Here is a 57671-nt window from a genome sequence, read left to right on the forward strand (position 1 = left end):
TCGCAGATTTTCCGGTAATTCAGAATACACAGGAAGACAATACAGACAGCCACCACCGCCAGCGCGGCCGGATCAAGGCTCTCGGTATAAAACACTGCAATAATCAGAATCGCCCCGATATCATCAATAATCGCCAGGGTAACCAGAAACAGCTTAATAGACGTCGGCACCGACTTGCCCAGCAGTGCCAGTATCCCCAGCGCAAACGCAATATCCGTTGCCGCCGGTATCGCCCAGCCTACGATAAACTCCGGCTGGGAAGAGGTAAATCCAAGATAAATCAGTGCCGGTACAAGCATGCCGCCAACGGCACCGGTAGCCGGCAAGGCAACCAGCGAGGGTTTCGCCAGCTCCCCTTCCATTATTTCCCGTTTCAGTTCCAGACCGACCAGGAAGAAAAATATGGCCATCAGGCCGTCATTAATCCACAGCAACAGTGGCTTTTCGATGGAGAAATCCCCCAGCGAAACACTGGCGATCAGATTAATCAGTAAGCCGTAATATTCCGCCAGTGGGCTGTTTGCAATCAGCAAAGCCAGTACAGTCGCCAGCATCAGTAAGACACCGCCCGCCGCTTCACGCTTCAGGAAACTACGTAATGTTGTCATTCACTCTCTCCATAGATACACGACTGTGCGACCCCGAAATTATCCATCAAAATCAACAACCATCTATCTAACATAGCCCAACTGGCTAAGTTGAGGATAATTTAATAGGCTATCAACTAAGATAAAAACTGATTATTTCTTCACTGCTATTCGAAAATACCGAATGATTACGAATATAAACTACAATCACTTTTATTATTTCTGGGTTGTCAGTAATGCTGGCAGCATTGCCAAAGCCAGTAAAACACTGCACCTGACCCCACAGACAATCAGCGCTCAGATCTCGATGCTGGAACAGCGCCTGGGTAAAGCACTCTTTATCCGCAAAGGCCGGCAACTGGTACTCAGCGACTACGGCCGTATCAGTAAGCAGTATGCCGACGACATGTTCGCCATTGCCGAAGAGTGGCTGGAAACCACTCAGGGAAACGACACCTACCTGAAAACCCTCAAGGTTGGTATCTCTGATGCCCTGCCCAAATCACTGGTTACCCGGTGGCTTGCTCCGATCATAAACTCAGACAGCAATATCAAACTCACCTGTATTGACGGTAAACAGGAAGAGTTGCTCAGCCAGCTAGCCATCCACAAACTGGATCTGCTTCTGTCTGACACACCGGCGGATAACAACTACAACCTGAAAGTTTTTTGCCACGAAATCGGCAAAAGTAATATTGGGCTTTATGCGCCTCACGCCCTCGCCCGGGAATTACAGCCAGACTTTCCCCGCAGCCTGAGCCAGCAGCGAATGGTACTGCCGGGCAAAGACAGCCCCACCAGCCGGGCAATTGAATACTGGCTCAATACACAACACCTGAATGTCAGCATTGTCAGCCACGTGGATGACAGCGCCCTGATGAAAGCCTTTGGCAAGCAGGGGCTGGGCATTTTTCCCGCCCCGATACTGATCCGGGACGACGTCAAAATCAGCCATGGGGTAAGCCTCATCGGACAAGTCAGTAACGTCTACCAGAGCTATTACCTGATCACACCGGAACGTATGATCAGCGACACCTTTGCGACCCGTTTACTGGAGCAGGCCCGTATGAGCGACTCTTCGAACAGCGAACAGTCCGACTCTGAACCTGAGCAGTAACCTGCCACCAGCCAGCCCCGGAGCGATCACCATTACAGGTTACGTCAGCGGCTGAATTGAAAAACAGCTGATACCGGCCGGTAACCGGGCCCGCCGATTCGGTTCTGCTGGCAGTAATCATCTTCTTCAAACAGCACGCTCACATCCGAAACCGTCAACCCGCCCTTCAGAAAGAAATGATCGGTCATTGAATCATAGTGGGGATCGCACAGCGTCTTTACAGGATTCGCTGGCTTCAGCCACTTCAGGGTTCTGGTCAGCCGGTTAAATGCTGTTGAAGTAATATTCGTCAGATATTCAGGATCCAGCACAATACTGAAGTTGCCGGTCAGAATGACCGGCACATTGGTGCGGGAAATCCATTCAACCAGCAACCGGGCCTGATGTGCCCGTATGGCTTCACCACTGCTGCAGCACTTCAGATCCACATTGCCGACATAAAACTCCTGCTTACTGATCTTGTGCTGAAAACGGGCGAATAAAACCGGCATTATACGGGTGTCCGGCACCCCAAAACTTGATGTATCCGGCCTTGAACGGACCGTCTCCAGTTCAATCGTCTCCAGCAGACGTAACACCGTATCGTTATACACAATGGCCAGATGATCATTCAGCCGGTCAGGCTCACTTTTCCTGCCGGCCCGGCTCATTACATAGCGGTATCTGTAACTGCTGCCCAGCGAAGCTGAAGCGGTATACCAGGCCAGATCTTTTTCGTTATCCACTTCCTGCAACGCCAGTATTTCAGGCCGCTGCAATTGCTGAATAATCTCACCAACCCGGTGCGGGTACGTATTGGCAGATGAATCAACATTAAAGGTTACAACATTCAGATTACTGCCTGCTGCAGTCACACTCACCAGTAACAACAGGATCAGGGCATTTAAGAATTTCATATCAGCCTCCGGACAAATGAACCGAAGACTGGCGTTGAGCAGCTGCCGGTTCTGTCAGAAAATCTGAGCAGAAAAACAGCACAAAAGGATTGCTGATGCCGCCTGACAAATACATCACGCGCTACAGCACACATTAAGGTATGCAACATGTTAACAGTCCGTCCCTGGAATGTATGATTAAGTGGCGCGAGTATATCACGGGAAAAACAGAATATAGCCTTAAGCAGGAGTCTCACCGGGCAATCATCAGCACCTTTGCCTGCCGGAAGAAAGCCCCAAAACCCGCGGTAAACCTGATAAAAAAAGCAGCCTGGCAAATCATCCTGTTAAAAATTTGCCCCCCTTCGGAGCCCGGCTATACTTACCTCTAGCGAAAAGTTACCCGTCCCGGCCTCCGTGCACACTCATCTTGGACGGGTAGCTTTTCGCTATTTACAGCCCATCTGAATTCTTCAGTCGGAGAACTCCGGAAACGTCAGTCACGCAGATCACTGTTGAGGAAAGCCCTCAGTCTGTCAGCCAGACACGGTACAAACCAGTCCGGAAAATCATGGCCCAGCCCTTCCACCAGCCAGAATTCAGAACCCTCAATCAGCTCATGGGCACGCTGCCCCTGGGACCAGTGAATACAGGGATCTTCATGCCCGTGAACAATGAGTGAAGGCACCTGAACAGATGTCAGTAAATGCTGCCGTGACCCCGTAGCCCGTATTGCAAGCCCCTGACGGTAAATCCCCTCCGGACAGTAACTGCGGTTAACCGATGCCTCTGCCCACCGGCGGGCAGCTTCCTGGCTGATGATTGCCTGACGACCGGCATACACTTCACAACCGGATACCGCCAGATCAACAGCTTTCTCCGGCGCAAAGCGCCTGGCTGACTGATTCATCTTGTCAGTAGCGTCTGGCGTTGAAAGAATCTCTGCCTCTCCGCCGGAAGACATCAGTGACACCAGACTTAAAACCCGGCTGGGATGTTCGCCAGCAAGAATCTGAGCAATCATGCCTCCCATGGAAAAGCCCAGCACATGGAACTGCTCTGCCCCGAGAAAATCCATCAGCGACAAAGCATCCGCCGCCATGTCATACAGGGTATAAACTCTGTATTCAGGGGGGATCTCAAACATCTCCTGAACAGCATAAAACGGCTCAAGATCTGCCGGCACCTCCACTTTGGAAGACAGCCCCGCATCGCGGTTATCAAAAACCACCACCCGGTATTTAGCGGCCAACTCACTGACCAGCCGATCCGGCCAGTCAGTCAGTTGCATACCCAGCCCCTGAATCAGCAACAGTGTCTGGCTATTCTCTGCACCATGAATTTCATACGCCAGATGAATACTGTTTTCACCTGACGCGATCAAAGCCGTACCTGCTATCGTCATTATTTCTGAGCGCTCCGGTTCAAGAATCCAGATAACCGGAAACGGCTGCAGCCCCGTCACCGCCCTGCAGGGTTTTCACGCCTTTCAGCCAGTCATTCAGCACCTCCGGATTCGCCCTGATCACAGTGCGGGCGGCCTCTTCAGGTGTCATACCGTCATCGAGAATATAGCCCATGCCCACATTCTCCATATCCAGTGTAAATGTCATATTCTGCAGCAGGCGTCCGACATTGGGGCAAGCCTGCAGATAGCCTTTACGGGCCGTCGTGTGAACCGTCGCCCCACCGAAATCAGGGCCATAGGTATCATCGGTACCGGTCAGGTAGGCGATATCAAACTTCACATTCATCGGATGAGGTTCCCAGGCCTGAAATGCAATCCATTCAGAACGGCGCTCGGCCCTTTTCAGCTGCGCCAGCATCCCCTGCTCGCTGGACTCAACCACCTTCCAGCCCTCCAGGTTGTACTTCCCGGCAGCGATGGCATCCAGGATGATGTTATTACTGCCCGGCTCAAGGCCATACAGCTTCTTCTTAAACTTGCCGGCATGCTTATGCAGATCATTGATATCCGTTACCCCGGCATCATAGACATACTGAGGCACAGCATAGGTGTACTTAGCCCCCTCAAGATTCACTGCAACCTTCTCAATGCTGCCCTCATCAATGTATGACTTGATATAGGTATCCATCGCCGGATCCCAGTAGCCCATCATCACATCAATATCTTTGTTCTTCATGGCTTCAAGCATCACCGACATACCCAGAATATCCACCGAAGCCTCATAACCCAGACCTTTAAGCAACACTTGCGCCACGCCACTGGTGAAGGCCAGATCTGTCCAGCCGGGTTCTGCCAGCTGAACGGTCTGACACTCATTGGCAACAGATATCGTTGCAGTTGTGAGGCTGGCCACCAGCACAGTCTGTCTGAGCAGTGTTTGTTTTATTTTTTTCATGATGAGCGCTCCTGGGTATCTATTTTTATTTAACATACAACCAAAAAATTGAACACTCAACCAATTTTTTAACTAAGCAACCCAAACAACTCTTTTATCCACGATAAAACAAAGCCTTGAACTCAACTCAGAGAGGCTTTTCAGTTATAGTGAAATCATAATGAGCACCGGCACACGATAAGCCGTTGCAGAGGGTTAGGTATGCGAAAGAAAATTAAAGATATCCGCCGGGAAGAGTTACTGCAGGCAACACTGGATACCATTCATACTGAAGGCTTGCACAACATTACCGTTGCAAAACTGAGTAAGACCGCGGGTATGTCACAGGGAATGGTGCATCACTATTTCAAAAACAAGGCGGAAATTATTGAAGCGGCAATCCGCCATGTTAACGCAGAATTACGCACGGAAATCGTTCAGGAAATGTCCCGGGCGAACACTCCCGCAGAAAAGCTTTTCAAAATTCTGGATATAAACTTTGCGCCCCACTGGTTTAATCAGAAGACAACCCGTCTATGGGTGTCTTTTTGCAGTGAAGTGCCCTTCAATAACACCTTTGCCCGCATTCAGACGGTCATTCACCGACGCATGCACAGTAACCTTAAACACGTATTACAACCATTACTGACATCCCATGACCCCGACCAGGTCAGCCATGAAATCAGTAACTTAATTGACGGCTTCTGGATACGGGCCTCCGTCAGCAATGACGAAACAGACTCGGCAGAAGCAATGACATATATGGAAAACTACCTGCAACGCCTGGGTATTGAGCGGCCTTAACCCTGTCGCAGCCCCTCGCTTAAAGACATAAAAAAACGCCCAACAGGGCGTTTTTTTATTAGCTTAACAGGCTACGGATTTACAGCATTTCCACGGCAACCGCCGTTGCCTCACCGCCACCGATACACAGCGAAGCCACACCCCGCTGTAAGCCTTTCTGCTGCAGTGCATACAGCAGGGTGACCAGAATCCGGGAACCGGACGAACCGATCGGATGACCCAGGGCACAGGCCCCGCCGTGAATGTTCACTTTATCAGCGTCCAGCCCCAGCTCCTGGCAGGCCAGCATGGTGACCACCGCAAAAGCTTCATTGATCTCATACAGATCCACTTCATCCTTACTCCAGCCACTGCGGTCCAGCACCTTCTGAATCGCACCAATCGGCGCGATCGTAAACTCTTCCGGCAACTGAGCATGAGTTGAATGGGCAACAATTTTCGCCAGCGGCTTCAGCCCCTGCGCTTTAGCAGTGCTTTCACGCATCAGCACCAGCGCTGAGCCACCATCGGAAATAGAACTGGCATTGGCTGCGGTGACCGTACCGTCTTTTGCAAACGCCGGTCGCAGGGTGCGGATTTTATCCACCCGGGCATTACCCGGCTGCTCATCAACATCCACCACGGTATCGCCCTTACGGCTGCTGACGGTCACCGGTGAAATTTCAGCTTTAAAGCTGCCATCCGTAATGGCCCGGTTCGCCTTTTCCAGTGAGGCAATGGCAAAGTCATCCATGGCTTCACGGGTCAGGCCATATTTATCGGCGGTTTGCTGGGCAAAGTTACCCATCAGCCCGCCTTCGTATGCATCCTGCAGACCGTCATAGAACATATGATCCAGCGCCTGCTGATGACCCATACGCATCCCGGCACGGGCTTTAGGCAACAGGTAAGGCGACAGACTCATGTTCTCCATGCCGCCGGCAACCATCACATCCACCTGGCCGGCTTTAAGCTGGTCATGGGCCAGCATCACGGCCTTCATACCGGAGCCGCACATCTTGTTGATGGTGGTTGCCCCGGCGGCATCGACGATACCCGACGCTCTGGCTGCCTGCCGCGCCGGTGCCTGACCTAACCCAGCCGGTAACACACAACCCATGATCACTTCATCAACCTGATCACCGGCCACGCCGGCCCGCGCCATTGCTGCAGCAATGGCGGTTGCGCACAGTTGCGGAGCCGGTACTTCACTGAGTGAGCCCATCATGCCGCCCATCGGTGTACGGGCTGCCCCAACAATTACAATTGCGTCGTTTTCAACTGTCATACCTGATCCTTTTGTCACCCGGTGACTAGAAATTCTTCTTCACCATCTTCTGGAACTCCCCGACGATACCGCTACGGAATGCCAGTACACATACAATAAAGATAGCGCCCATAATAATACTGATGTAATTACCCAACTCCCCGCCGGACAGATAATTCTGAATAGTCACTACCACACCGGCACCGACCACCGGACCAAAAATTGTGCCCATGCCACCCAGTAAGGTCATCAGTACCACCTCACCGGACATGTGCCAGTGCACGTCGGTCAGAGATGCCAGCTGGAACACCAGCGTCTTGGTCGATCCCGCCAGCCCGGCCAGCGCCGAGGAAATGATAAACGCCACCCATTTATAGTCATTCACGTTATAGCCCAGTGAAACAGCCCTTGGCTCATTTTCACGGATGGCCTTTAATATCTGACCAAAAGGCGAATGAATGGTGCGGTGAATCAGCCAGAAACCGAACAGGAAGATCGCCAGCACAAAGTAATACATCACCATGTTGTCTGACAGATCAATCAGGCCAAACAGCTTGCCACGGGGTACCCCCTGTAAGCCATCCTCGCCACCGGTAAACGGCGCCTGCAAATAGAAAAAGAAGGCCAGCTGCGCCAGCGCCAGGGTGACCATCGCAAAGTAAATGCCCTCACGTTTCACCGCCAGCTTTCCATAAACCGCGCCGAGTAAACCCGCTGCAAGGGTGCCCGCCAGAATACCCAGCTCAGGGGTAATGCCGGTATTCAGCATCAGGCTGCCGGTGATATAGCCACCGGTGCCCAGAAAGATCGCATGACCGAACGACAGCAGACCCACAAAGCCCAGCAACAGGTTAAATGCACAGGCAAACAGCGCAAAGCACAGCACCTTCATCAGGAACACCGGATACAGTATCAGCGGTGCCACCAGCGACAGGCCAAACAGACTCAGATATAACTTATTCACTTTCATCGTTTCGCCCCTCATGCTTCTTTGCCGAACAGACCGGCGGGCTTTAACAGCAGCACGATCACCATCACCAGAAAGATCACCGTACTGGAGGCTTCCGGATAAAAGAACTTGGTCAGACCTTCAACAATGCCCATCAGCAGACCGGTCAGAATCGCGCCGCCAATGGAACCCATACCGCCAATCACCACGATGGCAAAGACCACGATCAGAATGTTGGAGCCCATTTCCGGACTCACTGAATACACCGGAGCCGCCAGTACACCGGCAAAGCCTGCCAGTGCCACACCAAAGCCGAACGTCAGGGTAGTAATCAGCGGTACGTTAATGCCGAAGCCCTGCATCAGTTGCGGGTTTTCGGTGCCCGCCCGCAGGTAGGCCCCCAGCTTGGTTTTCTCGATTACCCACCAGGTCGTGGCACACACCACCAGCGAGGCGATAATGATCCAGGCACGGTAGTTAGGCAGGTACATAAACGGTAATTTAGTCCCGCCTTTGAGCTCCGCCGGAATCTGATACGCCAGCCCGGACGAACCGTATAACTGAGTAAACAGGCCCTGCAGAATCAGCGCCAGACCAAAGGTCAGCAGCAGGCTGTACAGGTGATCTTCATTGGCGATTCGCCGTACCAGAAAGCGTTCGATCAGAATCGCAAAACCGCCTACCGCCAGCGGTACTATCACCAGGGCAACCCAGTAGTTGATACCGAAATACTGCAGTGCCATCCATGCCAGAAATGCCCCCAGCATGTACATCGCACCCTGAGCGAAGTTAATAATTTTTAACAGACCAAAAATAATTGCCAGCCCCAGACTCAGCAGGGCGTAAAAAGAGCCGTTGATCAAACCGACCAGCAGCTGCCCGGAAAGGGCAAAAAGATTAATTCCGAATAATGTCGCCATGGCTTCGCTCCGAACGGCAGAATCTCTTGTGACACTGAGAACAACAGCCAACCGGGTTACGGTTGCTGTGTATTTTTATTGTTATAAAAGCCAGAAATCAGGAAGGCCTGCCGTCCGGCAGCCCTTCCTTAAACAGCCGTAATCAGGACTTCGCTGCGAAATTGCAGGACTCCATCATCGGGTTGAACGCCACATCACCGGGGATAACCGCCTCAATGTTGTAGATATCGTCATCCGATTTACGGCTTGCTGCATCCTTGATGCTCACCAGCAACATGTCATGAACCATACGGCCATCGTTACGCAGGTAAGCGTTACGGGCGAAGAAATCATCCGGCTTGGTCGCCTTCATCATGGCCATCACGGCATCCGCATCATCGGTACCCGCCGCTTTAATGGCATTCAGATAATGCATGGTCATGGAGTACGCACCGGCCTGTCCCATGGCAGGAATTGAACCGTGACGCTGCTTAAAGCGTGCCGACCATTCCCGGGTCTTATCATCCATATCCCAGTAGAAACCAGTGGTGGCCTTCATACCGGCAGCAATCGCCGGATCCAGCGCCTTGGCGTTATGGGTGAACACCAGCAGACCGGCCACATCAGAAGTTTCGGTCAGACCAAACTCTGCAGAAGTTTTCAGCGCGTTAACGAAGTCAGTACCGGCATTTGCCAGGCCGATAACGTCCGCACCGGAAGCCTGCGCCTGCAGAACATACGAAGAGAAGTCAGTGGTACCCAGCGGTGCCCGAACGGCCCCGACCACTTCACCGCCCTGCTCATTAATCACCTTGCTGGCAATGCCTTCCAGGGCATGCCCGAAGGCGTAATCAGCGGTGATGAAGAACCATTTCTTCTTGCCGGATTCCACCATTGGCTTCACTGTACCGTTAGCCAGCGCCGCAACGTTATAAGTCCAGTGCACGTTGTAAGGGGAGCAAGCCTTAGTGGTAAATGCATGGCTGGCAGAGGTGGAAATCAGAGCAACTTTTTTGGCATCGGTCAGCACCTTGGTGACCGCACCGGTCACAGAAGATGCCACCAGACCGTTCACCGCATCCACCTGCTCGCTTTCAATCCACTGGCGGACTTTAGCCGAGCCCACATCCGGCTTGTTCTGATCATCCGCGCTGATCACTTCAATCGGCTTACCCAGCACTTCACCGCCAAAATCCTCGACGGCCATCTCAACCGCAGTCACGCAGCCTTTACCGCAGATATCGGCATAAACACCGCCCATATCCGCCAGTACGCCGATTTTAACCACATCGTCCGAGACACCTTCTGCCTGGGCCGTTACGGCAACAGCTGCACTCATCGCCACAGCCATCAGGGTTTTCTTCATCGCTTGCATAACGTCACTCCTTTAAAGCTCTTATTTTTATTCACGCTTTCAGTTAATCCGGTTACACACCCAGGTAGGTGTTCAGCAAATCAGTCTTAGCAGCCAGTTCATGCTGCTTTACTTCCTCGACAATATGGCCGTGTTCCATCACGTAGTGACGGTCGGCAATAGGCGCAGCAAAACGGAAATTCTGCTCCACCAGTAAAATCGTCAGCCCTCTTTCCTTCAGCATCTGCAGTACCTGCGCCAGTTTCTGCACAATCACCGGGGCCAGACCTTCGGTAATCTCATCCAGCAGGAGAATGTTGGCACCGGTACGCAGAATCCGCGCCATGGCCAGCATCTGCTGTTCACCGCCAGACAGCCGGGTACCCTGGCTGTAACGGCGTTCAGCCAGATTGGGAAAGAGTTCATAAATTTCTTCCAGACACATGCCGTCAGAACGGACATCCGGCGGCAGCATAAGGTTTTCTTCCACGTTAAGGCTGGAGAAAATACCCCGCTCTTCCGGGCAGTACCCCACACCCAAATGAGCAATTTTATGGGCCGGTAACGGAATGGTATCGGTACCGTTAATATTGATCTTGCCGGTACGCCGGCCAACCATATTCATAATGGCTTTCAGGGTGGTGGAACGGCCGGCACCATTACGGCCCAGCAAGGTCACCAGCTCGCCCTGCATCACCGTCATATCAATGCCATGCAAAATATGTGACTCGCCGTAATAGGCATGTAAGTCATGAATACGGATTTTTTCGCCGGTGCTGCTTTTTTTAGCCTGCTGTGAAGGCGCATCCCCCGGAGGATTCATTACACTGCTGTTCATTACACCGCCTCCTTTTCAGATTCCGCTTCAGCCTGGTGGTCGTCCGCCTCAACCCCCATATAGGCTTCACGGACCTGAGGATTCTGGGAAACTTCGGCGTAATCACCTTCCGTCAGAATGGCACCGCGCTGCAGCACCGTAATGGTATCCGCCAGTTTGGCCACCACATGAAGATTGTGTTCAACCATCAGAATGGTGCGGTCTTTGGAAACCTTCTTGATCAGATCCGCCACCACACTGACATCTTCATGACCCATGCCCTGGGTCGGCTCATCCAGCAACAGCATCTCAGGCTCAAGTGCCAGGGTTGTGGCAATCTCAAGCGCCCGTTTGCGGCCATAGGAAAGATCCACGGTGACAGTGTTGGCAAAGCTCTTCAGCCCGACCTGATCCAGTAATTCCAGCGCCCGGTCATCGAGCCGGTTAAGCACTCTGTCGGAGGTCCAGAAATGGAAGCTGTTGCCCTCTTTACGCTGTAAGGCAATGCGTACGTTCTCCAGCACACTCAGATGCGGGAACACCGCAGAGATCTGAAATGAACGGACAATCCCCTTACGGGCAATGGCGGCTGACTTCAGTGACGTAATATCTTCACCGTTATAAAGAATCTGGCCATGGGTCGGCGTCAGAAACTTGGTCAGCAAGTTGAATACGGTGGTTTTACCTGCGCCGTTCGGCCCAATCAGGGCATGAATCGTGCCCCGCTTCACCCGGAGATTGACATCATCAACGGCGGTAAACCCTTTGAATTCTTTGACCAGATTTCTGGTCTCGAGAACATAGTCAGCAGTCATGCGTAACCGGCCTCTTGTTATTTTTGTTGTTTTCAGAGCCGTTCAAAATGTCTTGCACGTCCCTGAGTGGCAAGATGAAGTTAGCAATTACCCCTAAGGGTTAACAAGTACTACTTTAGTTCAATGCGCATTTTTTAATCGACTAAAAAGAAACAAATAACCAATAAATTCAACATCTTAATTGAAAACACCCATTCCCTGCTTATACCTTAGTCACACCGACAGCATCTTTACGTTTACGTAAACTTACACTATATTCGAATCATCATGGGTTTTCAGACAGATAAGAGCAGTTATGAGTAAAACCACATTTTCGATCCGCGATCTGGCCAGCGAGTTTGACGTTACCACCCGCAGCATCCGCTTCTATGAAGATCAGGGCCTGCTGTTTCCGACCCGCAAAGGCCAGACCCGTATATACAGCAGCCAGGACAGAGTACGGCTGAAACTGATCCTGCGTGGCAAGCGGTTAGGCTTCTCGCTGGCAGAAAGCAAAGAATTATTTGAACTCTGGGATCAGACCCCCGGCGGCAGCATGAAACAGCTGGAGCGCCTGCAGGCAAAGATCACCGAAAAGAAACAGGCGCTGGAACAGCAACTGAATGATATTGCCATGTTGCAAATCGAACTGGACAGCGCCGAAGCCCGCTGCCAGTCAGCGATGCAAGAGCTGCTTTTACAGGAGCAAAAGGCTTTACAGGAACAGAACGCCAAATAAGTCAGCACCGGCTGAAACAACCACAACTATAAGTAACAGGTACCAACGCGATGATCTCACAATACAACACCCTGAATTTTGGCCTCGGTGAAACCCTCGACATGCTGCGTGATCAGATCAACAGCTTTGCCGCAGAAGAGATTGCCCCGCGGGCGGAAGAAATCGACCGAGAAAATGCCTTCCCGATGGACCTGTGGCGTAAGTTCGGAGACATGGGCTTATTAGGCATCACCGTTAAAGAAGAATATGGCGGTGTGGACATGGGCTACCTCGCCCACGTAATCGCTATGGAAGAAATCAGCCGGGCCTCGGCATCCGTCGGCCTGTCCTATGGCGCACACTCCAACCTGTGCGTTAACCAGATCCACCGCAACGGTAACGAAGAACAGAAGCAGAAGTATCTGCCAAAACTGATCAGTGGCGAACATATCGGTGCACTGGCCATGTCTGAACCCAATGCAGGATCAGACGTGGTTTCAATGAAGCTCCATGCCACCGACAACGGCGACCATTACCTGCTGAACGGTAACAAGATGTGGATCACCAACGGTCCGGACGCCAACACCTACGTTATTTATGCCAAAACCGACATCAGCGCCGGCCCTAAAGGCATTACCGCTTTTATTGTCGAGCGTGATTTCCCAGGCTTCTCCCGTCACCAGAAACTGGACAAGCTGGGTATGCGCGGCTCAAACACCTGTGAACTGGTATTCGAAAACTGCCCGGTGCCCAAAGAAAACATTCTCGGCGAACTGAACGGCGGTGTCCGGGTACTGATGAGTGGTCTGGACTATGAACGGCTGGTGCTGTCCGGCGGTCCGCTGGGCATTATGCAGGCAGCCATGGATATCGTTGTGCCTTATATCCGTGACCGCCAGCAGTTCGGCCAGTCCATCGGAGAATTCCAGCTGGTGCAGGGCAAAGTGGCTGACATGTATACCCTGATGAATGCCTGCAAGTCTTACACCTACACCGTGGCCCGTTCGGCAGAACGGGGCGAAACTACCCGTAAAGACTGTGCCGGCGTCATTCTCTATACCGCTGAAACCGCCACCAAACTGGCACTGGATGCCATTCAGCTGTTAGGGGGCAATGGCTACATCAATGAATTCCCGACAGGCCGCCTGCTGCGGGATGCCAAGCTATACGAAATCGGCGCAGGCACTTCAGAAATCCGCCGGATGCTGATTGGCCGTGAACTGTTTCAGAACAAATAAACCGCACCGCGGAAAACCGGGCATTTTTTGCTGATATCAAACGAACCGCACAGAAAAAACTGACAGTTCAGACGAGAGCCTTGCGTGGGGAGACACTCCCCACGCCTTTTTCAGCAAAAACAACAGGAGATGGCTAAAAAATGGCTTTACTCAACAGCAAGATCAACCCGCGCAGCGAAGAATATCTCGCCAATTACGATGCCATGGCAACGGCAGTTGCCGACCTGCGTGAAAAAGTCGCCCAGACGGAACTTGGCGGTGGCAGCCAGTATCAGCAACGTCACCTGTCACGGGGCAAACTGTTACCCCGTGACCGTATCAATACCCTGCTGGATGAAGGCTCTGCCTTTCTGGAACTGTCGCAGCTGGCCGCTTATAAGGTCTATGACGACGATGTACCGGCTGCGGGCATTATCACCGGTATCGGCCGGGTCAGTGGCCAGGAATGTATGATCATCGCCAACGATGCAACCGTGAAAGGCGGCACCTATTTTCCCCTGACCGTCAAAAAACATCTGCGGGCGCAGGAAATTGCTGAACAGAACCACCTGCCCTGTATCTATCTGGTGGACTCCGGCGGCGCTAACCTGCCACAGCAGGACGAAGTCTTCCCGGACCGGGATCACTTCGGCCGGATCTTCTATAACCAGGCACGCATGTCTTCGCTGGGCATTCCGCAAATCGCGGTGGTCATGGGCCTGTGTACCGCCGGCGGTGCCTATGTGCCGGCCATGGCAGATGAATCTATTATTGTGCGCCAGCAAGGCAGCATCTTTCTGGCCGGCCCGCCACTGGTAAAAGCCGCCACCGGCGAAGTGGTCAGCGCGGAAGATCTGGGCGGTGCTGATGTCCACTGCCGCACCTCAGGGGTGGCCGATCACTATGCAGAGAATGATGAGCACGCCCTGCAGATCGCCCGCAACTGCATTGCCAACCTGAACCGCCGTAAAGACATTCAACTTAACACCCGCCCGGCACAAGCACCCCGGTTTGATGCCGACGAACTCTACGGCATTGTTGGCACCGACCTGAAAAAACCTTTTGACGTCCGGGAAGTCATTGCCCGTATCGTCGACAACTCTGAATTTGATGAGTTTAAACAGCTATACGGCACCACACTGGTGACCGGATTTGCGCATATCTTCGGCTATCCGGTGGGTATCGTTGCCAATAACGGTATTCTGTTTGGCGAGTCCGCCCAGAAAGGCGCGCACTTCATTGAACTGTGCTGTCAGCGAAAAATCCCCCTGCTGTTCCTGCAGAACATCACCGGCTTCATGGTGGGTCAGAAGTATGAATCGGAAGGCATTGCCAAGCACGGTGCGAAAATGGTGACCGCCGTGGCCTGTGCCAATGTGCCGAAATTTACCGTACTGATCGGTGGCAGCTTCGGTGCCGGTAACTACGGCATGTGCGGCCGGGCTTACAGCCCCAATATGCTGTGGATGTGGCCCAACGCGCGGATTTCTGTCATGGGTGGCGAACAGGCCGCCGGTGTACTGGCCACCGTGAAACGGGACAACATCGAACGCAAGGGCGACAGCTGGTCTGCCGAAGAAGAAGCCACATTCAAGCAACCGGTTATCGATACTTACGACGCCCAGGGCCACCCTTATTATGCCAGCGCCCGCCTCTGGGACGACGGCGTCATCGATCCCCGTCAGACCCGTGAAGTGGTTGGCATGGGGCTGTCTGCGGCCCTTAACAAACCGATAGACGAGACCCGCTTCGGCGTGTTCCGCATGTAACCAGGAGCGATCAGATATGACCAACAGTCAGGTACTTTTCAGCTTCAGTGACGGTGTCGCGGAACTCACCCTCAACCGTCCGGAAGTCCATAACGCCTTTGATGACAACATAATTGAAGCGCTGATCAGCCATCTGGAAATCGCCGCGGACCTGCCGGACCTGCGGGTGCTGATCCTCCGCTCTGCCGGCAAAAACTTCTCCGCCGGGGCCGATCTGGCGTGGATGCGCCGCATGGCGGAAAACAGCCACAGCGATAACCTGCAGGATGCCCACCGGCTGGCCCGGCTGATGCAGCTGCTGAATGATTTTAACCGCCCCACCATCGCCCTGATTCAGGGGGTTGCCTACGGCGGTGCGGTGGGCCTTGCAGCCTGCTGTGACATTGTGATTGCCAGTGACGCCAGCAAGTTCTGCCTCAGTGAAGTCCGCATCGGCCTGATCCCGGCGGTCATCAGTCCCTATGTTATCCGTGCCATCGGCGAACGGCAGGCACGCCGTTACTTCATCTCCGCAGAACCGTTCACTGCACAGCAGGCACAGAACTTCGGGCTGGTACATGAAGTGGTTGGAGAAGATCAGCTTCAGGCCAGCGCCGACGCCATGATCAGCAAACTGCTGCAAAACAGCCCCCAGGGCATGCACGCCGCCAAACAACTGATACAGGCGGTTAGCCAGCAGTCCATTGACGATAATCTGATTGCCGACACCGCTAACCGTATCGCCGATATCCGGGTCAGCCCTGAAGGGCAGGAAGGCTTAAGCGCCTTTCTGGAAAAACGCACCCCGGCCTGGATTAAGGAATAAGGAGCTACCATGTTCAGTAAGATTCTCATTGCCAACCGTGGCGAAATTGCCTGCCGGGTCATCCAGACAGCCCGCGCACTGGGCATCAGAACCGTGGCGGTCTATTCCGAAGCGGATGCCGCTGCCCGCCATGTCAGCATGGCCGATGAAGCCTTTCTGCTCGGTCCGGCCCCCAGCACTGAAAGCTACCTGCGGGGCGATAAAATCCTCGACATTGCCCTCAGCAGCGGTGCCCAGGCGGTTCATCCCGGCTACGGTTTCCTTTCAGAAAACGCCGAATTCGCAGCCGCCTGTGCTAAAGCCGGCGTAGTCTTCATTGGCCCTCCCACCGGGGCAATCAAGGCCATGGGCTCAAAATCCGCCGCCAAACAGATCATGTCTGACGCCGCCGTCCCGCTAGTGCCGGGTTATCACGAAGCGGACCAGAGTGACGCAACCTTGCTGGCGGAGTCCGAAAAGTGTGGCTATCCACAACTGCTGAAAGCGGTCGCCGGTGGCGGTGGTAAAGGCATGCGGGTGGTCAGTAACCGCCAGGAATTTCCCGAAGCACTGGAATCCGCCCGCCGTGAAGCCAGTAACGCCTTCGGTAACCCGGACATGCTCATTGAGCGCTATCTGACAGAACCGCGCCACGTGGAGATTCAGGTATTCTGTGATACCCATGGTGCCGGCGTGTATCTGGCTGAACGGGACTGTTCTGTACAGCGCCGCCACCAGAAAGTCATTGAAGAAGCGCCGGCCCCCGGGCTCAGCGATGCCACCCGCAAGGCCATGGGCGAAGCCGCCGTGCGTGCTGCCCAGGCAATTGATTATGTGGGCGCAGGTACGGTGGAATTTCTCTACGACACCGACGGCTCCTTCTACTTCATGGAAATGAATACCCGCCTGCAGGTAGAACACCCGGTCACAGAAATGATCACCGGGCTGGACCTGGTGGAATGGCAGCTGCGCATTGCTTCCGGTGAACACCTGCCCCTGACACAGGATCAGGTAAAAATCACCGGTCATGCATTGGAAGCCCGGGTCTATGCGGAAGATCCGGACAACGATTTCCTGCCTGCCACCGGTGTACTGAACTATCTGAAGACACCGGTTGAAAACACCCATGTACGGGTAGATACCGGCGTACTTCAGGGCGATGAAGTCAGTGTTTATTACGACCCGATGATTGCCAAACTGATCGTATGGGACGCCGACCGGGACCGGGCCATCAACCGCATGGTCAGCGCCCTGGAAGACTATAAAATTGCCGGGCTGACCACTAACCTGAGCTTTCTGCACCGTCTGGCGGACAGCCAGCCATTCCGCGACTGCCAGCTGGATACCGGCTTTATAGAAAGCCATCAGGCCCTGCTTTTCCCTGAAACGGAAACCGATACCGCCCGCTGGCTGGCCATTGCAGCGACCTGTTTTGCGGCCAGCCAGAAGCCCAAAAATATCAGCCAGACTGATCCTGGGTCACCCTTTAACAACCCGGACAGCTGGCGTCTGAACAGCCAGTATGCCCGCCCGCTGACTCTGAACTACGGCAACAGCAACAGCAGTCAGCTAACCCTGAGCAGTCATGGGGACTGCTACACCGTCAGCGTTGAAGACCGGCAATTCGAACTGCAAGCCAGCCTGGCACACGGGCAACTGACCATCAGCCTTAATGGCCACCGGCAAACGCTGGATGTCAGCCTGAACGGAGATGAATTAACCCTGTTCGCCGGCGCAGAACAGTTTAGTTGCCAGCGCCACCGGGAAGATTTCAGCAGCAATGCACAGGACGCCGGTAACAGCCTGAATGCACCGATGAACGGTGCCGTGGTGGCCGTACTTGTAGAAGCCGGAATGAAAGTCGCCGCCGGGGATACGCTGGTGATTATGGAAGCCATGAAAATGGAACATAGCCTCAAAGCACCCCATGACGGTACCGTCGCCGAAGTCTTCTATCAGGAAGGCGAACTGGTGGATGACGGCGCTGAACTGATCGCACTGGAAGCGGAGGACTGAGCATGGCACTGCCCAAAACAGTCCGGCTGTTCGAAATGGGTGCCCGGGACGGCCTGCAAAACGAGCCCGGCGACCCGATTTCGACTGCTATCAAAATTGAACTGATCGACCGGCTCAGCAGCACGGGGCTCACAAATATCGAAGCCACCAGCTTTGTATCCCCCCGCTGGGTACCACAAATGGCCGATGCCAGCGCGGTGATGGCAGGCATCAGCCGACAGTCAGGTGTTACTTACAGCGCCCTGACCCCAAACCTGAAAGGATTGGAAGCAGCCATTGAAGCAGGCGTTGATGAAGTGGCGGTCTTCGGCGCAGCCTCTGAAAGCTTCAGCCAGAAAAACATTAATTGCTCGGTTGCCGAAAGCATCGAACGCTTTACCCCGGTAATCGAACGGGCCCGGGAACAGAACATCCGAGTACGGGGCTATGTATCCACCGTACTCGGCTGCCCTTACGAAGGCGAGATTCAGCCTGACAGAGTCGCCCACGTCTGCGATCTGCTTTACCAGCTGGGCTGTTATGAAATCTCACTGGGAGACACCATCGGCACCGGCACACCTCTGAAGGCCAAACAGATGCTTGAGGCAGTCAGTAAAGTGGTGCCCGTGAGTCACCTGGCAGCGCATTTCCACGACACCTACGGGCAGGCACTGGCCAACCTGTACGCAGTACTGGAAGAAGGTATTGCAGTCATCGACAGCTCCGTTGCCGGACTCGGGGGCTGCCCCTATGCCAAAGGCGCTTCCGGCAATGTCGCCAGTGAAGATGTGCTCTATATGCTGAACGGGCTGGGCATTGAAACCGGCATTGACCTGCAGCAAATGATCGCCACCGGTCACTGGATCAGCGCCCAGCTGGGCCGCCGTTCCGGGTCTAAAGTCGCATTGGCAAGCCCTTGTCAGGCAGTTAAATAATAACAATAACCCGCGTAAAGGACTCAATCATGCAGGACTCTGAACCACAGGTACGCTACCAAACCGCTGATCTGACCGCACTGGATCTGCCGGTGCCGGCTACAGAGCAGTGCCCGGCAGACGTACAGAAATACTTTGCTAAATGTGAAGAGAAACTCGGCCTGCTGCCGAATGTGCTGAAGGCTTACAGCCAGAACCTTGCGCAGCTGGAGGTATTCAGCAAGTTCTATAACGAACTGATGTTTGGTGACAGCAACCTCACGCCTCTTGAGCGGGAAATGATTGCCGTTGCTGTTTCATCCCGTAATCACTGCTTCTACTGCATCGTTGCCCACGGCGCGGCCATCCGGGAATACTCCGGTGACCCGGCACTGGGTGAACTGATTGCCATTAACTACCGGGCTGCACAGCTATCGGAACGGCACACCGCCATGCTGGATTTTGCCGTCAAAATGACCGACACACCGGACGGCATTCAGGAAGCGGACCGTCAGCAACTGCGCAACGCCGGTTTCAGCGACCCGGATATATGGGACATCGCTAACCTGGCCGGTTTTTATAACATGACCAACCGCATTGCCAGCGCCGTGGATATGCAGCCTAACCCGGAATACCACCGTCACTGCCGCTGAAGGTAGTACAACGCTGCCGGACATCAACAACAATAACAATGACAGGGAAATAACACCGTGAGCAACCAGACAACACTCAACACGCCCAGCTATACCAACGGCGCCAGCGCGCAGCCTCTGTTAGGCATGACCATTGGCGATAAATTCGACGCCACCTGCGCCCAATATCCGGATAACGACGCCCTGATCGTTCACTTTCAGAATATCCGCTGGGACTACCGCACCCTGAAGCAACAGGTGGACAACTGCGCCCGTGCCCTGCTGAGCCTTGGCGTTAAAACCGGCGACAGAGTGGGCATGTGGTCACCGAACAATGCCCAGTGGCTGGTCACTCAGTTTGCCACCGCCAAGCTCGGTGCCATTCTGGTGAACATCAACCCGGCCTACCGGTTGCACGAACTGGAATACGCCCTGAATCAGTCCGGCACCCGCTTTCTGGTCACCGCCGACAGCTTCAAGGCCTCCAACTACACCGCGATGCTGCTGGAACTGGCACCGGAACTGCACCACTGCGAGCCGGGTAAGCTAACCTCTGTCAAACTGCCGGAACTGCAATGCATCATTAATCTGGCGGATGAACAGCACCCGGGCATGTGGCGCTGGGCGGACTTCCTCGAACAGGCAAGCCACCGCAGTGAAGCCGATGTAGCTGAGATTCAGGCCACCCTGCAGTTTGATGACCCGATCAACATTCAGTACACCTCCGGCACCACCGGCTTTCCGAAAGGCGCCACGCTGAGCCACCACAACATCCTCAACAATGGCTTCTTTGTGGCGGAAAGTATGCGCTTTACCGATCAGGACCGTCTGATCGTGCCGGTGCCCCTGTACCACTGCTTCGGCATGGTGATGGGCAATCTGGGCTGCATCACCCACGGTGCAACCCTGATCTATCCCACCGAAGGATTTGAGCCACGGGCGGTACTGGAAGCGGTGGAAAAAGAAAAGGCCACCGCCCTGTTCGGCGTGCCCACCATGTTCATTGCCGAACTGGGGGATGAGCAGTTTGAACAGTACGACCTTTCCAGCCTGCGCACCGGCATTATGGCCGGTTCCATCTGCCCGGCGGAAGTCATGAAAGCGGTGAACTCAAAAATGCATATGCAGGAAGTGCAGATCGCCTACGGCATGACCGAAACCAGCCCGGTTTCCACCCAGACCGCCGCCGATGATCCGTTCGATAAACGGGTATCCACCGTTGGTCGCAGCCAGCCTCACATTGAAACCAAGATCATCGACCCGGCCAGCGGTCAGGTTCTGCCCCGCGGCGAAATCGGCGAACTCTGTACCCGGGGTTACAGCGTAATGATCGGCTACTGGAACAACCCGGACGCCACCGCCGAAGCCATCGATGACCGCGGCTGGATGCACAGCGGCGATCTGGCCACCATGGATGAAGAAGGCTATGTACAGATCGTTGGCCGGATCAAAGACATGGTGATCCGGGGCGGTGAAAACGTCTATCCGAAGGAAGTGGAAGAATTCCTCTACACCCACCCGGACATCATTGATGTGCAGGTTACCGGCGTACCGGATAAAAAGTACGGTGAAGAACTGATTGCCTGGGTAAAACTCTCTGCCGATGCCGGCGAGATTTCAGCGGAAAACCTGCAGGCCTTCTGCAAGGGTAAAATCACCCACTTTAAGATTCCCCGCTATTTCAAATTCGTCGACGAATTCCCGATGACCGTTACCGGCAAAATCCAGAAATTTAAAATGCGGGAAATCTCCATCGCTGAACTGGGGCTGGATACCTGATCCATGGTTGCCAGCCACTACAGTGAACAGCTTAACCCGGCAGAACTGTTGTGCCGGGTAAAAGCTGCTTTTCCCGAGGGTGCACTGCCCCACCAGTTAGCAGGCATCGACCAGCTTCACATTGGTGGCATTCGGGCCAGTAAAAAACTGCTGGGCAATCTGGAAACTGATCCCGGCATTCCCTGTGAAATTCTGGAAATCGGTGCCGGGCTGGGCGGCTTACAACGCCTGTGTATCAGCCTGCTACCAAAACACTCTGCGCTGCACTACACCACACTGGATATCACTCCCGGTTTCAGCCAGCTGAACCGGGAGCTGAACAGCCTGTGCCTCAATTCATGCCATGCCGGCCGGGCCAGCGTTCTGACCGGCGATGGCCAGCAACTGGCCATGGCTGACAATCAGTTTGATGCGGTGATCCTGCAACACAGCCTGCTCAATATGCCAGCTCCGCAACGCTGCCTCGCGGAGTGTTACCGGGTACTTAAACCCGATGGCAAACTGATTCTGCATGAAGTGTTTCGGGGTAATCCGGACCAGGCAATCATATTCCCGGTGCCCTGGGCCAGTGATGAAGACGACAGCCATCTGATCCGGGCAGAGGCATTACTCAGCCAGTCAGAAGCCGCCGGCTTTACCGTCATATCTCAAAAGAACTGGTCCGCCGAAGCCCTCGAATGGCGACAACAGCAAAGCCGGAAAGAAGCAGATACAACAGCAACATCTGCTGCACTGTCACCGCAGATGATATTCGGTACGCGCTTCCCTCAGATGGCAACCAACCTGCTGAGCAACCTTAAAAACGGTGCCATTCAGGTGCATGAAATCATCGCAGAGAAAAAGCCTTAACAGCCAAACCTGCCAACAACAGCAAGCCCTACAGTTCCTTACCGGTTCTGTACAAAGCCTTACAATGTTCCTTTCCGCCTGTCGTTACACTGTGCCCGTTACTGAAACGCTAATCCGGGAACGGGACAAAACATGAATAAAATCTTACTGGCGCTAACCGCCGCTGCTTTCATCAGCGGCTGCTCAACTCAGACATTTAACATTAACGGTACAACTCAAGCCCCGCCTCAGACTGAAGACTCACAGGTATTCTTCATTAACGGTATCGGCCAGGAGAAATCCACCAATGCCGCTGAAATCTGCGGCGGTGCAGACAAGGTCATCAAAGTTGAAACACAGGAAACATTCGTCAATGGCTTCCTGGGCTTTATCACACTGGGGATTTATACCCCGCGGGATGCCCGGGTATATTGTCGGTAGGCAGGCAGAAAAAAGACGCACAGCGCCCCCGGTTCAACTCACCGGAGTAGGTCCGCACTGTGCGCTAAGGTGTTTGGAATCTATCGGAGATCAGGCTTCTGCACACGAAGGTACAGAAGCCTTAAGTGTGTCAGCCAGCCTGTTCGGCACGCTGAGCACGGGCATGGAATACGTAACCCAGCAGGTTCAGCAGAACCTGCGCCGCCAGGATACTGGTAGTACCGGTCTGGTCGTAGTCCGGTGCTACTTCACACAGGTCGATGCCCACAACTTCACCTTGCTGGGCAACCTGCTGCAGTACTTCCATCACTTCGTAATACTGGAAACCGCCGTGGCTTGGCGTACCGGTACCCGGTGCGATTGACGGGTCAAAACCGTCGATATCGATGGTGATGTAGTAGTTCACGTCTTTAGGAATCAGCTTCATTACGCCTTCCAGACCCAGACGGCGCACGTCACGTACAGACAAAATAGTGGAACCGGCTTCTTCCGCCAGTTTGTGGTCAGTACGGTTGGAAGAAGATACGTTACGGATACCCAGCTGAGTCATACCGCTGATGTAGCTCTGTTCAGACGCACGGCGCATCGGGTTACCGTGGCCATAACGTACACCGTGACGCTCGTCTACAAAGTCCAGGTGAGCATCGATCTGAATAATGTGGATCGGGCCTTTATTGGCATATTCTTCAAACGCCTTGATACATGGCGCGTTGACCGAGTGATCGCCGCCGACAGTCACCGGCAACACACCCGCTTCCAGCATCTTACGCACACCGTATTCGATGTTAGCGTGGCTCTTTACCGTATCGGTATGCACGATATCCGCGTCACCGATATCAACAATTTTTACGCCTTCCAGATACATGGTGTCTTCCTCATAGGAATACGCACCACCGTGACCAAAAGAAAACAGCGTAGACGCCTCACGGACCGAACGGGGTCCCATACGGGCTCCGGAACGCCACTGGGTACCGCAGTCAAACGGTGCCCCCATAAATGCAACATCACCCTGAATGTTGTCCCAGTCTTCACAGGTAGGACTTTTGGCAAAGGTACAGAATCCGACAAACGGCAGGTTCAGCCGGCCTTTCTCGTAAGCATTATCGCTCATCTTTATTTACTCCTGTTCAGCAACCACTGCGGCTCAATACAACAGGAGATAGGTACTCCCGCTGCTAACATTGCCCCCTTTATGTTGTTTTAACCGGGGGATTCAGAGGAGTATTACAAAGAACCTAGCATCAAAAAATATGAAAGTTATGATGCTTATATTTGTATTTATTATGTATCTATTCTTCTTCCAGACCCAGAACGTCCTCAATATCTTTCACAAAAACCTTCACAATGTTACGCACCGCAGGGGAAGCACGCATCGCCAGATAGAACGAAGAATGGTGTTCAAGATTGAGATGATCAATGGCCCGCATCTCACCGCTGTCGACCCAGGCCTGGGCATAATGCTCCGGCAGGTAGCCCATAAAATGCCCACTGGTAATCAGCATTGCCTGGGCCTCCATGTTGGTGACAAAAGCAGTGTTCTGGATACCCGGAAGGTCTGTCTGCTGCAAATACGCCCGGGTGGATACCGGATACTGCTGCAAGGTTTCCCAACTGATATCTGCCGCCGGCAGCTCAAACAGCGGATGATGCTGGCCACAGTAAAACCCGTGAGCTTCTTTATGTAACAGACGATACGTCAGGGTAGTGTCCCGGCGCTGAAACGGGCCGATGCCTACATGGATATGGCCATTGAGCAGGTCACGTTCAAGATCCTCCGGGGGCAGAACCTCCAGCTTAATAGATACATCGTTATCCCGGCTGAAGAAACGTTGCAACGCCGCGTTGATCGGAAAGTCCTGATTACTGATGGTGGTATCGATCAGACCGATCCGCAGGGTTCCGGTCAGCTTATTACGCAGTTCGCCGAGATCCGCTTCAAAATCTGACACGTTATTCAGCATGCTGCGGCACTTGGCGTATACCAGCTCGCCCTTCTCCGTCAGGTTAAAACCGCTACGCCCCCGCTGGCATAACTGGAAGCCCAGACGGATCTCAAAATCCCGGATATGGGTGCTGATTGCCGGCTGGCTCATCCCCAGAGCGGCCTGTGCACTGACAAAACCGCCACATTCCACCACGGTGCAGAAAGTCTGCATGTGTTTCATTGAATACTGCGCCATAATCCGCTCCTTATCAGTCTGAAGAACACAATTTACATCAATTTTTGTGATGTATACATAGTCAATATTGTATTTTTCAATGCATATACTTTTGCAATACTGATTGTGAATCACATGATTTATGACCGATTTCGCAAACAATAATAAATGCTACGAAGCGAGGCCTGTAAGATGTTCAAGCTAAAGAAAGGGTTAAAAAATCTGGCGGTTACTGCCACTGTTGCCATGCTGCCGGTACTGTCCCAGGCAGAAGAGTGGAAGTTCGCCATTGAAGAGATTCCGGGTTCCATCATGGATGCCTACGCCCAGGAGTTTAAGCGTAAAATTGAAACCAAAACCAACGGCGACATTACTGTAAATGTTTACCCGCTGGGTTCTCTGGGTACGCCAACCGAAATGGTTGAGCAGACCGCCGACAGCGTGGTGCACTTCGCCAACGTATCCGTCGGTAACCTGGGTACCATCGTGCCTGAATCTCAGGTATTCCTGCTGCCTTATACCCTGCCTTCTGAGCCGGCAGCCATTTCCGAAATGTTGACCACCAGCAAGGTTATCTACAACGACCTGGGCGAAGACTTCGCCAGCAAAGGTCTGAAACTTCACACCATGTACTCTGAAGGCCCACAGGTCTGGACGACCAATAAAGAAGTCCGTAAGCCTGCTGATCTGGACAACTTCAAAATGCGGGTAATGGTATCCCCTATCCTGCTGAAGGCCTATGAAGATCTGGGTGCCAACCCGACGCCTCTGCCATTCGGTGAAGTATACGGTGCACTGCAGTTGAAGATCGTTGACGGCCAGATTAACCCGGTTCCAACCATCGAAGAGATGAAGTTCTACGAAGTAACCGACTACATGATCTGGGCGGGTGAACAGGAACTGGTAACAACCATCGTTTCCGGTACTGACTGGTACGAAACCCTGACGCCTGAGAAGCAGCAGCTGATCACCGAAACCATGACTGAAATGCGTGGCTTCATTGATGATGTTGTGACCCGCTTCAACCAGGAAAAACTGGAAAAAATCAAAGCAGCCAAGCCTGGTATCCAGTTTGTTAAGCTGAGTCCGGAAGAACAGGCAGTATTCCGTGAGCGCAGCAGCAATACTCACGCGGCCTTCACTGACATTGCCGGTGAACGTGGCCAGAAGCTGCTTCAGGACCTGCTTGCCGAAGTTAACGCACAATAAGCGTCCCACCCTTACCGGCCGGCTATAACACCGGTCGGTAGCACTCTCCGGGTAACAGCAGTGCCCGCTGTTATCCGGTCTCACTCTAGCTGTTCCCGGGAGCGTCTTATGTCCCAAGTTCTTGCCAGCATGCTGACACGGCTTGATATCTGGATTGGCCGTATTGAAGCCTGCATCCTCAGCATCGCCATCATCGCCATGGCAACCAACTCTATCGCTAACGTCTTCGGCCGTTACGTGTTTAACCAGAGCTTATACTTCTCCGATGAGCTGAATCAGTTCCTCATCGTGATCATCACCTTCATGGGTCTGGGCTACATTACCCGTAAAGGCAAACACATCCGGATGTCTGCCTTCTATGACATGCTCGCCCCCCGCTGGCAGAAAATATTCATGGTAGTCATTGCCCTGCTGACAGCCATTATGATGTTCGTACTGGCCTGGTATGCCTTTGAATATGTCCAGAAAATTGCCCGCCGCGGCCGGGTGACTCCGGCACTGCAGTTCCCGCTGTATCTGACCTACGTATGGGTCGCACTGGGCCTGCTGATCGGCGCCATTCAGTACCTGCTGACAGCCATTAAGAACCTCGATTTGCAGGATGAAACCGTCTACATCTCGTACACCACGGTTGATACCTACGACGATCCGGAAATTACCGATGCAATCCAGCGCTGCCAGACCAGCGGTGGTAATGATCCCCAGCCAGACACACAGGAGGCTAAATCATGACGTTAATGATGCTCGGCGTAATGCTGGTCCTGTTACTGGCAGGATTCCCAATGATGATGCCCCTGCTGTGTGCGGCAGTACTGGCATTTGCAATCTACTATCCGGACCTGAGTCTGCAACTGGTCATCCAGCAGATGATCGGTGGTGTTAAACCTTCGGCTCTGATTGCCGTCCCAATGTTTATTCTGGCGGCGGATATCATCACCCGAGGCCATTCCGCAGACCGTTTGGTGGATGTTGTGATGCGCTTTATGGGTCACATCCGGGGTGGTCTGGCGGTATCCGTCACCACCGCCTGCGCCATGTTCGGTGCGGTCTGTGGCTCCACCCAGGCAACCGTGGTTGCGATTGGTGGCGCGATGCGCCCGCGGATGCTCAAAGCCGGCTACAACGACTCGTTTTCAATCGGCCTGATCATCAACGCAGCGGACCTTGCCTACCTGATCCCGCCGTCCATCGGCATGATCATTTACGGAGTAATCTCCGGCACCTCAATCTCTGAACTGTTCATTGCCGGTCTTGGCCCGGGACTGCTGATCATCGTGCTGTTCTCCATGTACTGCATCTGGTACGCCAGACGCCACAATATTCCGGTAGAACCGAAAGCCAACTGGTCTCAGCGTTTAACTGCACTGCGCCGGGCAATGTGGCCGGCAGGTTTCCCGCTGATCGTGGTAGGTGGTATCTATGGCGGCATCTTCAGCCCGACAGAAGCAGCAGCTATCTGTGTGCTATACGCCCTGATACTGGAACTGTGCATATTCCGCTCGATCAACCTGAAGGATGTCGCCGACATCGCCCTGTCGACCGGTGCGGTGACCTCGGTGGTGTTCATTCTGATTGCTGCCGGTGCAGCCTTCTCCTGGGTGCTGTCTTATGCGCAGATTCCCCAGCAAATCATTGCCTCACTGGGCCTTGAAGGTGCCGGCGTTATCACCACCCTGATCGCCATCAACATCGCCTTCTTTGTGGGCTGTATGTTTGTGGACTCCATCGTGGTGATCCTGATTCTGGTACCGATCTTTGCACCGCTGGTAAAAGCCACCGGACTGGACCCGGTATTGGTGGGTGTCATGATCACCCTGCAGGTAGCCATCGGCGCGGCAACCCCACCGTTCGGCTGTAACATCTTTACCGCCGTTGCGGTATTCCGCCGGCCGTTTGTTGAGGTTATCCGCGGCATCCACCCGTTCCTGATCATCCTATTTGTGGTCACGGTGCTGATGATGGCCTTCCCGGAAATTGCCCTGTGGCCACGGGATCTGGCCTTCCGCTGATCTGTTGTAAATCCTTACATCCGGCAGGGCTTTTCAGGCCCCGCCGGACCTCTTCCCCTTTGGTCTTAATAAACTGAAAAATCTACAGTTTTACGCTTCTAAGCCGACAGAGTTAACCGTACAATCAGGACAAACTTTGCATAGGAGCACCCCATGGATCTGAACACCTTCATCCAGAATCTCAACAACGCAGTACAGATGGATTTTGAAGACACCATGGCTGTTATTGAACAGCACTATAACTACACCCCAACCCGTTTCATGAACGGCCTGGGCGACAATCCGGTTGTCAATGAAGCCGGTACCAATGAAGGCTCCTGTAAGATCTTTGCATTCGCCGGCCTGAACAAACTCAGCGAACAGCAAACCCTGAACTGCTTCGGCCGTTTCTACCGTGAAGATGTACTGAAAAACCCGGAAGGCACCGATCACGGCAACATCCGTAACTTCATGGAATACGGCTGGGCAGGTATTCAGTTTGAAGGTGAAGCACTGGCGGCCAAGTAAGCCCCTGTTATTCAGACACAAAAAAACCGGCTCATTGGCCGGTTTTTTATTGTCTGCACGTTAAGCCCTCAGGTAACTGACAGCAACATCCGTGCGGCCAGCACCAGCAACAGTATCGCAAAGCCTTTTTTCAGTACCGGTACCGGCAGGCTGTGAGCCAGTTTGGCACCTAACGGCGCCGTGGTGAAGCTCAGTGCGGAAATCAGCACCACCGCCGGCAGGTTCACAAAACCGAAGATCAGCCAGCCATTAATATCCACCGACCAACCGTTAATCAGATAGCCGACAGTGCCCGCCAGTGAGATGGGTAAACCGATGGCTGCCGAGGTGCCGATCGCCTGTTTTACATCGACGTTATGCCAGGTCAGATACGGCACTGTCAGGGTACCGCCGCCAATGGATACCAGCGCAGAAAACCCGCCAATGCCGGTACCGGCAGAGAACAGCCCCGCGAATCCGGGAATTGAGCGGCTTGGTTTGGGCTTCTTGTTGAGGAACATCTGGATGGAGACAAACACCAGGAAGCAGGCGAAAAATACCGCCAGAAATACACCGCTTAATGAGGCCGCCAGGAAGGTCGCCAGAAACGCCCCCAACACAATCCCCGGGGAGATATTCTTCACCACCGGCCAGATCACCCCGCCCCGGCGGTTATGGGCCCGCATACTGGAAACCGAGGTCAAAACGATAGACGCCATTGAAGTACCCAGTGCCAGATGGACCACCTGCTCCAGTGGGTAGCCCTGCCAGATAAACAGACTGGTCAGCGCCGGCACCATCAGCAGACCACCACCGATACCGAGCAGCCCCGCCAGCACACCGACCACTGAACCCAGGGCGATATAGGCAAATATAAATTCCAGTTCCAGCATCGCTATGCTCACCTCTTATCTGACAATAACCAGTTAAAACCCGGCCACTATTTCAAAACCCGGCGCTGATTGCAAAGCCAGATTAACGGGATATATCACGCCAGCACACCTTTTTCCGGATGGCGGCAACGAAGACAAAAACGCCGGCTAAAAAGCCGGCGTTTATATTTGTCAGTCGCAGAATCAGGCTAACTTGTCGTCCGCCACTTTGTACTGAGGATCTTCTGCGCGGTTGATTTCAACTGCACTGCCAGCTTTTTCCAGCAACCGGATACATTCCGGGCTGAGGTGGCGCAGGTGAATATCGATACCGCCTTTCTGGTAACGTTCCACCAGGGAATCAATAACCTCGATACCTGAGTGATCCATTACCCGGCAGTTTTTAAAGTCGATAATGACTTCCTGCGGATCGTAACGCGGAGTGAACTGATCACGGAAATTCTGTACAGAGCTGAAGAATAACGGGCCGTTTGGCTCATAAATTTTCAGGTAACCGTTGTTTTCCAGACTGGTTTCCACGCGCATATTTTTCGCATGGTTCCAGGCAAATACCAGCGCAGACACAATCACACCGACAATAACCGCAATCGCCAGATCCGTCAGTACCGTAACTACCGTCACCGTGATTACCACGAAAATATCAGCCCGTGGAATCTTGTTGATCAGGCGCAAACTGGCCCATTCAAAGGTACCGATTACCACGATAAACATCACGCCAACCAGCGCCGCAACCGGGATAATTTCGATCCAGCTGGAGCCGATCAGGATGAACGTCAACAGGAACAGCGCGGCAGAAATACCTGAAGCACGGCCGGTACCACCGGAGCTGATGTTGATCATACTCTGGCCGATCATGGCGCAACCACCCATACCGCCAAAGAAGCCGGTCGCCACGTTGGCAACGCCCTGGCCGACACATTCTTTGTTACCACGGCCACGGGTTTCTGTGATTTCGTCAATCAGCGTCAACGTCAGCAGTGATTCAATCAGACCGATAGCCGCCAGAATCAGAGCGTAAGGCACGATAATACGCAAGGTCTCAAAGGTGATTGGCACCATCGGAATATGGAACTGTGGCAGGCCACCGGCGATAGACGCCATTGGATCGCCAGTCATGTCAGCCAGTACGTCCTGTACGGTACGGGCATCCAGATCCAGACCAATTACCAGTGCGGTCACGGTGATAATCGCCACCAGTGTGGACGGCAATGCCTTAGTCAGCTTCGGCAGGAAGTGGATGATCGCCATGGTCAGGGCAATCAGCCCCAGCATCATCATCATCTGGTCACCCTGCAGCCAGACCAGATTGCCGTCATCATCCAGCATCTGGAACTGTTTCATCTGCGCCAGGAAGATCACTATCGCCAGACCATTCACGAAACCGAGCATCACCGGATAAGGCACCATGCGGATAAATTTACCCAGCCGGAATACCCCAGCGAGTATCTGGAATATCCCCATCAGCACCACGGTGGCAAACAGATATTCCACCCCGTGCATGGCTACCAGGCTGACCATCACAACCGCCAGTGCCCCTGTGGCACCGGAAATCATGCCCGGACGGCCACCAATCGTGGCAGTAATCAGACCAACCATGAAGGCAGCATATAAGCCAACCAACGGTTCTACGCCTGCCACGAAGGCAAAGGCGACTGCTTCCGGCACCAGGGCCAGAGCAACAGTAAGGCCGGAAAGAACATCAGCTTTCAGGCTCTGTGAACGCTTAACTAACAATTGCAGCATAGAATTTATGTGCTCCGGGAAAATTAATTACATCTGTAGCGACAGCGAACCGGCTAAACCGGGCTGTTCGGGTACAAATGACGCAAGAAAGGCGCAGGATTATATAACATCGCGACACCGCAAGGACAGCGCCAATTGAAATTAGCCAAAGGATTTAAGCATGAAAATATGACAACCATTATTCACTGGTGTCATATGCTTGCACGTCATTGCCCTGCCAGGTTGCAAAGCCCTGCCTGTTCAGTCAAACAGGCTGAGCTGTACCCCCTGCCGGGGCTTATGTTCCACCAGCCGGTACCCCAGACCGATCAGCCGAACCGGACGTTCTCCCCGTAGCCAGGCCTGTTCACATAAATGCCGGTAAAGTGCGAGATTGGGTGTCGGTGTCGCTTGCTCAACGGTGGTTTGCGAAAAGTCATGAAATTTCAGCTTCACAACTGCCCCGCTAATATCCCGTTTATCTTTGTGTTTATGATAACGGCGCTGCAATTCCTGCATCAGCACCGGTAACTGCTGTAAACAGGCATTCAGGTCCTGCAGATCCTGCGGATAGGTATGCTCAACACTCACCGACTTACGTTCACGAGATACCTTCACCGGCCGCTCATCGATTCCCCGGGAGAGCTCGTATAACCGTTTGCCGAAACGGCCGAAACGATCCACCAGCTGCGCCAGGGAAAACTGCTTTAGCTGGCCACAGGTCTCAATGCCCATCTCATGAAGTTTTGCCGCGGTTACCTTACCCACACCGAAGATCTTGGCCACCGGCAGGGTTTCAATAAACGTCTCCATCTCATGGGGCGGCACCACAAACAGGCCATCCGGTTTACGCCAGTCACTGGCGATCTTAGCCAGAAACTTATTCCCCGCCACCCCGGCAGAAATAGTGATGCCTACTTCCGCGAATACCCGGGCACGGATTTCTTCAGCAATGCGGGTGGCACTGCCGCCACAATGGGCTGATCCGGTCACATCCAGAAAGGCTTCATCCAGAGACAGGGGTTCAATCAGGTCGGTGTAATCCTGATAAATGGCCATAATCTGCTGGGATGCCTGACGGTATTTTTCCATATTACCAGGCAGCAAATGCAAATGTGGGCACTTCATCAGCGCCTTGGCAGTCGACATCGCCGAATGGATGCCGAACTCACGGGCCGGATAATTACAGGTGGAGATAACGCCTCTGCGGTCTGACGAACCACCAATGGCAATGGGTATATCTCTCAGGGAAGGATCATCGCGCATTTCAACAGCGGCAAAAAAACAGTCGCAGTCACAGTGGATGATTTTTCGTTGCGGGCCTGATGTCCCTTGTTCGTCAGACATAAATTACGTTACACAATCAGAACTGATGGGCTAAGTGTAATGCAACTTACTGTATAAAAAAACAGTGCAGAGCGTTTTAGCTGTGCACTGTTTTCATCGGGATTTTATCTGAGTCTTGAGCGGTTCTAAAACCCTTTACTGACGCCGTAAAGAAGACTCCAGCGACTTCAGGTGATTACCCACCCAGGACGGATCGAACGGGCCCCAGTTATCAATCACATAATAGCCATCGTTATTTCTGCGGCCATCCTGTTTGAAGTGAATTTTAATGCCCAGCCCCGGAATCGCCTTAATGACATCCTGAATGGTACGGCGCGGCCAGCCGGTTTCCTGCATCAGCGCAGGTACACTGGGGCGTTCAATGGTATTAACAAGGTGAGAAATGACTAAACGACGAGCAAAAGCGGAATTAAATTTTTTCATGATGAGTTCTACATCCCTTTAGAAATCCTGGTATTTCACTGCGTATGCAGTACCAACAGCGTTTATCCCTTTAGCCTTTCTGTCAGAAAGACCGTTACGCTTAGACTTAAGGATAATAATTTTGCAGCACGAATGCTAGTTGCCCCAGAAAAATTCCGGCAAAGATCCATCAAATGAATAACAGGATGGCCAGAGAGGCAGATAAACGGGCTACTAAGCAGGCTGTACACTTTCAGATGAGTGAACCAAATGCATGAAATGATCCTGGCTGACCGGTTTGCTGTACAGGAAGCCCTGCATTCTGTCACAGCCAAGCTGCTGCAGAAGCTCCGCCTGTTCAGGAGTCTCAACCCCTTCTGCCACGGTGGTTAATCCCATCCCCTGCGCCAGGGCAATAACCGAGCGGATCAGCGCCGCATCGGCTGAATCGGTCAGTGAAGCTGCGACAAAAGACTTGTCGATTTTCAGGGTATTGAAGGAATAGCGGCGTAAATAGCTGATCGACGCAAAACCGGTGCCGAAATCATCAATGGATAAACGGATACCTGCCCCGGTAATCTTCTGTATCTGCTCATCCACTTCAGACCAGCGGTTCAGCAACAAGCCCTCGGTAATTTCCAGCTCAAGGACCTGCGGCGATAACTGATGCTGTTCCAGTAACGCCAGTAACCAGTCAGCGAAACCGTTCTTCTGGAACTGCTTGGGAGACACATTGATACACATACGGAAGTCATCCGGTAGTGAACTGCGCCAGAGCAGATACTGCTCCAGTGCCCGCTCAATCACCCATTCACCCAGCTCATTGATCAGGCCCAGGTCTTCCGCCAGCGGAATAAAATCATCCGGACTGACATTCGACAGCACCGGGCTGTGCCAGCGAAGCAGTACCTCACAGGCAACCACTTCATTGCGCCGGCTGCAGGTAATTGGCTGAAAATGCAGGCTCATTTCTTCAAATTCCAGCGCCCGCTGTAGATGTGTCTCCATCAACATCTGCTGTTGGGCATGCTGATTCATTTCCGGCGTAAAGAAGTGGTAATCGTTGCGGCCTCTGGACTTGGCAATATACATAGCCGCGTCGGCGTTACGCAGCAGGGTTTCTGCGTTGTCGCCATCCTGCGGATACACAGCCCCCCCCAGGGATGCCGTCACAAACAACTCGTGCTCTTCAATGTACACCGGCGCATTAAAAGCCCGGAGTACTTTTTCAATGATCCGCTCTGCCACCGCAATGTCTTCAATATCATCCATGATCAGCAAGAACTCATCGCCACCAAAACGGGCGATGATATCTTCGCTGCGAACCGCTTCCTTCAGAAGTTCAGCCACGCTGCCCAGGAAACGGTCACCGGTACTGTGACCAAAGCTGTCATTAATGCGTTTAAAGTGGTCCAGATCGATAAATATAACCAGCACATGGGTGCCACGTTTTTTCGCCAGCCGGATACTGTTAGTGAGGCGCTGCATGGCAACCATCCGGTTCGGCAGCCCGGTGACAGCATCATATTTGGCCTGAAACGCCAGTTGCTGTTCCTGCTGCTTATGCCGGGTGATATCTTCCATAATGCAGACATAGTGGGTGATCTGCTGATCATCGCCGGTAATCGGTGCAATGCTGGTCAGTGCCCAGAATTCTTCCTTATTGGCCCGGTGATTGAGTAACTCCCCACGCCACGGCAGTCCCTGATGCAGGTTCTCCCATAAGCCTTCATAAATATGCTCCGGCATTTTGCCGGATTTCAGAATCCGTGGTGTTTCTCCGATGGCCACCTTGCTCTTATAACCGGTGCTGGCTTCAAACGCCGGATTCACATATTCGATCACCCCCTGCTGGTTGGTAATCAGAATGGCAGACGGGCTCTGTTCAACCACCGTCGACAGCTGGCGTAACTTCAGTTCCCGGCGGTTACGGCTGGTAATATCCGAAATGAATCCGACAAAGCCACGGGTCTTGCCCTGCTCATTCAGCCGGTAGTTAATATTGACCTGAATATCAATGATGCTGTCGTCTTGGCGGATACCTTTACGGCTGTAGGTATCCAGGTGAGGAAACTCATCTACCATCCGGCCCAGTTTGCGGCTGTAGTACTCCCGTTCTTCTGACAGCATGGTTTCACTGATCGGCCTGCCCACCATCTGATCCGGCGGATAAGCAAATATCTGGTGCGCCTTCGGGTTGGCAAATATCACTTCACCTTCAAGGTTGATCTCAATAATGCCGTAGGGAGAAGCGTCCACCAGTGCCCGGAAACGCATTTCGTTATCAATGACCTGATTCTGACTGTTAATCAGCTCAGTCATGTCCTGAACAATCCCTCTGATCAGGGTCACTTCCTTGAAAGGATCTGCCACCGGCTCTGCCTGAATATGCAGCCAGCGGGTTGAACCGGTGGGATGTTTCAGCCGTACCAGACAGGTATCCACCAGCTTACGGGTCAGTACTTTTTCCGTCAGGCCCTGCAGCTGTTCGCGGTCTTCAGTAAACAGCTTTTCCAGTACATCACTCAAAAAAGCGCTGCGCTGGGAGTGCAGCCCGAACAGGCTTCGGGCCTGTGCAGAACAGTTTAACTGGCGGCTCTGAACATCCAGTGTCCAGCTACCGAGGCTGGCAAGGCTCTGAATACGCTGTAACTGATCATTGCTGTCACGCAGGCGTCTGGAAAGGCCCAGGCGGGTAAGCTCAGACTCTGCCCGGTTGATAAGCACCGGTAATAAACGTATCAGCCCGGACGGCACTTTAAGCCGCCCGCGGGATGCAACCAGAAGATTCCCCATCGGCTGGTCTTCATGGTCACAAAGAGGAATGCCAAGATAACCGTCCATTTCCAGCCGGTTGAGCATATCTGCCTGGGGATAGCGCATCATGGCACCATCCGGGATATAAAGGATTTTTCGCCCTTTCAGGTCAAAACAGGGGGTATTTTCAAGACGATAGTAGATATTCGCGGCAGGCACGCCGTCCAGACTCAGAGCAAGGCTGGTAGCGTTATTCGGGTTTTCGTGATCCAGCAGAGACACCATCGCCAGATCCGCACCCAGTATTTTTGCCAACCCGTTAACCAGCCCCTGAAAAAAGGCTTCGTCATACAGGTTCGCCACTCCATCGATCAACTGCTGAAATAACCGTGAAGCATCCGTATCAATAAGATCAGAGGTCACAATAAGTCCTTTTCGGAGTGTCCTTTACATCCGGATAACTATTCCACTAAAACCGGCAGACACTCTTAGTCTGGATGCTGGCGTCTGATTCAGCCGGATCCCCGGCAATACAAGCAATACCCAATGAATGAAGATGACGTCCGACGCACTGCATCAATTAATTTGAAACTATAGGCAAGACAGGCAATTGTAAAGCCCCTGTTCACCTAAGTAGGTACTGTACCCCCTGAAATTCCGGGGGTTTTAACCGGAATGTCATTAATCAGCAAGGGAACTGTCACCAAACACTCATAAATTGTTTGCCACTTCCCCGGGCAGATTAAGGTTCAGATTCCGTGATCAATGTTGAACAGATAATCCAGGATAAATACCCCGCTTTCATGACAAAACCGGCACCGCTGCGTGGGCCTGCCTTATATTTTCTGCGCCGTCTGTTCCATGAGTCAGAAGTTAACAGTTTTCTGGAACAGCACAGCCACTGTGAAGGCTTTGAGTTTATTGACCGGGTACTGGATTACTTCAGTTTCAGCTATAGCCTGAGTAACACAGACCGCCTGAATATCCCTTCCAGCGGCCGGGTGGTTATTATCGCCAACCACCCGCTGGGCGCTTTAGATGGCCTGGCACTGATAAAACTGGTCGGCGAAGTAAGGCGGGATGTAAAAATCATCGCCAACGACATGCTGGCAAGCTTTGCACCGCTGTCACCGGTCTTACTCCCGGTCGATAACATCAGCAAAGCCACCCGCAAGCAGGACATCGCCAATATCAGTGAAGCACTGCGTAATGAAGAAGCGGTCATTGTGTTTCCCGCCGGCGAGGTTTCCCGGGCGGGATTCACTGGTATTAAAGACAGCAAATGGAACAGTGGTTTTTTACGCTTTGCCCGACAAACCAACAGCCCGGTACTGCCGGTATATATCGGCGGGAAAAACTCACCACTGTTTTACGGGTTATCCATGTTAAACCGGAGCATGTCTTCGGTGCTGCTCCCCCATGAAATGTTTAACAAACACGCTGCCGTACTGCCGATTAAAATTGGCGAACCGGTTGCTTACGGCCAGATTGAAAAGCTGCCCCTGAATAACCGGGAAAGGGTAAAGCTGATCAGGCGCCACCTCTACCGCCTGGCCAAAGGTAAAAAGCCTTTATTCATCACGGAAAAAACCATCAGCCATCCGCAGGACCGGCAAGCCCTGAAACAGGAACTGCGCAGCAGTGAGTTGCTGGGCGAAACCGCTGACAACAAAAAAATCTACCTGTTTGACTACCGTGCAGACTCCGCTGTCATCGCCGAAATCGGACGACTACGGGAAATAGCATTTCGCCGGGTTGGCGAAGGTACCGGAGAACGGACGGACCTTGATCACTATGACCCCCACTACCGCCACCTGATACTCTGGGACGATGAAAATCTGGAAATCGCAGGTGCATACCGGCTGGCCGAAGTCTGGCGGCAGCAGCCCGATAACAGCCAGCAACATCTCTACAGTGCCAGCCTGTTCAGCTACTCGGACAACATGCAGCCTTACTTTCAGCAGGGTATCGAACTCGGCCGCAGCTTTGTTCAACCGAAATACTGGGGTAAACGCAGTCTGGATTATCTCTGGTATGGCATTGGCGCCTACCTGAAACGTCACCCACAGGTGCGTTATATGTTCGGCCCTGTCAGCCTGAGCAATGTCTACCCTAAAGCCGCCAAAGACCTGCTGGTCGGATTTTACCGGCACTACTTCCCGGACCCGGAAAACCTTGCCGCTTCCCATAACTCTTACCATCCGGATGCTGCCACAGAGGAACAAATGCAGTCTCTGTTCAGTGGTGATAACTACAAAGACGATTTCAAAGAACTCAAACACCAGATGGATTTCTGGAACCTTACCGTCCCGACACTCTATAAGCAGTATGCCGATGTCTGCCATGAAGGCGGGGTTCGCTTTCTGGATTTTGGCGTCGACGCTGACTTCAACAACTGCATCGACGGCCTGGTGCTGGTCGATATGCACTATCTGAAAGACAAAAAGCGCCAGCGTTATATTGGTGATTCCGCCAGCAGTAACCAGCCACAGATCTCAGAACTCCGCATCACCTGATCCATACCGCACACCGGGGAACCCATGCCCCGGGTTTGCACTGCCCTGAATCACTCAATACCCTGTTCGGTGATGAAAGCCTGCCCGACGAAAAGAAATCCGGGGAAACTTCTTTTCATCCCACCGTTCTATACTTGAGAGAGGCCTGCAGGAAACCCGCCTGCACCGACAATCACGGAGCCAGCGCATGTCAGACAAGTCATCTTTGCCACAGAGAACCTCCAGCAATCAGGAAATTGAAGCCTTTCTGGAACAGGTGCAGAAAAGTCCGGCAGTCATCAATACCGGCGGTCAGGGACGGCTGATATTTTCACTGGATGCTACCGCCAGCCGGGAACGCACCTGGGACCAGGCTTGCCAGATCCAGAATCAGATGTTTCTGGAATGTCAGTCACTGGGGGGGATCTCAATACAACTTTGCCACTATGCCGGCTTCGATCACTTCGCCGCGTCCGAATGGATGAACAGCCCGGATGCCCTGCTCAGCCAGATGCGTAACGTACACTGTATCGGCGGCCATACCCAGATCGCCCGCCTTCTGCAGCATGTCCTGCGGGAAGTACGCCAGCAACCGGTACAGGCACTGGTATTTGTCGGCGACTGTGTCGAAGAACCGGTGGATTTTCTCTGCCAACTGGCCGGACAGGTCGGATTATTAGGGACGCCGATTTTTATTTTTCACGAAGGCCGTGATATAACCGCTGCCCAGGCGTTCCGTCAGATGGCCAAAGTATCTAACGGCGCCTACTGCCGTTTTGACAGCAGCAGTGTTGCCCAGCTGCGGGCACTGTTGAGTGCGGTGGCGGTTTATGCTGCCGGCGGTCGTCAGGCACTGGAACATTTTGCTGACCAGGCCGGCGGCGAAGTAAAACGTCTCAGTCAGCAACTGGGCCATAAATAATTAACCCGGGAATCTGCCGTGAATCCAGTCTACTTTTTTATTTTCAGCGCGTTATTTGCCGTGTGGTTTATCTGGACCCGCCGGCAATCCCCGCAACAGCGCCGTCAGACCAACATAAAGTTACTGATCTTCATTCTCGGCATCCTGATTTTTTATCTGATTCTGGCCGGTAAACTGCACTGGTTGGGGGCTGCTGTTGCCGTTGCCCTGCCGTTTGTCCGCCGACTGTGGCCTTTCCTGCCATTTATCGGCCGCTTTCTGCAGAACAGACGTAACCGTCAGGGGGGTAACACCTCAGCGGTCGACACCCCAATCCTGCATATGGAACTGGATCACGACAGTGGCATTATGTATGGCACCGTGCTGGAAGGCCCGCTGAAAGACCGCCAACTGGGCGATATGACCGAACAGGAATTTCTGCAGTTACTGAGTTATTGCCGCCAGCATGATCAGCAGTCAGCCCGCCTGCTGGAAACCTATCTGGATAAGCGCTTCGGTGACCGCTGGCGGGACGACGATCAACCCACCGGAGATGCCCCTCTGAGCGAAGTCGATGAGGCTTATCAGATTCTGGGGCTGGAGAAAGGTGCCAGCGAACAGGAAATCATTGAAGCCCACCGCCGGCTGATGCAGAAAATGCACCCCGACCGGGGCGGCAGTGATTATCTGGCCGCTAAAATTAATCAGGCAAAAGACTTGCTGATGAAACGCTAGCGGTTATTCCAGTTCGAGCAGCTCAATTTCCTGAACGGGCTGCTCATTTGCCTGTACCTTCACAGCATCAAAACTGAAGGTCCGTACTTCCTGACTGTACTGATTTTTCTGCTCTGCTGTATCCGCTTCCGATAATACCTGCGGCTCTGCTGTTTCACGGGGTTGAGCCTCCGGCTGGTTACGCCACACCAGCGGGCTTTGCATCCAGCGCTGGAAACGTGCCCCTTCCGGTAACTCACCCAGCCGGCCGCCCTGCAACTGATACATGGCCCTGTTGAGCCGTTTAAAAATTAACAAAAACGCCTTGCCGGACACATCCGACATGGTTAACACCAGCTTCTGGGATTCAAGCAACTGCCAGGTTCCCCGCTCAGTGACCGCATGATTCTGCTGCCGGCGGACCAGGCTGACCCGGCCATCTTTATGCAATTTTAATAACGCTTCGGTATTACCGGTACGGAATTTATAAAAACCGCTGACCATATCCTCAGTGGCTTCCCCCTGCCGGGCACAACCAATGTATTCATTGCCATACAGCAGCATACTGGCGCGGAAATTCAGCAAGGTGCCATTTTCCGGATCAATACACCGGCCGGGTTTCAGGGCTATTTTAAACTCCGGAATCCCTTTGGCAGAGACCACACTGGCAAAGGTCTGCTCCCTGCTCAGTGCGCCATTACTGCGGCCACCGGCAGAAACCCCTTCTGTGCTGGTGCCTTCAGGCGCCTGTCTGCTCACCGGGAAACTGTAACTGCCCAGCGGCTCAACACTCTGTACCCGGACACCATTTTCCTGAATGTCAGCCACCCAGTAAGGCGATGTGCTGGCTGCCCGGAAGCTGACATTAGATAAATCGAAGAAACAAGTGCTTTCAGTACCGCCCGCCACCTGTAACTCAGATACCCTTACACGGTTCTGAGCATCAGCCTGAGCAGCAATAAATTCCATGTACACCGGTAATCCGCCAGCGCCTAACTGGCGATAAAACCGCTGTACACTGCCATCAGCAGTATCATCAATCAGCGGCCACCAGCCGGTATCAAAACAGGGCTGGAAACGTAACTGATCATCTTTTAACTGCACGACACCACGTAATTCAAGGGCCTGATCTGACGTCAGGGCAGCCGGTTTACATCCCACCAACAGAAACAGCAGGCACAGTGTTTCAAACAGCCGCCAGCGACCGGCAACCGCGAAACGTTTGTCATATGATACCCTTGCTGCGCTGCTGGAATGACGCACAGAAACTCCTTTCCATCTCTGTCTAAGATTTAAAAACACTAAAAAATACAGCATCTTAACAACCAACCGACACATCCTCTAGCGGGCAGCTTTCTTTCTTCAGATAAAGATAAAAAAAGCCGGAATATCACCCTTAAACCGCATCTGTATATTGATGCCGTAAACGGATCGGTTACAATGATTATAGGTCGTTCAGGAAAAATCCCCATTATGCAGATGCAACATCGTATCCTGTTACTGGCAGATACACCGCAAACTATCCGCCGCTGGCACCTGTGTCTCAGCGCTCAGGGATATGCCGTCAGTCATATAAACGATATCCAAAAACTGGATACTCAGGACAGGTTTGATCAGTTACTGGTTGACGTTTCGACCCCGCTTTCAGGGGAATTACTCAACATGATTCCCGTCCGTAAAACCATTCTGCTGGGGCACGTGCCTGAACCGGATGCCAGCAGGCTGCTGATTCTGGAAAAAACCTCACCGGAAGCCGAAGTACTGGCACTTATCCGTGAACAGCTTCACGGAACGCCGCTAACAGAACCGGCACTGCTTAATACGAACATTGGCCCGGTACTCAGCCCGGCCATGCAGGCAACACTGCAGCAAACCCAACGCATTGCTGCTGCCAGCAACCATGTAACAATTACCGGCGCTGCCGGCAGCGGCAAAACCAGCATTGCCAGAACCCTGCACGCTGCCAGCAAGCACGCCGATCAACAACTCACCGAACTGAACTGTGCCCAGTTATCCGGCAGCCTGATTGGTAAAACCCTGTTTGGCGACCCGGAACTGAACGTTCCTTCAGCCGTGGAACAAACCGGTACAACCCTGCTACTGCAGCATATTGAACAACTGGACTTCCGTTTACAGATCCAGCTGAGCGTCTGCCTGGAACAGAATGAATCCCCGGCCCGTATCATTGCCACCACCTGCTGTGATCCTGATACGCTGTTTACCGACGGGCAACTGGCCTCTGATCTCTATTACCAGATCAGTGATATTTGCCTGCAAGTGCCGGATCTGAAATCCCGCAGTGAAGATATTCCCCGCCTGGCAGAGTATTTTCTGAGCAGCGAAGACAGCCAGCCAACCCTGAGCAACAGTGCAAAACAGTTACTGTTACACGAACCCTGGACCGGCAATGTGGCCCAGCTGAAACGCTGCATGGAAAACCTGCTTCAGGAACAGGCAGACGGACAGCCTGACAGAACCATCCAGGCCGGTGACATTCTGGCGGTACTGGAGGATATTGCCCCACAGATTCCTTCGTTCAGCCAGGCACGGGCAGAATTTGAACGTAATTATCTGATCCGCATGCTGACATTTACCTCAGGCAAGGTCAGCAAAGCAGCCAGACTGGCCCAGCGTAACCGGACGGATTTTTATAAATTACTGGCAAAACATGAATTGAATGCGGCTGATTTCAAAGAGTCAGCAGCTCCGAAATCAGCAGCCCCCACCAAAACCAAACTGTCGAAAACCGCCTGAACTAACACAGGCTTTCTGCACCATAACCATTTGAGCCCTGCCGGCATCACCGGCAGTGTGCTTAACCCGTCAGGTCAGCAAACTGCCCTCTGGTCAGTAACAACAGATCGCTGGCCGCTAACTCGATTTCCAACCCCCGCTTACCGGCACTGACAAATACCGCCGGCCAGTTTTCAGCCGTTTTATCCAGCAGAGTTGGCAGGGATTTTTTCTGCCCCAGCGGGCTGATGCCTCCCAGCAGATAACCGGAACTGCGCTGAGCAGCCTGCGGGTCAGCCATGGCAATCTTTTTCACCTTAAAGGCTTTTGCTGCCGCCTTCAGATTCAGCTGACCGGCAACCGGTACAATGGCTACCCCCAGCTGTTTGTTATCGCCATTAAGCGCCACCATCAGGGTTTTATACACCTGAGCAGGATCGATCTGCAGCGCCGCTGCGGCCTCCTCGCCATAGGATGCACACCCAGGATCATGGGTATAACTGTGAACCTTGTGAGCAACACCACGTTTTTCTGCCAGAGTAATTGCCGGAGTCATACAATGCCTTACTGTCTGATCACTTAATTTAACCGGCGTGTTTTCCCTGCCGGAAATTACAATTTAACGTTGCCGTAACGGTTCCAGGATATCCTCCAGGCCGTTCAGCTTTATTTCGTATAACAACTGCAACAACATACCGATTTCACCGGCGGGAAAGCCCTTACCGGAAAACCAGACCAGATAAGGTTCCGGCAAATCCATCAGCACCCGCCCCTGATATTTGCCAAACGGCATCTTCATGGTGGCAAGTTTTTCGATATGTTTAGTGGTTAAATCCATAGGAGGTTCCGGTCCGGTAAGACAATCAAAATCAAACCCAGACTTTAACCGATAACAGCCTGCTTTAAATAGAAAATTTTGCTGATTTACCCTGTGGTAATCGCTACACTCAAAACAAGCTTATGTGGCTGAAGAACGTTCACCGCTTACTCTCAGCCAGCTAATTACACCGATTCACCGAGGCAATAAATGACCTGTACGCTCAGCCAGTTACACGTATACCCAATCAAGTCCACCACCGGCATCAGCCTGAACCGCAGCCATGTATCCCCCCGGGGTCTCAGCTTTGACCGTGACTTCATCCTGCGGGATTTAAAGGGCCGCTTTATTACTGCACGAACTCATCCTAAGCTGGTCCTGGTTGAAGCCAGCCTGACTCCCGGCGGCCTGCTGCTGAGCGCACCAGGCATGCCGAATCTGGAAGTCAGCTATGCCGCTTTCAGTAACCAGTATCTGGATGTCAAAGTATGGGGCAGTGAAATCAGCGCGCAGCATTGTCAGGCCAGTGCCGACCAGTGGTTCAGCACTTATCTGGAAACTGACTGCCAGCTCGTCTACTTCGGCGAGCAATCCAGCCGGGAAGTCAGCGGTCATGAAGGCCAGCCGGTCAGCTTTGCCGACGGCTATCCGTTACTGCTGATCTCTCAGGGCTCCCTAAATGACCTGAATTCAAAATGCCCGGCCCCCATCAGTTTTGCCCACATGCGGCCCAACATTGTGGTCAGCAGCATCGCACCTTTCGCCGAAGACAGCTGGTCGCAAATCCGGATCGGAGAAGTCGAGTTTGATGTGGTGGAAGCCTGCAGCCGTTGCGTATTTACCACAGTTGATCCGAAAACCGGCATCCGTAATGAATTCAAAGAACCGTTAAAGACCCTGAAGCAATATCGCCGGGACGAAAAAGGTGAAGTCTTCTTCGGTCAGAACCTGATTCCGCGCAATCAGGGGGTTATCCGGGTGGGTGATACGGTGGAAATACTCGGCGGCAAATCACCGGTATCCCTGTTACCGGCAGACATCTGATTACTCAGCGCAATCATCCAGAAGTAACCCAACGACGTCACGCAACTGTTTCAGCAGGTTGCGTGGCGATACCGTTTTCGCCGCCCCCTGCTGGCTCTTTTCCCAGCCATTATTCTGCAACACTTTACTGATTAACAACTGCTGCTGGTTAGCATTCAGCCCTGCCAGCTTGCCTTCCAGCCCGCAGCGATACAGCCATGGCCGCAGGGTAAACTGACAGCTTTCGTATTGCCGGTGTGCGCCAGCAAAGGATCGCAACTCAGCCATTTCGGCCACGTCCAGCACATCATGCTCTTCACTGGTAGCTGCGCCATCACCAACAGCCAGGTCGGCAAAAATATCCACCACCAGACGGGTATCCATCGCTTGCAAATAACTGCTCAGCAGATGGCTAAACTGACGGCTCAGACGATTGCGTGCCTCCTGTAAAAACCTTTCACCGGCAACGCTGCACGCCTTAAGCATGATGACCCCATGGGTTGCCCCCACACTGTCCCGGGTCAGGCCGATACGGGCCAGCCGGTAATCATTATGCCGCCAGAAGCTCAGCAACTCAGGGGTCAGACCGAAACCAGTTCCCAGCCAGTCCAGATTACTGTTACCGGCATACTGCTCCAGTTGCGCCAGCATGCGTTCTGCAACCCTGTGCCGTTGCAGCTCCGGCCGCACGGCAATGCGCATAACCCGCAAGCCTTTCACCCGTCCTGCTCCGGCAATCGCCTCCTGCGCAAGTAAGGTCTGAGGAATAAGATGACCTTTTGGCCGCCGGGTACCGGCATACACCGCCGCGGCCAGGTCATCATCCAGCGGCCCTTCTTCAGCCACCAGCATGGTGCCCAGCAACTCATTACCGGCAACCGAGAACGCCCCCCAGACCCGCAAGTTCGGGCTGTCGAGCAGAATGCGTAAATCCCCCGGCGTAGTTCGGTAATGGGCCAGTACCAGTAAACCGAACACATCATTGAGCAGCACTTCATCTGCCACCAGTGCATCCCGATCCAGCAGACGAATCTCTGTTTCCACCGTTAGCGTACGGGGTTCGCCTTGCAGCGGTGCCGGCTCAGCAGCCAGCATCAGCGCCTTAAAGGTAAAGGCTTCCAGCGGATCCCCCGCCGCCCAGCGCACCGGCGTATTCAGACGCAGATCATGCCAGCCCGGGCGCTGGCGGTTCAGTAAGCCTTTAAATCGTACCGCAAACCCCTGCCCGGTCCCTTCATAGCCATGAATAGTTGAGGCAAATACACAACGGGAATAACCGGCCAGCAAGCGCGCAAGCACCGGCACCGGAATTGCTGCAGCCTCATCCACCAGCAGTACATCCGTTTCTGGCATGACTTCCAGCATACGGTCTGGCTGATAAAAACGGACTGAGGCTTCACCCAGGCACACCGCACCCGGTTCAGCGGTACATCCGGCCAGGTTTTCAGCAACCGCACTGAACAGCGCTTCAACGGCAGATAAGGCCGGCGCCACAACAGTGATTTTCGTAATGCCCTGCTTAATGAGCGCAGCTGACAGCAAACCAAGACTGGCGGACTTTCCCCGCCCCCGGTCAGCGGTTACCACCTGCACCGCCGGACGTTTTGATAAGCACTGCGTTGTCAGGTGCTCAACCAGTTGTTGCTGCTCCAGACTGCGGTAAGGTGCTTGATATACCTCACCAGCTTCCGGCAGTGACAAATCAGGTATAACCGGCAGCGGCTGTCCCTGGCGGATCAGATACAGGGAGTCATCCCCGGAAATAACATCAACGAGGCGGCGGATAAAGCGCCGGCCAACATCATCAGCGCTATAGGGCTCCACCGCTATATGCTGCAGCTCAGGATCATTAAAGCCGGGCCACTCATCCAGCGGAGGCACCAGCAGAAACATCAGCCCCCCGGCGACCAGTACACCACTGACCTGACCAAAGGCATTTGGATTAAAGCCCGCCAAGGCATCAACCACCAGACGCTGGCGCTCCTGCCCCAGACAACTGCCGGCCTGCTTCGGGCTGATACGTTCTGCGCCGTCCGGTATATCCAATGGAGACTTCTCAGTGCCCAGCCACAAACAGTCATCCGACTTGTCAAGCGCGCTGATCTGCTGATTCAGCCAGTCAGGCTCTCCGCTGATGACCAGCAGGGCCCGCTGCCGCCGTGCGCCGGCACAGGCGGACAGCTGCTGCAGATAATCACGGGATAACATGGGAAAGAAAAATCAGTCTGAATAGGTCACTGGGACTTCCAGCGACTGTTCGGTATTGAAGCTCACCTGATTGCCGCCGTTGTTCTGCGCCTGTTGCAACAGGTCTTCAGTTAACTGCTGAATATGCGCAGCACTAAGCTGTGCCGAAGGTTGCATGGTACTGACCCCCAGGCTCAGCAGCATTGGCTGCCCGCCGAGAACAATCTCAGTGGCCTGCTGTCGTAAACGTTCCGCCAGTTGCGGCGACTGTTCATTAGTGGCCGGCAGTAACAGGGCAAAACGGTAATCACTGATCCGGGCGATCACATCGCCGGGACGAAATACTGTTTGCTGTAAATTCTTCGCCAGTAACTGTGCCATTACCGGGTGATCTTCCTCCGGTAAGTCATTCAGGTATTCACTGTCAGGTTCCAGCAAAATTAAAGACAGGGGGGTAAACTCACGCACCGCACGGCGGCATTCAATGTCCAGCAAAATTTCAAACTGGCTGGCATTTACCAGCCCGGTTACAGGATCTTTGCCACTGGCCTGTTCAATCTGCTCACGGCTCATTTCCAGCGACTGCTGATGCTCATCCACCAGCGCCTGATAACGGCGGTTACGCCGCCAGTTCATCACCAGCAAATTCACGGTAAAGAAAATCAGGATCGCCGCCAGACCGGCAATCAGTTCAGGCAAAAGGGTAAAATGGCTGTCAATCACCGGCTGAGATACGCGGTCAAAATCAGCCCGTTCCAGACCACTGGCCGCATACATCTGCCAGAGCTCATCAATACTTTTCACGCTGTCAGCAGCCTGCTGATTCACCCCGCTGACCTGCGCTTCCAGCGCCAGACGGATTCCCTGCACAGCCACCTGCTCTTCATAGGCGTGCAGTCCAAAGACTGTCCCTGCCCACACCACAGCACCGCCTGCAGCGGCCATCAGCAACTGGGAAAACCAGCCTTCACGTGGTTTTTGTTCTGTGACAGACAAAATCTTTCCTTAAAAATTACGGCTAACATCTGCCCCGGCAATGACCGGTCAGGCGCCCGGTAAAGACGCTCTACAAACCTAATATCTTTTCCCGGGTGATGCAACGCACAACCGCCCGAAATGATTACTGTCCGTAGGTTTTGTGGGGCTGGTTCAGATAAGCAAGCTCTTCCGGGGTGGACTCCCGGCCCAGCACTGCATTCCGGTAGGGAAAGCGGCCAAAGCGGGCAATCAGTTCCCGGTGTTCGTGGGCAAAGTCCAGTGCATTATCCAGCACCTGACGGTGTTCAATGCCCATTTCGCCGAACAGGCTCTCCAGACAACTGATATGCTGATCCTGTTCTTCCAGTGACTCCGCATGCTCCAGCGGCATATAAAAGAACAGTTTCTCGCTCAGCTCCAGTGCCCGGTCATGGCCCAGCTCAATCCCTTCTTTGCTCAGTGCAGCGGCTTTACTGTCTCCGGAAAATGCCTCGGCACTGCCGCGGTAGATGTTACGGCTGAACTGATCAAGCAAAATGATCAGTGCCAAACGCCCACGGGGCTGCCGGGCCCAGTCATCCAGCTCTCCGGCCAGCGCCTGCCGGACCCGCTGACCAAACGCATCACGGATCAGACCATCAACCTCTTCCCCGCCGTACCACCAGAGTTTCTTCCGGTCGGGAGTCGCCAGGCCATCGTACAAATCACCAAACCAGAAATGCAGAATCTCTTCAATTTTCTCAGTCATGCCGATAATCCGTCTTCAAAATCCACTACAGAGTATAAGATATACCCGCCAGCTTAATAATTAAATATTTCAGAGACTTGTGGTATCCCCCACCCAAACAGGCGCCTGTGAATACACAACTGATGCGTCAACTGCCCCAAAAAACAACTGTTCAGCCTGAATATGCACCCTGCTGGTAAGAGCAACTCAGCCGCGTGAACAATCAGGCTGAACAGTATTATCACAGCTTGCCGCACCAGCGGTCTGATAAGCGGGAGCATCACGTTCTGCAGAATTTCTTTAACCGTACATCATTTATACAATTTTTCTCTTTAAAGTCAGGAGCTTCTGCTTTAGTCTGAGACTATATTCAGCCGAGGGAATCCGAAATGCGTGCGTTACTTATCGTAGCCGTTATCGCCGTTCTGGCGATTGCCGGTGTGTATATCTACCAGACAATGCAACCTGCTGTTTCACCTCAATCCGCCAGCCAGGGATCAGACCGGACCACCGGCCAGCTACCCAAAGTCACGCACAGCAGCCAGGACGGTCAGATCACATCACAACCTGACAACAACCAGCCATCCGCGACCGCACCGGACACCGGCAGCAAAAACACAATGACCGGCACCATCAAGGTTCAGCCGGTGGATGAAGCACAGCTGACCGCCAGCGATAATATCCTCGAAGAAGTGATCGCCTCTCCGGTAGATGAATTAACCAAACAGGCCGCCAGACAGCACATTGAAGAAGTCACCCGGTCACCTCAGGACGCCATTGATATTCAGCAAGCTGACCATTTCGTAACCGTTGATCAATTACTGGAACTGCCTTTACAACAACTGATTACCCCGGCCACCACCCAGGCCCCTGTCGCAGAAGAAGACAGCGCTAAATCCTTCGCGGTGGATACCGGCCCGATCAAATCCCGGTCTCTGGATGACGACTCTGCCGGAAACGGTCAGGCAGCAACAAAACAACCTGAAACTACCGGCTTCTCATTTGAAAATATCAAACGAAAAATCGTGACGGTATTCAGCGATGAAGAAGACGGCGCAGAACCTTCTCCACAGGTAGTCTCGCGAACCAAGGCCGCTACCGAAGAAGCCATCGCCCAGATGGATAACCAGATTAAGCTACAGGCACTGCTGAACAACCCGGAAACCGCTGAAGATCAGGTATTCTTTATTCACGCGGTCACCGGCGGTGACAAGCAGGGTCTGTGGGGCATTATTCAGCACGGTGTGATAAAAACCTTTGCCAAGGGTATCCGTATTCAGGATAAAGTGATGACCGCCAACATTCCCCGGGAAGCCGATGAGCGTCTTGCTAACCGCAGCAGTTCATTCCTGGGCGCTATACTGGACCGCAAAGTAAAAGACACCTACGTCTACAACTATCAGAAAGGCATACTCGGCCAGAACCCAAACCTGATTACCCCGGGCCAGGAACTGATCATCGTCAGCTTTGAAGAAGCCGAATTAATCGCCATCTATAACCACTTTGTTAATCAGTAACCTGTATAACAATGATTGATCTCTATACCTGGGGCACCCCCAACGGCCGTAAAGTCTCCATTATGCTGGAAGCCTGCGGCCTGCCCTACCGGTTTCACCGTATCGATATCAGTGCCGGCGATCAGTTCAAACCTGAATTTCTGGCCATCAGCCCGAACAACCGTATTCCCGCCATTACCGACACAGACGGTCCGGATGGCAAACCGGTATCCGTCTTTGAAAGCGGTGCCATACTGCTCTATCTGGCAGAGAAAACCGGCCGTTATTTACCGGCAGATCCCCGCGAGAAAATCATCTGTATGGAATGGCTAATGTGGCAAATGGGCGGCTTCGGCCCAATGCTGGGACAGGCCCACCACTTCAACCGTTTCGCCAAAGAAGATGTCCCCTACGGTAAACAGCGCTATACCGCCGAAGCTAAACGGCTCTGGGGCGTGCTGGATAAACATCTGGCGGACAAAACCTATATCTGTGGTGCAAACCAGAGCATTGCGGATTTTGCCATCTACCCATGGGCCTGCCGTTACGAATGGCAAACCGTTGAGCTGAATGACTTCCCTGCCGTACACCGCTGGATGCAACGGCTGGCTACGGAAGACTACATCACCAAAGGTATGCAGATACCCGATAACCGCTAAACCAGCCATCTCATAAGAAGAGACAGAAAAGAGAGAACATACGGATATGCTCAGTACTGAATTCTTAATCACATCGTTAGTGGTGGTCCTGCTGCCAGGTACCGGCGTTATCTTCACCGTTGCCACCGGCCTCAGCCTCGGCCGCCGGGCCAGCCTGTTTGCGGCGGCGGGCTGCACTCTGGGAATCATCCCCCATCTACTGGCCAGTATCTTTGGGCTGGCCGCCTTGCTGCACACCAGCAGCCTGGCCTTCCAGCTGTTCAAATACGCCGGCGTAATCTATCTGCTCTATCTTGCCTGGGGCATGTGGAAGGAAACCGGCAGTATTCGCTTTGATGGCTCAGGCTCAGGCTCAGGCACCGCCCCCGCGCAAGACTGGCGGATTGCCATGCAGGCCATGCTGATTAACGTACTGAACCCTAAATTATCGATTTTCTTTCTGGCATTTTTGCCACAGTTTTTACCCACTGCCACAGCCACACCGCTGGCAGACATGCTGATTCTCAGCCTGACCTTTATGCTGATGACCCTGCTGGTCTTTATTGGTTACGGTCTGTTTGCCCATCACGTTAAACACTACATCCAGCACAGCCCGACAATCCTTACCTGGCTGCAGCGCAGTTTTGCCGGCATTTTTGTTGCCCTGAGTGCCCGGCTGGCCAGCAGTGAGCAATAAACTGTTACCTGCGCATTCTGCCGGTTAAAAACAGCTCGCCATTAAGCATGACTTAAACTCATGCTTAATGATTTTAAATCGTTTTTGCCTTTTTCCCGCCTGTTTTATTTTGCCGTGAAGCCAATTCATAAAAACAAACAGGCCAGCTATGCAAACACAATCCGGGCAACGTACATCCCGCCGCCGTGGTAACTCCCGCAGCGCCGGACGGGCCGCTCAGGCCATGCATCAACTGCCGTGGCAACAGCTGCGAAATCCGCTAACTCCCATAAAAGTCATCAGCGACGACCAGTTGGAAAGTATCCACCATGCCTCGCTGGATATCCTCGAACAGGTAGGCATCAAAGTCCTGCTGCCGGAAGCACGGGAAATCATGGGCCAGGCCGGCGCAAAAACCTCCCCGGATTCAGAACAGGTCTATTTTGACCGGGAGATGATCGAATCCCTGATCGCACTGGCTCCGTCAGAATTTACCCTGCACGCCCGTAACCCGGCCCACAACCTGCGCTTTGGCAGTAATTATGTGAACTTCGGTACCGTGGCCAGCGCCCCTAATGCCAGTTGCATGGACAAGGGCCGCCGGGCCGGTAACCGGCAGGATTATCAGGACTTTCTGCGCCTGGCTCAGCACTTCAATATCATCCACTTTCTCTCCGGTTACCCGGTGGAGCCGGTGGATGTACACCCCGGTATCCGCCATCTGGACTGTCTCGCCGATGCCGCCCGCCTGACCGACAAAGTCATGAACTGCTATTCACTGGGGGTCGAACGGAATCAGGACGCCATCGAAATCGCCCGGATCGCCCGGGGCATCAGCCATGAACAGCTGGATGCCGAACCCAGCCTGTTTACCATCATCAATACCAATTCCCCGCTGGCGCTGGATATCCCCATGCTGCAGGGCATCATGGAGATGGCCAAACGCAATCAGGTAGTAGTCATTACACCATTTACCCTGGCCGGTGCCATGGCCCCGGTAACCCTTGCCGGCGCACTGGCACAACAGAACGCCGAAGCGCTGGCCGGGCTGTGTTTCGCCCAGATGATCCGCCCTGGAGCGCCGGTGGTCTACGGTGGCTTTACCTCTAATGTCGATATGAAATCCGGCTCGCCGGCCTTCGGCACCCCGGAATACATGCAGGCAGCCCAGATCGGCGGCCAGCTGGCCCGCCGCTACAACCTGCCCTACCGCAGTTCCAATGTGAATGCCGCCAATACGGTGGATGCCCAGGCGGGCATTGAATCCACCATGGCTATGTGGGGGGCGCTTGGCGGCGGCGTTAATTTACTCATGCACGGCGCCGGCTGGATGGAGGGTGGCCTGTGCGCCTCCTTTGAAAAGTTCGTGCTGGATGTGGACCTGCTGCAAATGATGGCCAACTACCTGAAGCCCCCGGAAGTCAGCGACGCCAGTTTAGCGGTCAGCACCATTGCGGAAGTCGGCCCCGGCGGGCACTTCTTCGGCTGCGCCCACACAATGGAGCGCTACGAAAATGCCTTTTACGCTCCGCTGATTTCCGACTGGAGCAACTATGAAACCTGGGACGGCAAGGGCCGCCCCACCGCTTTCGAAAAAGCCAATCAGGTCTATAAAAAAGCGCTGGCTGAATATCAGCAGCCTTTGCTTGATCCGGCTATCGACGAACAACTTGAAGCTTTCATCAGCCAGCGTAAAGCCGCCGGCGGTGTCGCCACCGACTTTTAACCCTGCACCACCGGCCAGCGCCGGACGCTAACAGAATAAGGATAAACAGCACTATGAAATCTCATGTACAGGTTGCCGTCATCGGCGGTGGCGTTGTGGGTTGCAGCGTACTTTATCACCTGACCAAGCTGGGCTGGAAAGATGTCTGCCTGATCGAACGATCTGAACTCACCGCCGGTTCCACCTGGCACGCGGCCGGGGGCATGCACACCCTCAACAGCGATCCGAACGTCGCCAAGCTGCAGAATTACACCATTAATCTGTACAAGGAACTGGAAGAAATTTCCGGCCAATCCTGCGGCATCCACATGAGCGGCGGCATCATGGTGGCTGATACCCCGGAGCGTCTGGAGTTCCTGAAAACCGCCCACGCCAAGGGTAAATATCTGGGGCTGGAAAGCGAATTCATCGATATGGATGAAGTGAAGAAGCTGCATCCCCTGCTGGACACCAGTCATTTCTGCGGCGCACTGTACGACCCGCTGGAAGGTCACGTTGACCCTTCCGGTGTTACCCACGCCTACGCCAAGGCAGCACGTATCGGCGGCGCTAAAATCTACCGCCAGTGCCCGGTGGTGGATCTTAAACAAACCCCGGAGGGTCACTGGGAAGTCATTACAGAAAAAGGCACCATCCATGCTGAGCACGTGGTGAACTGCGGCGGCCTGTGGGCCCGGGAAGTGGGCCGTATGGTGGGGCTGGAACTGCCAATTCTGGCCATGGAGCATCAGTACCTGATCACCGACACCATGCCCGAAGTGCAGGCGCTGGATAAGGAACTGCCCCACTGCATCGACTTTGCCGGCGAAATGTATATGCGTCAGGAAGGTCAGGGGTTGGTCATGGGCACCTACGAACAGGCCTGTGTGGCCTGGTCGGAACGGCAAACCCCGTGGCATTTTGGCCACGAACTGCTCAACCCGGATCTGGAACGTATTTCCCCCAGCCTTGAAGTGGCCTTTGCCCACGTACCGGCGCTGGCGGAAGCAGGCATTAAACAAACCATCAACGGCCCGTTCACCTTCGCCCCGGACGGTAACCCACTGGTGGGCCCGGTCCGCGGCCTGAAAAATTTCTGGGTGGCCTGTGGCGTCATGGCCGGTTTCAGTCAGGGCGGAGGTGTCGGTCTGGCACTGTCTAACTGGATGGTTCACGGTGATCCGGGCAGCGACATCTTCGCCATGGACGTAGCCCGCTACGGCGACTGGGCCACCATGGCCTACACCAACACCAAGGTAAAAGAGAACTACCAGCGCCGTTTCCGGATCAGCTATCCGAACGAAGAATTACCGGCTGCCCGCCCGCACCGCACCACTGCCATTTATGATCTGCTGAAAGAAAAGAACGCCGTGTTCGGTACCAGCTACGGGCTGGAACACGCCCTGTGGTTTGCGGCCGAAGGGCAAACACCGGAAGAAATCCCAAGCTTCCGCCGCTCCAATGCCTTTGAGCAAGTAGCGGCGGAATGTCAGGCCGTGCGCAATCAGGTGGGTCTGCTGGAAATATCCAACTTCGCCAAATACCGCATCAGCGGTTCCGGTGCAGCCGCCTGGCTGGATAACTTGCTGGCCAACACCCTGCCAGCCACCGGCAAAATGGTACTGGCCCCAATGCTCAACCGGGCCGGTAAACTGCTGGGAGACTTCACCGTTGCCCGCCTGAAAGATAACGAGTTCTACATTTTCGGGTCCGGCACCGCCGAAGAATTTCACATGCGCTGGTTTGAGCAACGGCTGGAAGGGGTGACAGACGTTCAGCTGGAATGCCTGCGCAGCCGCCTGACTGGCCTGTCCATCGCCGGGCCTCATGCCAAAGCCCTGCTCACCAAACTGACTCACCATGATCTGGATGACTTCAGTTTCATGAGTTTTGCTTCAATAGATGTTGGCCATGCCCCGGCGCTGGTTGGCCGGATCAGCTTTACCGGCGAACAGGGTTATGAAATCTGGGTAGAGCCGGACTATTTACGGGCCGTGTATATGAGCCTCACAGAAGCCGGCGCAGAATTTGGCCTGCGCCTCTTCGGCGCCCGGGCACTGGACAGCCTGCGCCATGAAAAAGGCTTCGGCGGCTGGACCCGGGAATTCACCCCCGACTACCAGCCTTATCAGGCCGGCATGGGCCGCTTCGTGAAACCGGCGAAAGGAGAATTTATCGGTCAGGCTGCCGCGGCAGAAAATGCCGGCCAGCAGGCTGATAAAGTGCTGATTCAACTGGCCATTGATGATCTGGGGGGCGATGCCGATGCCGTGGCCGACGAACCGGTATTCTTCAATGATCAGGTGGTTGGCTGGGTGACCTCCGGTGCCTACGGCCACTGTGTACAGATGAGCCTCGCACAGGCCTATGTGGACAGCAGCGTTGCCACGGAAGACAACTTCACCGTTGAAATCCTTGGCAACATGCACCCGGCCAGCCGTCTGGCAGAGCCGCCGTATGATCCGAGCGGCAGCAAAATGCGGGGCGCTTAACATGCAGCGTTACTCGCTCTTTAACCTGATCCGCCAGTCCCTGGGGTACCACCGGGGCTGGCAAAGTAACTGGCGTACCCCCAAGCCAAAAGATCACTACGATATCATCATCGTCGGCGGTGGTGGCCACGGGCTGGCCACCGCTTACTATCTGGCGAAAAAGCACGGCATTAACCGGGTGGCGGTCATCGAAAAAGGCTGGCTCGGCGGCGGCAACACCGGCCGTAACACCACCATTGTGCGCTCGAACTATCTTTATGATGAATCCTCCGCCCTGTTCGAACACGCCATGCAGCTCTGGGAAGGCCTCTCACAGGAACTGAATTACAACGTCATGTTTTCCCAGCGGGGGCTGATGCATCTGGCCCACAACGAACATGACCTCCATGAAATCACCCGCCGCTGCCATGCCATCCGCATGAACGGCATCGACTCAGAACTGCTCACCCCGCAGCAGATTAAACAGCGGGTACCGATGATCAACCTCAACGCCCGTTTTCCGGTACTGGGCGCCCTGTATCAGGGCCGCGCCGGTACCGCCCGGCATGATGCCGTCGCCTGGGGTTATGCCCGGGGAGCAGATGCGCTGGGGGTTGATATTATCCAGAACTGCGAAGTACTGGGCTTTGAGATCCAGAACAACGAAGTAAAAGGCGTACATACCTCTCAGGGTCTGATCCGTGCAGACAAAGTCGGCTGCGTGGCCGCCGGTAACTCCAGTGTGCTGGCCGCACAGGCCGGCCTGAAACTGCCACTGGAATCCGCCACCCTGCAGGCCTTTGTGTCAGAACCGCTCAAACCCATGCTCGATTCAGTGGTTACTTCCAACACAGTACACTGCTATGTCAGCCAGTCGGATAAAGGCGAACTGGTCATCGGCGGCTCTTCTGACCCGTACAACAGCTATTCCCAACGGGGCGGCTTCGATCAGATCGAACACGTGGTTGGCCCTATGGCCGAGCTGTACCCGATTATCAGCCGCCTGAAGATGATGCGTCAGTGGGGCGGCACCGTCGATCTGGCCCCGGACCGCTCCCCTATTCTCGGGGAATCCTCCGTGGGCAATCTGTACTTCAACTGTGGCTGGGGCACCGGCGGCTTTAAAGCTACGCCCGGCTCCGGAGACCTGTTCGCCGATTCGCTGGCCAACGGCCGGATGCACCCGATCCTTAAACCGTTCGGGCTGGAACGTTTTGCCAGCGGCGAACTTATCGACGAAGGCGCGGCCGCCGGCGTTGCCCACTAACTGACTTTACGGGACACAAGCATGCTTTTAATCGAATGCCCCTGGTGCGGCCAGTGTGAACAAAGCGAATTTCAGTACGGCGGTGAAGCCCATCTGAACAGGGCAACAGCCAACAGCAATGACGCGGAACTCTCCGCCTTTCTGTTCCTGCGCAGCAATGTCCGGGGTGATACCGCCGAACGCTGGTTCCACGCCGCCGGATGCCGGCGCTGGTTTAACGCCCGGCGTAATACCGTCGACGACCGTTTTATCTGTACCTATAAACCCGGCCACAGCGCCCCACAGGAAACCACCGATGCCTGAATCCGCCAACCGCACCGGTCACGCGCTGCCACCCGGTGCCAAAACACTCCGTTTTCGCTTTAATGGCAAAACCTATACCGGCCTGCAGGGGGACACCCTTGCTTCTGCCCTGCTGGCCAACGGCATTCACTTTGTGGGCCGCAGTTTTAAATATCACCGCCCCCGGGGGATTTTCAGCGCCGGCAGTGAAGAGCCTAATGCCATCGTGGAAACCGGCACCGGTGGCTATGCCGAGCCTAACGTCCGGGCCACCGAAGTAGAGCTGTATGACGGCCTCGTAGCCCGTAGCCAGAACTGCTGGCCATCTCTGGATTTTGACGTGCTCGGCATTAACAGCCTGATCAGCCGCTTTATTCCGGCCGGCTTCTATTACAAAACCTTTATGTGGCCCCGCAGCTTCTGGCTGAAATACGAGCACTTTATCCGCCAGAGTGCCGGCATGGGAGAATGCCCCAAAGAGCCAGATGCCGAACACTATGAAAAACACCACCGCCACTGCGATGTACTCATCGCCGGTGCCGGCCCCGCCGGGCTGGCAGCCGCCCTCACCGCCGGACGCAGCGGTGCCCGGGTCATCCTGGTGGACGAACATCCTTACACTGGCGGCCAGCTGAACGACCGCCGCAACAGCCCGGCCACCGAAAGCTGGTTGCAACAGATCACCACTGAACTGGCAATGCTGCCGAACGTCCGCC

52 protein-coding genes (2 of these 52 cut by a window edge) are annotated in these 57671 nt (G+C 53.9%); 29 read left to right on the top strand and 23 right to left on the bottom strand.

Features of this window, described 5'->3' with window-relative positions; all coding sequences use genetic code 11:
* Positions 1-608, bottom strand: the 5' end (the start) of a protein-coding gene (nhaA, locus tag JYB63_RS06190; protein ID WP_205656904.1) for a Na+/H+ antiporter NhaA. The gene continues 610 nt to the left of window position 1, outside the view; only the first 608 of its 1218 coding nucleotides appear in the window; its start codon is at positions 606-608; the stop codon falls past the left edge of the window.
* Between the two features lie 163 nt (positions 609-771).
* Here nhaA and nhaR point away from each other — a divergent pair, with 163 nt between their 5' ends.
* Complete coding sequence (gene nhaR / locus JYB63_RS06195; RefSeq protein WP_205656905.1) at positions 772-1704, top strand: transcriptional activator NhaR; 933 nt, start codon at positions 772-774, stop codon at positions 1702-1704.
* A 44-nt stretch (positions 1705-1748) separates the two neighbouring features.
* On the opposite strand, the gene JYB63_RS06200 is transcribed toward nhaR, so the two are convergent.
* From JYB63_RS06200 to choX, 3 genes are all read right to left on the bottom strand, one after another.
* Entirely contained in the window at positions 1749-2600 is an 852-nt protein-coding gene (locus tag JYB63_RS06200; RefSeq protein ID WP_205656906.1) for an endonuclease/exonuclease/phosphatase family protein, read from the bottom strand.
* A 475-nt stretch (positions 2601-3075) separates the two neighbouring features.
* Positions 3076-3963 carry an alpha/beta fold hydrolase gene (locus JYB63_RS06205; protein ID WP_205656907.1) on the bottom strand — a complete coding sequence of 296 codons (888 nt, stop codon included), beginning with the start codon at positions 3961-3963 and terminating at the stop codon, positions 3076-3078.
* A gap of 40 nt (positions 3964-4003) precedes the next feature.
* Positions 4004-4942 carry a choline ABC transporter substrate-binding protein gene (gene choX, locus JYB63_RS06210; protein WP_243431808.1) on the bottom strand — a complete coding sequence of 313 codons (939 nt, stop codon included), beginning with the start codon at positions 4940-4942 and terminating at the stop codon, positions 4004-4006.
* Between the two features lie 201 nt (positions 4943-5143).
* Here choX and betI point away from each other — a divergent pair, with 201 nt between their 5' ends.
* Positions 5144-5725 (top strand): choline-binding transcriptional repressor BetI, encoded by a 582-nt coding sequence (betI, locus tag JYB63_RS06215; protein ID WP_205656909.1) that lies wholly within the window; start codon positions 5144-5146, stop codon positions 5723-5725.
* Positions 5726-5804: 79 nt separating this feature from the next.
* On the opposite strand, the gene JYB63_RS06220 is transcribed toward betI, so the two are convergent.
* From JYB63_RS06220 to JYB63_RS06245, 6 genes are all read right to left on the bottom strand, one after another.
* On the bottom strand, positions 5805-6992 hold the full coding sequence (locus JYB63_RS06220; protein ID WP_205656910.1) for an acetyl-CoA C-acyltransferase: 1188 nt from the start codon (positions 6990-6992) through the stop codon (positions 5805-5807).
* Between the two features lie 25 nt (positions 6993-7017).
* A complete protein-coding gene (locus tag JYB63_RS06225) occupies positions 7018-7941 on the bottom strand; it encodes a branched-chain amino acid ABC transporter permease (RefSeq protein WP_205656911.1) in 924 nt (307 codons plus the stop codon).
* 11 nt (positions 7942-7952) lie between these two features.
* On the bottom strand, positions 7953-8840 hold the full coding sequence (locus tag JYB63_RS06230) for a branched-chain amino acid ABC transporter permease (protein ID WP_205656912.1): 888 nt from the start codon (positions 8838-8840) through the stop codon (positions 7953-7955).
* Between the two features lie 142 nt (positions 8841-8982).
* Complete coding sequence (locus JYB63_RS06235) at positions 8983-10194, bottom strand: ABC transporter substrate-binding protein (protein ID WP_205656913.1); 1212 nt, start codon at positions 10192-10194, stop codon at positions 8983-8985.
* A gap of 52 nt (positions 10195-10246) precedes the next feature.
* Positions 10247-10996 carry an ABC transporter ATP-binding protein gene (locus tag JYB63_RS06240; protein WP_205657047.1) on the bottom strand — a complete coding sequence of 250 codons (750 nt, stop codon included), beginning with the start codon at positions 10994-10996 and terminating at the stop codon, positions 10247-10249.
* A gap of 14 nt (positions 10997-11010) precedes the next feature.
* The gene (locus JYB63_RS06245; RefSeq protein ID WP_205656914.1) at positions 11011-11805 is read right to left on the bottom strand and encodes an ABC transporter ATP-binding protein; all 795 of its coding nucleotides are present in this window, start codon (positions 11803-11805) and stop codon (positions 11011-11013) included.
* A gap of 295 nt (positions 11806-12100) precedes the next feature.
* Here JYB63_RS06245 and JYB63_RS06250 point away from each other — a divergent pair, with 295 nt between their 5' ends.
* The 10 genes from JYB63_RS06250 to JYB63_RS06295 all read left to right on the top strand — a co-directional run bounded on the left by JYB63_RS06250 (position 12101) and on the right by JYB63_RS06295 (position 22861).
* On the top strand, positions 12101-12523 hold the full coding sequence (locus tag JYB63_RS06250; protein WP_205656915.1) for a MerR family transcriptional regulator: 423 nt from the start codon (positions 12101-12103) through the stop codon (positions 12521-12523).
* Positions 12524-12573: 50 nt separating this feature from the next.
* A complete protein-coding gene (locus tag JYB63_RS06255; RefSeq protein WP_205656916.1) occupies positions 12574-13740 on the top strand; it encodes an isovaleryl-CoA dehydrogenase in 1167 nt (388 codons plus the stop codon).
* Between the two features lie 140 nt (positions 13741-13880).
* Positions 13881-15488, top strand: coding sequence for a carboxyl transferase domain-containing protein (locus tag JYB63_RS06260; protein WP_205656917.1), 1608 nt, complete (start codon positions 13881-13883; stop codon positions 15486-15488).
* A 16-nt stretch (positions 15489-15504) separates the two neighbouring features.
* Positions 15505-16293 (top strand): enoyl-CoA hydratase/isomerase family protein, encoded by a 789-nt coding sequence (locus JYB63_RS06265; protein ID WP_205656918.1) that lies wholly within the window; start codon positions 15505-15507, stop codon positions 16291-16293.
* Positions 16294-16302: 9 nt separating this feature from the next.
* Positions 16303-18288: an acetyl-CoA carboxylase biotin carboxylase subunit gene (locus JYB63_RS06270; RefSeq protein ID WP_205656919.1), complete on the top strand. Its 1986-nt coding sequence runs from the start codon at positions 16303-16305 to the stop codon at positions 18286-18288.
* 2 nt (positions 18289-18290) lie between these two features.
* Positions 18291-19202, top strand: coding sequence for a hydroxymethylglutaryl-CoA lyase (locus JYB63_RS06275; RefSeq protein WP_205656920.1), 912 nt, complete (start codon positions 18291-18293; stop codon positions 19200-19202).
* Positions 19203-19231: 29 nt separating this feature from the next.
* A complete protein-coding gene (locus JYB63_RS06280) occupies positions 19232-19834 on the top strand; it encodes a peroxidase-related enzyme (protein WP_205656921.1) in 603 nt (200 codons plus the stop codon).
* A 57-nt stretch (positions 19835-19891) separates the two neighbouring features.
* Entirely contained in the window at positions 19892-21592 is a 1701-nt protein-coding gene (locus JYB63_RS06285; RefSeq protein WP_205656922.1) for a fatty acid CoA ligase family protein, read from the top strand.
* A gap of 3 nt (positions 21593-21595) precedes the next feature.
* Positions 21596-22441 (top strand): class I SAM-dependent methyltransferase, encoded by an 846-nt coding sequence (locus tag JYB63_RS06290; protein WP_205656923.1) that lies wholly within the window; start codon positions 21596-21598, stop codon positions 22439-22441.
* Positions 22442-22573: 132 nt separating this feature from the next.
* Positions 22574-22861, top strand: coding sequence for a Bor family protein (locus JYB63_RS06295; protein WP_205656924.1), 288 nt, complete (start codon positions 22574-22576; stop codon positions 22859-22861).
* 130 nt (positions 22862-22991) lie between these two features.
* Here the strand turns inward: JYB63_RS06295 and speB are convergent, their stop codons facing one another.
* Positions 22992-23972 (bottom strand): agmatinase, encoded by a 981-nt coding sequence (gene speB, locus JYB63_RS06300; protein WP_205656925.1) that lies wholly within the window; start codon positions 23970-23972, stop codon positions 22992-22994.
* 178 nt (positions 23973-24150) lie between these two features.
* On the bottom strand, positions 24151-25041 hold the full coding sequence (locus JYB63_RS06305; RefSeq protein WP_243431809.1) for a LysR family transcriptional regulator: 891 nt from the start codon (positions 25039-25041) through the stop codon (positions 24151-24153).
* A gap of 171 nt (positions 25042-25212) precedes the next feature.
* Here JYB63_RS06305 and dctP point away from each other — a divergent pair, with 171 nt between their 5' ends.
* From dctP to JYB63_RS06325, 4 genes are all read left to right on the top strand, one after another.
* Complete coding sequence (gene dctP / locus JYB63_RS06310) at positions 25213-26229, top strand: TRAP transporter substrate-binding protein DctP (protein WP_205656926.1); 1017 nt, start codon at positions 25213-25215, stop codon at positions 26227-26229.
* 108 nt (positions 26230-26337) lie between these two features.
* Positions 26338-26961: a TRAP transporter small permease gene (locus JYB63_RS06315; protein WP_205656927.1), complete on the top strand. Its 624-nt coding sequence runs from the start codon at positions 26338-26340 to the stop codon at positions 26959-26961.
* On the top strand, positions 26958-28238 hold the full coding sequence (locus JYB63_RS06320; protein WP_205656928.1) for a TRAP transporter large permease: 1281 nt from the start codon (positions 26958-26960) through the stop codon (positions 28236-28238). Before JYB63_RS06315 ends, JYB63_RS06320 begins: the two co-directional genes overlap by 4 nt.
* A 153-nt stretch (positions 28239-28391) precedes the next feature.
* Positions 28392-28745, top strand: coding sequence for a HopJ type III effector protein (locus JYB63_RS06325; RefSeq protein WP_205656929.1), 354 nt, complete (start codon positions 28392-28394; stop codon positions 28743-28745).
* 68 nt (positions 28746-28813) lie between these two features.
* Here JYB63_RS06325 and JYB63_RS06330 read toward each other — a convergent pair whose 3' ends face one another.
* From JYB63_RS06330 to JYB63_RS06350, 5 genes are all read right to left on the bottom strand, one after another.
* A complete protein-coding gene (locus JYB63_RS06330; protein ID WP_243431810.1) occupies positions 28814-29617 on the bottom strand; it encodes a sulfite exporter TauE/SafE family protein in 804 nt (267 codons plus the stop codon).
* Between the two features lie 183 nt (positions 29618-29800).
* The gene (locus tag JYB63_RS06335) at positions 29801-31360 is read right to left on the bottom strand and encodes a SulP family inorganic anion transporter (protein ID WP_205656930.1); all 1560 of its coding nucleotides are present in this window, start codon (positions 31358-31360) and stop codon (positions 29801-29803) included.
* A 240-nt stretch (positions 31361-31600) separates the two neighbouring features.
* Positions 31601-32686 (bottom strand): DNA polymerase IV, encoded by a 1086-nt coding sequence (gene dinB, locus JYB63_RS06340; protein ID WP_205656931.1) that lies wholly within the window; start codon positions 32684-32686, stop codon positions 31601-31603.
* A gap of 135 nt (positions 32687-32821) precedes the next feature.
* Positions 32822-33109 carry a helix-turn-helix domain-containing protein gene (locus tag JYB63_RS06345; RefSeq protein WP_205656932.1) on the bottom strand — a complete coding sequence of 96 codons (288 nt, stop codon included), beginning with the start codon at positions 33107-33109 and terminating at the stop codon, positions 32822-32824.
* A 213-nt stretch (positions 33110-33322) separates the two neighbouring features.
* Complete coding sequence (locus JYB63_RS06350) at positions 33323-36268, bottom strand: EAL domain-containing protein (RefSeq protein ID WP_205656933.1); 2946 nt, start codon at positions 36266-36268, stop codon at positions 33323-33325.
* A 335-nt stretch (positions 36269-36603) separates the two neighbouring features.
* On the opposite strand from JYB63_RS06350, the gene olsF reads away from it, so the two are divergent.
* From olsF to JYB63_RS23620, 3 genes are all read left to right on the top strand, one after another.
* A complete protein-coding gene (olsF, locus tag JYB63_RS06355) occupies positions 36604-38361 on the top strand; it encodes a bifunctional ornithine lipid synthase OlsF (RefSeq protein ID WP_336510855.1) in 1758 nt (585 codons plus the stop codon).
* A gap of 187 nt (positions 38362-38548) precedes the next feature.
* Positions 38549-39262: a VWA domain-containing protein gene (locus tag JYB63_RS06360; RefSeq protein ID WP_205656934.1), complete on the top strand. Its 714-nt coding sequence runs from the start codon at positions 38549-38551 to the stop codon at positions 39260-39262.
* An 18-nt stretch (positions 39263-39280) separates the two neighbouring features.
* Entirely contained in the window at positions 39281-39976 is a 696-nt protein-coding gene (locus JYB63_RS23620) for a DnaJ domain-containing protein (protein ID WP_336510856.1), read from the top strand.
* 3 nt (positions 39977-39979) lie between these two features.
* On the opposite strand, the gene JYB63_RS06370 is transcribed toward JYB63_RS23620, so the two are convergent.
* On the bottom strand, positions 39980-41218 hold the full coding sequence (locus JYB63_RS06370) for a hypothetical protein (protein ID WP_205656935.1): 1239 nt from the start codon (positions 41216-41218) through the stop codon (positions 39980-39982).
* Positions 41219-41428: 210 nt separating this feature from the next.
* On the opposite strand from JYB63_RS06370, the gene JYB63_RS06375 reads away from it, so the two are divergent.
* Positions 41429-42709, top strand: coding sequence for a sigma-54-dependent transcriptional regulator (locus JYB63_RS06375; protein WP_205656936.1), 1281 nt, complete (start codon positions 41429-41431; stop codon positions 42707-42709).
* Between the two features lie 61 nt (positions 42710-42770).
* Here JYB63_RS06375 and ybaK read toward each other — a convergent pair whose 3' ends face one another.
* Complete coding sequence (ybaK, locus tag JYB63_RS06380; protein WP_205656937.1) at positions 42771-43244, bottom strand: Cys-tRNA(Pro) deacylase; 474 nt, start codon at positions 43242-43244, stop codon at positions 42771-42773.
* Positions 43245-43307: 63 nt separating this feature from the next.
* Positions 43308-43526, bottom strand: coding sequence for a DUF3820 family protein (locus JYB63_RS06385; RefSeq protein WP_205656938.1), 219 nt, complete (start codon positions 43524-43526; stop codon positions 43308-43310).
* A 189-nt stretch (positions 43527-43715) separates the two neighbouring features.
* On the opposite strand from JYB63_RS06385, the gene JYB63_RS06390 reads away from it, so the two are divergent.
* Positions 43716-44549, top strand: a complete 834-nt coding sequence (locus JYB63_RS06390; protein ID WP_205656939.1) for an MOSC domain-containing protein — start codon at positions 43716-43718, stop codon at positions 44547-44549.
* Here JYB63_RS06390 and JYB63_RS06395 read toward each other — a convergent pair whose 3' ends face one another.
* The 3 genes from JYB63_RS06395 to JYB63_RS06405 form a co-directional block, all read right to left on the bottom strand.
* Complete coding sequence (locus JYB63_RS06395; RefSeq protein WP_205656940.1) at positions 44550-46736, bottom strand: tRNA(Met) cytidine acetyltransferase TmcA; 2187 nt, start codon at positions 46734-46736, stop codon at positions 44550-44552.
* A gap of 12 nt (positions 46737-46748) precedes the next feature.
* Positions 46749-47711, bottom strand: a complete 963-nt coding sequence (locus JYB63_RS06400; protein ID WP_205656941.1) for a GGDEF domain-containing protein — start codon at positions 47709-47711, stop codon at positions 46749-46751.
* Positions 47712-47835: 124 nt separating this feature from the next.
* Positions 47836-48441, bottom strand: coding sequence for a DUF924 family protein (locus JYB63_RS06405; protein WP_205656942.1), 606 nt, complete (start codon positions 48439-48441; stop codon positions 47836-47838).
* 368 nt (positions 48442-48809) lie between these two features.
* Here JYB63_RS06405 and JYB63_RS06410 point away from each other — a divergent pair, with 368 nt between their 5' ends.
* The 8 genes from JYB63_RS06410 to JYB63_RS06445 all read left to right on the top strand — a co-directional run.
* Complete coding sequence (locus JYB63_RS06410; protein WP_205656943.1) at positions 48810-49937, top strand: hypothetical protein; 1128 nt, start codon at positions 48810-48812, stop codon at positions 49935-49937.
* 11 nt (positions 49938-49948) lie between these two features.
* The gene (locus JYB63_RS06415) at positions 49949-50575 is read left to right on the top strand and encodes a glutathione S-transferase N-terminal domain-containing protein (protein WP_205656944.1); all 627 of its coding nucleotides are present in this window, start codon (positions 49949-49951) and stop codon (positions 50573-50575) included.
* Between the two features lie 46 nt (positions 50576-50621).
* A complete protein-coding gene (locus tag JYB63_RS06420; RefSeq protein ID WP_205656945.1) occupies positions 50622-51251 on the top strand; it encodes a LysE family translocator in 630 nt (209 codons plus the stop codon).
* A gap of 148 nt (positions 51252-51399) precedes the next feature.
* A complete protein-coding gene (locus JYB63_RS06425; protein WP_205656946.1) occupies positions 51400-52956 on the top strand; it encodes a trimethylamine methyltransferase family protein in 1557 nt (518 codons plus the stop codon).
* Positions 52957-53009: 53 nt separating this feature from the next.
* Positions 53010-55427 carry a GcvT family protein gene (locus tag JYB63_RS06430; protein WP_205656947.1) on the top strand — a complete coding sequence of 806 codons (2418 nt, stop codon included), beginning with the start codon at positions 53010-53012 and terminating at the stop codon, positions 55425-55427.
* A gap of 1 nt (position 55428) precedes the next feature.
* The gene (locus JYB63_RS06435) at positions 55429-56673 is read left to right on the top strand and encodes a sarcosine oxidase subunit beta family protein (RefSeq protein WP_205656948.1); all 1245 of its coding nucleotides are present in this window, start codon (positions 55429-55431) and stop codon (positions 56671-56673) included.
* A 21-nt stretch (positions 56674-56694) separates the two neighbouring features.
* Complete coding sequence (locus JYB63_RS06440) at positions 56695-56976, top strand: sarcosine oxidase subunit delta (RefSeq protein WP_205656949.1); 282 nt, start codon at positions 56695-56697, stop codon at positions 56974-56976.
* Positions 56969-57671, top strand: the 5' end (the start) of a protein-coding gene (locus tag JYB63_RS06445; protein WP_205656950.1) for a sarcosine oxidase subunit alpha family protein. Its footprint extends 2339 nt past the window's final position; 703 of the gene's 3042 nt are visible here — the first part of the coding sequence; the start codon lies at positions 56969-56971; its stop codon lies off the right edge, out of view. The genes JYB63_RS06440 and JYB63_RS06445 overlap by 8 nt, the downstream gene beginning before the upstream one ends.

It is taken from the genome of Aliamphritea spongicola (genome assembly GCF_017051665.1).
GTDB lineage: Bacteria > Pseudomonadota > Gammaproteobacteria > Pseudomonadales > Balneatricaceae > Amphritea > Amphritea spongicola.

Excerpts from the sequence above, each read along its gene's own strand:
- nhaR (WP_205656905.1), top strand. The coding sequence starts at position 772 with ATGATTACGAATATAAACTACAATCACTTTTATTATTTCTGGGTTGTC.
- JYB63_RS06200 (WP_205656906.1), bottom strand. The coding sequence starts at position 2,600 with ATGAAATTCTTAAATGCCCTGATCCTGTTGTTACTGGTGAGTGTGACT.
- choX (WP_243431808.1), bottom strand. The coding sequence starts at position 4,942 with ATGAAAAAAATAAAACAAACACTGCTCAGACAGACTGTGCTGGTGGCC.
- betI (WP_205656909.1), top strand. The coding sequence starts at position 5,144 with ATGCGAAAGAAAATTAAAGATATCCGCCGGGAAGAGTTACTGCAGGCA.
- JYB63_RS06220 (WP_205656910.1), bottom strand. The coding sequence starts at position 6,992 with ATGACAGTTGAAAACGACGCAATTGTAATTGTTGGGGCAGCCCGTACA.
- JYB63_RS06225 (WP_205656911.1), bottom strand. The coding sequence starts at position 7,941 with ATGAAAGTGAATAAGTTATATCTGAGTCTGTTTGGCCTGTCGCTGGTG.
- JYB63_RS06230 (WP_205656912.1), bottom strand. The coding sequence starts at position 8,840 with ATGGCGACATTATTCGGAATTAATCTTTTTGCCCTTTCCGGGCAGCTG.
- JYB63_RS06235 (WP_205656913.1), bottom strand. The coding sequence starts at position 10,194 with ATGCAAGCGATGAAGAAAACCCTGATGGCTGTGGCGATGAGTGCAGCT.
- JYB63_RS06240 (WP_205657047.1), bottom strand. The coding sequence starts at position 10,996 with ATGAATCCTCCGGGGGATGCGCCTTCACAGCAGGCTAAAAAAAGCAGC.
- JYB63_RS06245 (WP_205656914.1), bottom strand. The coding sequence starts at position 11,805 with ATGACTGCTGACTATGTTCTCGAGACCAGAAATCTGGTCAAAGAATTC.
- JYB63_RS06250 (WP_205656915.1), top strand. The coding sequence starts at position 12,101 with ATGAGTAAAACCACATTTTCGATCCGCGATCTGGCCAGCGAGTTTGAC.
- JYB63_RS06255 (WP_205656916.1), top strand. The coding sequence starts at position 12,574 with ATGATCTCACAATACAACACCCTGAATTTTGGCCTCGGTGAAACCCTC.
- JYB63_RS06260 (WP_205656917.1), top strand. The coding sequence starts at position 13,881 with ATGGCTTTACTCAACAGCAAGATCAACCCGCGCAGCGAAGAATATCTC.
- JYB63_RS06265 (WP_205656918.1), top strand. The coding sequence starts at position 15,505 with ATGACCAACAGTCAGGTACTTTTCAGCTTCAGTGACGGTGTCGCGGAA.
- JYB63_RS06270 (WP_205656919.1), top strand. The coding sequence starts at position 16,303 with ATGTTCAGTAAGATTCTCATTGCCAACCGTGGCGAAATTGCCTGCCGG.
- JYB63_RS06275 (WP_205656920.1), top strand. The coding sequence starts at position 18,291 with ATGGCACTGCCCAAAACAGTCCGGCTGTTCGAAATGGGTGCCCGGGAC.
- JYB63_RS06280 (WP_205656921.1), top strand. The coding sequence starts at position 19,232 with ATGCAGGACTCTGAACCACAGGTACGCTACCAAACCGCTGATCTGACC.
- JYB63_RS06290 (WP_205656923.1), top strand. The coding sequence starts at position 21,596 with ATGGTTGCCAGCCACTACAGTGAACAGCTTAACCCGGCAGAACTGTTG.
- JYB63_RS06295 (WP_205656924.1), top strand. The coding sequence starts at position 22,574 with ATGAATAAAATCTTACTGGCGCTAACCGCCGCTGCTTTCATCAGCGGC.
- speB (WP_205656925.1), bottom strand. The coding sequence starts at position 23,972 with ATGAGCGATAATGCTTACGAGAAAGGCCGGCTGAACCTGCCGTTTGTC.
- JYB63_RS06305 (WP_243431809.1), bottom strand. The coding sequence starts at position 25,041 with ATGGCGCAGTATTCAATGAAACACATGCAGACTTTCTGCACCGTGGTG.
- dctP (WP_205656926.1), top strand. The coding sequence starts at position 25,213 with ATGTTCAAGCTAAAGAAAGGGTTAAAAAATCTGGCGGTTACTGCCACT.
- JYB63_RS06315 (WP_205656927.1), top strand. The coding sequence starts at position 26,338 with ATGTCCCAAGTTCTTGCCAGCATGCTGACACGGCTTGATATCTGGATT.
- JYB63_RS06320 (WP_205656928.1), top strand. The coding sequence starts at position 26,958 with ATGACGTTAATGATGCTCGGCGTAATGCTGGTCCTGTTACTGGCAGGA.
- JYB63_RS06325 (WP_205656929.1), top strand. The coding sequence starts at position 28,392 with ATGGATCTGAACACCTTCATCCAGAATCTCAACAACGCAGTACAGATG.
- JYB63_RS06330 (WP_243431810.1), bottom strand. The coding sequence starts at position 29,617 with ATGCTGGAACTGGAATTTATATTTGCCTATATCGCCCTGGGTTCAGTG.
- JYB63_RS06335 (WP_205656930.1), bottom strand. The coding sequence starts at position 31,360 with ATGCTGCAATTGTTAGTTAAGCGTTCACAGAGCCTGAAAGCTGATGTT.
- dinB (WP_205656931.1), bottom strand. The coding sequence starts at position 32,686 with ATGTCTGACGAACAAGGGACATCAGGCCCGCAACGAAAAATCATCCAC.
- JYB63_RS06345 (WP_205656932.1), bottom strand. The coding sequence starts at position 33,109 with ATGAAAAAATTTAATTCCGCTTTTGCTCGTCGTTTAGTCATTTCTCAC.
- JYB63_RS06360 (WP_205656934.1), top strand. The coding sequence starts at position 38,549 with ATGTCAGACAAGTCATCTTTGCCACAGAGAACCTCCAGCAATCAGGAA.
- JYB63_RS06375 (WP_205656936.1), top strand. The coding sequence starts at position 41,429 with ATGCAGATGCAACATCGTATCCTGTTACTGGCAGATACACCGCAAACT.
- ybaK (WP_205656937.1), bottom strand. The coding sequence starts at position 43,244 with ATGACTCCGGCAATTACTCTGGCAGAAAAACGTGGTGTTGCTCACAAG.
- JYB63_RS06385 (WP_205656938.1), bottom strand. The coding sequence starts at position 43,526 with ATGGATTTAACCACTAAACATATCGAAAAACTTGCCACCATGAAGATG.
- JYB63_RS06390 (WP_205656939.1), top strand. The coding sequence starts at position 43,716 with ATGACCTGTACGCTCAGCCAGTTACACGTATACCCAATCAAGTCCACC.
- JYB63_RS06395 (WP_205656940.1), bottom strand. The coding sequence starts at position 46,736 with ATGTTATCCCGTGATTATCTGCAGCAGCTGTCCGCCTGTGCCGGCGCA.
- JYB63_RS06405 (WP_205656942.1), bottom strand. The coding sequence starts at position 48,441 with ATGACTGAGAAAATTGAAGAGATTCTGCATTTCTGGTTTGGTGATTTG.
- JYB63_RS06410 (WP_205656943.1), top strand. The coding sequence starts at position 48,810 with ATGCGTGCGTTACTTATCGTAGCCGTTATCGCCGTTCTGGCGATTGCC.
- JYB63_RS06415 (WP_205656944.1), top strand. The coding sequence starts at position 49,949 with ATGATTGATCTCTATACCTGGGGCACCCCCAACGGCCGTAAAGTCTCC.
- JYB63_RS06420 (WP_205656945.1), top strand. The coding sequence starts at position 50,622 with ATGCTCAGTACTGAATTCTTAATCACATCGTTAGTGGTGGTCCTGCTG.
- JYB63_RS06425 (WP_205656946.1), top strand. The coding sequence starts at position 51,400 with ATGCAAACACAATCCGGGCAACGTACATCCCGCCGCCGTGGTAACTCC.
- JYB63_RS06430 (WP_205656947.1), top strand. The coding sequence starts at position 53,010 with ATGAAATCTCATGTACAGGTTGCCGTCATCGGCGGTGGCGTTGTGGGT.
- JYB63_RS06435 (WP_205656948.1), top strand. The coding sequence starts at position 55,429 with ATGCAGCGTTACTCGCTCTTTAACCTGATCCGCCAGTCCCTGGGGTAC.
- JYB63_RS06440 (WP_205656949.1), top strand. The coding sequence starts at position 56,695 with ATGCTTTTAATCGAATGCCCCTGGTGCGGCCAGTGTGAACAAAGCGAA.